The 57671-nt window shown below is 50.2% G+C and carries 44 protein-coding genes, 1 tRNA gene and 1 other RNA gene (2 of these 46 running past the window's edge); 20 read left to right on the forward strand and 26 right to left on the reverse strand.

The genetic code is table 11. The features are described 5' to 3' along the window. The 3 genes from DFR42_RS22135 to DFR42_RS22145 all read right to left on the reverse strand — a co-directional run. Window positions 1-344, reverse strand: the 5' portion of a protein-coding gene (locus tag DFR42_RS22135) for a copper chaperone PCu(A)C (protein ID WP_110257229.1). Its footprint begins 106 nt before the window's first position; 344 of the gene's 450 nt are visible here — the first part of the coding sequence; the start codon lies at window positions 342-344; its stop codon lies beyond the left edge, outside the window. Window positions 345-379: 35 nt separating this feature from the next. Beyond that, entirely contained in the window at window positions 380-955 is a 576-nt protein-coding gene (locus DFR42_RS22140) for an SCO family protein (protein ID WP_110257298.1), read from the reverse strand. 97 nt (window positions 956-1052) lie between these two features. Continuing rightward, window positions 1053-1478 (reverse strand): DUF2946 domain-containing protein, encoded by a 426-nt coding sequence (locus tag DFR42_RS22145; protein WP_170133634.1) that lies wholly within the window; start codon window positions 1476-1478, stop codon window positions 1053-1055. A gap of 206 nt (window positions 1479-1684) precedes the next feature. On the opposite strand from DFR42_RS22145, the gene DFR42_RS22150 reads away from it, so the two are divergent. The 6 genes from DFR42_RS22150 (at window position 1685) to lhpI (ending at window position 8336) form a co-directional block, all read left to right on the forward strand. After that, complete coding sequence (locus DFR42_RS22150; protein WP_110257231.1) at window positions 1685-2467, forward strand: hypothetical protein; 783 nt, start codon at window positions 1685-1687, stop codon at window positions 2465-2467. 6 nt (window positions 2468-2473) lie between these two features. Then, window positions 2474-3748, forward strand: coding sequence for an acyltransferase family protein (locus DFR42_RS22155; RefSeq protein ID WP_110257232.1), 1275 nt, complete (start codon window positions 2474-2476; stop codon window positions 3746-3748). Between the two features lie 14 nt (window positions 3749-3762). Beyond that, window positions 3763-4260 (forward strand): RNA polymerase sigma factor, encoded by a 498-nt coding sequence (locus DFR42_RS22160; protein ID WP_110257233.1) that lies wholly within the window; start codon window positions 3763-3765, stop codon window positions 4258-4260. Window position 4261: 1 nt separating this feature from the next. Next, a complete protein-coding gene (locus DFR42_RS22165; RefSeq protein WP_110257234.1) occupies window positions 4262-4966 on the forward strand; it encodes a hypothetical protein in 705 nt (234 codons plus the stop codon). A 99-nt stretch (window positions 4967-5065) separates the two neighbouring features. Then, the gene (locus DFR42_RS22170) at window positions 5066-7363 is read left to right on the forward strand and encodes a CocE/NonD family hydrolase (RefSeq protein WP_170133635.1); all 2298 of its coding nucleotides are present in this window, start codon (window positions 5066-5068) and stop codon (window positions 7361-7363) included. Window positions 7364-7394: 31 nt separating this feature from the next. Continuing rightward, on the forward strand, window positions 7395-8336 hold the full coding sequence (gene lhpI, locus DFR42_RS22175; RefSeq protein WP_110257236.1) for a bifunctional Delta(1)-pyrroline-2-carboxylate/Delta(1)-piperideine-2-carboxylate reductase: 942 nt from the start codon (window positions 7395-7397) through the stop codon (window positions 8334-8336). Between the two features lie 197 nt (window positions 8337-8533). Here lhpI and DFR42_RS22180 read toward each other — a convergent pair whose 3' ends face one another. Continuing rightward, window positions 8534-10018, reverse strand: coding sequence for a DEAD/DEAH box helicase (locus tag DFR42_RS22180; RefSeq protein WP_110257237.1), 1485 nt, complete (start codon window positions 10016-10018; stop codon window positions 8534-8536). Window positions 10019-10727: 709 nt separating this feature from the next. Here DFR42_RS22180 and DFR42_RS22185 point away from each other — a divergent pair. Then, window positions 10728-11891 (forward strand): HindVP family restriction endonuclease, encoded by a 1164-nt coding sequence (locus DFR42_RS22185; protein ID WP_110257238.1) that lies wholly within the window; start codon window positions 10728-10730, stop codon window positions 11889-11891. Window positions 11892-11985: 94 nt separating this feature from the next. Further along, on the forward strand, window positions 11986-12891 hold the full coding sequence (locus DFR42_RS22190; RefSeq protein ID WP_110257299.1) for a DNA cytosine methyltransferase: 906 nt from the start codon (window positions 11986-11988) through the stop codon (window positions 12889-12891). A 327-nt stretch (window positions 12892-13218) separates the two neighbouring features. Here DFR42_RS22190 and DFR42_RS22195 read toward each other — a convergent pair whose 3' ends face one another. From DFR42_RS22195 to DFR42_RS22225, 7 genes are all read right to left on the reverse strand, one after another. Continuing rightward, entirely contained in the window at window positions 13219-13842 is a 624-nt protein-coding gene (locus DFR42_RS22195; RefSeq protein ID WP_110257239.1) for a hypothetical protein, read from the reverse strand. Window positions 13843-14703: 861 nt separating this feature from the next. Continuing rightward, window positions 14704-17475: an RNA polymerase sigma factor RpoD gene (gene rpoD, locus DFR42_RS22200; protein WP_110257240.1), complete on the reverse strand. Its 2772-nt coding sequence runs from the start codon at window positions 17473-17475 to the stop codon at window positions 14704-14706. Between the two features lie 550 nt (window positions 17476-18025). Next, window positions 18026-19819: a DNA primase gene (dnaG, locus tag DFR42_RS22205; RefSeq protein ID WP_110257241.1), complete on the reverse strand. Its 1794-nt coding sequence runs from the start codon at window positions 19817-19819 to the stop codon at window positions 18026-18028. 42 nt (window positions 19820-19861) lie between these two features. Further along, window positions 19862-20308, reverse strand: a complete 447-nt coding sequence (locus DFR42_RS22210; protein WP_110257242.1) for a GatB/YqeY domain-containing protein — start codon at window positions 20306-20308, stop codon at window positions 19862-19864. A gap of 216 nt (window positions 20309-20524) precedes the next feature. Beyond that, window positions 20525-20737, reverse strand: coding sequence for a 30S ribosomal protein S21 (gene rpsU / locus DFR42_RS22215; protein WP_005877634.1), 213 nt, complete (start codon window positions 20735-20737; stop codon window positions 20525-20527). A gap of 262 nt (window positions 20738-20999) precedes the next feature. Further along, window positions 21000-22199, reverse strand: a complete 1200-nt coding sequence (locus DFR42_RS22220) for a BaiN/RdsA family NAD(P)/FAD-dependent oxidoreductase (RefSeq protein WP_110257243.1) — start codon at window positions 22197-22199, stop codon at window positions 21000-21002. Window positions 22200-22278: 79 nt separating this feature from the next. Then, window positions 22279-22911 (reverse strand): TetR/AcrR family transcriptional regulator, encoded by a 633-nt coding sequence (locus DFR42_RS22225; protein ID WP_110257300.1) that lies wholly within the window; start codon window positions 22909-22911, stop codon window positions 22279-22281. Window positions 22912-23336: 425 nt separating this feature from the next. On the opposite strand from DFR42_RS22225, the gene DFR42_RS22230 reads away from it, so the two are divergent. The 3 genes from DFR42_RS22230 to DFR42_RS22240 all read left to right on the forward strand — a co-directional run bounded on the left by DFR42_RS22230 (window position 23337) and on the right by DFR42_RS22240 (window position 27954). Continuing rightward, window positions 23337-24014, forward strand: coding sequence for an O-methyltransferase (locus DFR42_RS22230; protein ID WP_110257244.1), 678 nt, complete (start codon window positions 23337-23339; stop codon window positions 24012-24014). A gap of 29 nt (window positions 24015-24043) precedes the next feature. Then, window positions 24044-24910, forward strand: coding sequence for an SDR family oxidoreductase (locus DFR42_RS22235; RefSeq protein ID WP_110257245.1), 867 nt, complete (start codon window positions 24044-24046; stop codon window positions 24908-24910). A gap of 773 nt (window positions 24911-25683) precedes the next feature. Next, entirely contained in the window at window positions 25684-27954 is a 2271-nt protein-coding gene (locus DFR42_RS22240) for a TonB-dependent receptor (RefSeq protein WP_245937046.1), read from the forward strand. A gap of 631 nt (window positions 27955-28585) precedes the next feature. Here the strand turns inward: DFR42_RS22240 and DFR42_RS22250 are convergent. From DFR42_RS22250 to DFR42_RS22285, 8 genes are all read right to left on the reverse strand, one after another. Further along, on the reverse strand, window positions 28586-29122 hold the full coding sequence (locus DFR42_RS22250; RefSeq protein ID WP_211324392.1) for a hypothetical protein: 537 nt from the start codon (window positions 29120-29122) through the stop codon (window positions 28586-28588). A 2-nt stretch (window positions 29123-29124) separates the two neighbouring features. Further along, window positions 29125-30126, reverse strand: coding sequence for a DNA-binding protein YbiB (gene ybiB, locus DFR42_RS22255; protein WP_245937047.1), 1002 nt, complete (start codon window positions 30124-30126; stop codon window positions 29125-29127). Next, window positions 30123-30584: an EVE domain-containing protein gene (locus DFR42_RS22260; RefSeq protein WP_110257248.1), complete on the reverse strand. Its 462-nt coding sequence runs from the start codon at window positions 30582-30584 to the stop codon at window positions 30123-30125. Before DFR42_RS22260 ends, ybiB begins: the two co-directional genes overlap by 4 nt. Window positions 30585-30719: 135 nt before the next feature. Further along, window positions 30720-30900: non-coding RNA, 6S RNA (ssrS, locus tag DFR42_RS22265), on the reverse strand. Between the two features lie 67 nt (window positions 30901-30967). After that, entirely contained in the window at window positions 30968-31294 is a 327-nt protein-coding gene (locus DFR42_RS22270) for a cell division protein ZapA (protein WP_110257249.1), read from the reverse strand. Beyond that, window positions 31291-31509, reverse strand: a complete 219-nt coding sequence (locus DFR42_RS22275; RefSeq protein WP_110257250.1) for a DUF904 domain-containing protein — start codon at window positions 31507-31509, stop codon at window positions 31291-31293. Before DFR42_RS22275 ends, DFR42_RS22270 begins: the two co-directional genes overlap by 4 nt. A 62-nt stretch (window positions 31510-31571) precedes the next feature. Then, a complete protein-coding gene (locus tag DFR42_RS22280) occupies window positions 31572-34889 on the reverse strand; it encodes a UvrD-helicase domain-containing protein (RefSeq protein WP_342766859.1) in 3318 nt (1105 codons plus the stop codon). Continuing rightward, window positions 34889-37639, reverse strand: a complete 2751-nt coding sequence (locus tag DFR42_RS22285; protein ID WP_110257252.1) for a PD-(D/E)XK nuclease family protein — start codon at window positions 37637-37639, stop codon at window positions 34889-34891. Before DFR42_RS22285 ends, DFR42_RS22280 begins: the two co-directional genes overlap by 1 nt. Window positions 37640-37917: 278 nt before the next feature. Here DFR42_RS22285 and trxA point away from each other — a divergent pair, with 278 nt between their 5' ends. After that, complete coding sequence (trxA, locus tag DFR42_RS22290; protein WP_110257253.1) at window positions 37918-38244, forward strand: thioredoxin TrxA; 327 nt, start codon at window positions 37918-37920, stop codon at window positions 38242-38244. A gap of 238 nt (window positions 38245-38482) precedes the next feature. Beyond that, a complete protein-coding gene (gene rho / locus DFR42_RS22295; protein WP_110257254.1) occupies window positions 38483-39745 on the forward strand; it encodes a transcription termination factor Rho in 1263 nt (420 codons plus the stop codon). 93 nt (window positions 39746-39838) lie between these two features. Here the strand turns inward: rho and DFR42_RS22300 are convergent, their stop codons facing one another. The 3 genes from DFR42_RS22300 to DFR42_RS22310 all read right to left on the reverse strand — a co-directional run bounded on the left by DFR42_RS22300 (window position 39839) and on the right by DFR42_RS22310 (window position 42882). Continuing rightward, complete coding sequence (locus DFR42_RS22300) at window positions 39839-40177, reverse strand: cupin domain-containing protein (protein ID WP_110257255.1); 339 nt, start codon at window positions 40175-40177, stop codon at window positions 39839-39841. 51 nt (window positions 40178-40228) lie between these two features. Next, the gene (locus DFR42_RS22305; protein ID WP_110257256.1) at window positions 40229-40492 is read right to left on the reverse strand and encodes a DUF2249 domain-containing protein; all 264 of its coding nucleotides are present in this window, start codon (window positions 40490-40492) and stop codon (window positions 40229-40231) included. 101 nt (window positions 40493-40593) lie between these two features. Next, window positions 40594-42882: a nitric-oxide reductase large subunit gene (locus tag DFR42_RS22310; RefSeq protein WP_110257257.1), complete on the reverse strand. Its 2289-nt coding sequence runs from the start codon at window positions 42880-42882 to the stop codon at window positions 40594-40596. Window positions 42883-43192: 310 nt separating this feature from the next. Here DFR42_RS22310 and DFR42_RS22315 point away from each other — a divergent pair, with 310 nt between their 5' ends. Then, window positions 43193-43645, forward strand: coding sequence for an RrF2 family transcriptional regulator (locus DFR42_RS22315; RefSeq protein WP_110257258.1), 453 nt, complete (start codon window positions 43193-43195; stop codon window positions 43643-43645). An 82-nt stretch (window positions 43646-43727) separates the two neighbouring features. Here the strand turns inward: DFR42_RS22315 and DFR42_RS22320 are convergent, their stop codons facing one another. The 3 genes from DFR42_RS22320 to DFR42_RS22330 are packed head-to-tail and all read right to left on the reverse strand — an operon-like array spanning window position 43728 to window position 49682. Next, window positions 43728-45170, reverse strand: a complete 1443-nt coding sequence (locus tag DFR42_RS22320; protein ID WP_110257259.1) for an efflux transporter outer membrane subunit — start codon at window positions 45168-45170, stop codon at window positions 43728-43730. Continuing rightward, a complete protein-coding gene (locus DFR42_RS22325; protein WP_110257260.1) occupies window positions 45170-48328 on the reverse strand; it encodes an efflux RND transporter permease subunit in 3159 nt (1052 codons plus the stop codon). Before DFR42_RS22325 ends, DFR42_RS22320 begins: the two co-directional genes overlap by 1 nt. 58 nt (window positions 48329-48386) lie before the next feature. Then, window positions 48387-49682 (reverse strand): efflux RND transporter periplasmic adaptor subunit, encoded by a 1296-nt coding sequence (locus DFR42_RS22330; RefSeq protein ID WP_110257261.1) that lies wholly within the window; start codon window positions 49680-49682, stop codon window positions 48387-48389. Window positions 49683-50414: 732 nt separating this feature from the next. On the opposite strand from DFR42_RS22330, the gene DFR42_RS22335 reads away from it, so the two are divergent. Beyond that, window positions 50415-51095, forward strand: a complete 681-nt coding sequence (locus DFR42_RS22335) for a TetR family transcriptional regulator (RefSeq protein WP_110257262.1) — start codon at window positions 50415-50417, stop codon at window positions 51093-51095. A 10-nt stretch (window positions 51096-51105) separates the two neighbouring features. Here DFR42_RS22335 and DFR42_RS22340 read toward each other — a convergent pair whose 3' ends face one another. Further along, window positions 51106-51735, reverse strand: coding sequence for a trimeric intracellular cation channel family protein (locus DFR42_RS22340; RefSeq protein ID WP_245937048.1), 630 nt, complete (start codon window positions 51733-51735; stop codon window positions 51106-51108). Between the two features lie 538 nt (window positions 51736-52273). Between DFR42_RS22340 and DFR42_RS22350 the strand changes: the two genes are divergently transcribed. The 5 genes from DFR42_RS22350 to DFR42_RS22370 all read left to right on the forward strand — a co-directional run. Further along, window positions 52274-52540, forward strand: coding sequence for a type B 50S ribosomal protein L31 (locus DFR42_RS22350; protein ID WP_110257264.1), 267 nt, complete (start codon window positions 52274-52276; stop codon window positions 52538-52540). Window positions 52541-52723: 183 nt separating this feature from the next. After that, window positions 52724-54448, forward strand: coding sequence for an ArnT family glycosyltransferase (locus DFR42_RS22355; protein WP_110257265.1), 1725 nt, complete (start codon window positions 52724-52726; stop codon window positions 54446-54448). Beyond that, window positions 54445-55869, forward strand: coding sequence for an MATE family efflux transporter (locus DFR42_RS22360; protein WP_110257266.1), 1425 nt, complete (start codon window positions 54445-54447; stop codon window positions 55867-55869). Before DFR42_RS22355 ends, DFR42_RS22360 begins: the two co-directional genes overlap by 4 nt. Before the next feature lie 72 nt (window positions 55870-55941). Beyond that, window positions 55942-56026: transfer RNA gene (locus DFR42_RS22365), tRNA-Leu, on the forward strand. 217 nt (window positions 56027-56243) lie between these two features. Next, window positions 56244-57671: the 5' portion of a type I restriction-modification system subunit M gene (locus DFR42_RS22370; RefSeq protein WP_110257304.1), read on the forward strand. The gene runs 906 nt beyond the window's last position; the window shows 1428 of its 2334 coding nt (coding positions 1-1428); the start codon lies at window positions 56244-56246; its stop codon lies beyond the right edge, outside the window.

Consider the following 57671-nt stretch of genomic DNA (forward strand, 5'->3'; position numbering starts at 1 on the left):
CCATCCTTGACCTGGGCTTTCAAGTCCATCAGCATGATGTGATAAGCACCAGGCTTAAGCTCCACAGCCTTGCCTGCTGGCAGGTCTATGCTGTCAACGGCACGCATCTTCATCATGTTGTCGGCCATTTCCATTTTATGGATTTCGGCTACACCCGCTACTGGCGAGCGCACTTCCAGCAAGCGCACATCCTTGGCCGATTTGAGTTGCATGAAAGCACCCGTTGCTTTTTGCTGTGCCACAGTAGCGCGCACCCAGGCATCGCTGACTGTCACTTGCGCCTGAGCAGAAATAGCCAACACTGAAGCGGCAACTGCCACCATGATTTTATTGATATTGTTCATATTGTTTTCCTTGAGATAATTGATAGATTAACAGTTCAGGCAGCCATCAGTGCACGCAAATCTGCTGCACATTGCTCTGCTGTCTGTTCATGTTTCAAAGCCAGACGGATTTTTCCCTGGGCATCAAACACATAAGTGATGGCCGTATGATCCATCGTATAAGAACTGCCACTGGGCACTTTTTGGTAAAATACCTTGAAGTCAGCGGCCACTTCTTGCGTTTTCTTCATATCACCATACAAGCCCAAAAAGCCGGGGTCAAATGCTTTCATATATTGCGCCAGCAATTCCGGGGTATCTCTTTCCGGGTCTATGGTAATGAAAATCACCTGCAATTGCTCAGCCTTGTCAGCCAATAATTTGCGTATGTGTACAGCACGGCTCAGGGCCGTAGGACAAACATCAGGGCATTGGGTAAAGCCAAAAAATATCAGCAGATACTTGCCCTTGAAACTGGCCAGGCTGTACTCCTTGCCATCATGCCCGCGCAGTTGAAAATCACTGGCATATTTAGCACCGGTAATATCAATGCCATTAAAAGCCACAGGCGTGCGGCTGCAAGCCAGCAATGACATGCTGCCAAGCAGCGTCAATACGGAACGACGTTTCATTTCGGTTTCGTTTTCTTCACTCACCATAAGGGATGGTGATGGATTAATGTCGCTTTACCCGCGCTCAACAATGGACGCAGGTAAAACCGGAAGATATTTAAGCAAAAGAGATGGGCGGGCCACGCGGCTGCGCAGCGATCCAGATAAAAAGAATATGCGATGAAAGATAAAACAGTGGCGGCATAGCCTCTGCCCCATTGCCCGGCGCGACATCAGCAAGCAGCCCCGGCAATACAAAATCATGTCCCGCATGCGGCAAGCAATAAGCACAATGCGCTGCCATATGCCGCTGGTCCTGCCCAGGCTTGCCAGCCACCAGCTTGATAAGCTTGCCTGTCACGGCATCAATCAGCTTGACACCCTCGACACTGCAAACCTCAACAACCCCGGGCTTGCTACCTGCAAGCGTTCCTGACGCCATTCCCCCGGCCATGGCTGGCAATAAACCACTAAGCACATTAACCAACAAGGCAAGACAGGCAAGCCATATAGTTAATTGTCTGAGTCGGGAAGAAATACGCATGGGCAGATTATAACCAATGCAAGCCTGATTAACCATCAGCCAAGGATATTGCTTTTATGCCAGTAAAAAATAATTTCAATCTGGCTGTAAATTTCCCCCCTCCCTTGCGAATAACAGAATAAGAGTTTGGCGATGCGAGATGGATGCACGGTAGATCCAGGATTTAAGGCACGCCAAACATGAATTCAATATTTCAGGGAGATATCATGTCTGTTTTGCTACGCGGTTTCATCTATAGTTTTTTTCTTGTCTGCTGGTGTGGTGCTGCAATTGCGCAGCCTGCCAAGAGCAGTCCTTCCGCTTCTATACCTACCCCCGCCAGCCTGGCGCTGGAGGCTATCATGCAGCGCCATTTGGCTGCGCTGGGGGATTTCAGCAAGGTGCAGTCGCGCCGGGCCAGGCTGCGCATCATAGGGCTGGCACCATTTGAGATACCGACAACGGTGGAAGCGAAACGGCCAAATTTACTGCGCCGGGATGTGTCGGTACAGGGGCAGTTGCAGGTATCAAGTTATGACGGCAAGGACGCGTGGAAGATAGACCCTTTCCTGCCTAGTGGCAAACGGGCTGTTGATATGCCTACGGAAGAATTACCTGCCATGCTGGAAGAAAGTTATTTTGACGGCATTTTGGTGGCGGCGCAAAAGCAGGGCTTCCCCTTGCAGTATGCCGGGCTGGATACTCAGGATGGGCGACGTGTACATGTATTGAAAGTCAGCGTACCGGCCACGGGTGAATCAACTATTTATCTGGATGCCGATAGTTTTCTGGAAATCAAGCGCCTGCAAAAACGCCCGGTCATGGGTCGCATGACTGAGCTGGAAGTGTATACCAGCGACTATCGCATGCAGGATGGCCTGATGATGGCTTATCGCTTTGAGATAGGCACCAAGGGAGCAAGCGCAACGCAACGCATGAGCATGGTGGTGGACGCGGTGGAAAATAATCCGGCGATTGCTCTTAGCCGTTTTCAACGCACCGGGAATTGAGCCGTCATGCAAAGCAATGTGATGATGGATACGGCTACTCCAGCTACATCAACTGCGTCGCCCGCAATAGCCAGGCCGGCGACAGTTGCAACCCCGACGGAACGCCTGCATGGCCTGGATGCCTTGCGTGCCGGGGCTTTGATGCTGGGTGTGCTGCTGCATGCCAGCATGTCTTTTTTACCTGGCGCAAAATTCTTTTGGGTGGTTAGCGACAATCAAAAAACTGAATTGCTGGGGCCAGTATTTTTTGTTATCCACCAGTTCAGGATGCCACTGTTTTTTATGCTGGCTGGTTATTTTGCGCATATGGCTTTGCAAAAGAAGGGCTTGCCGGTTTTTGTCAAAGACAGATTGAAACGTATAGCCCTGCCCTTGCTGCTTGGCTGGCCTGTGATATTTACCGCCATCGTTGCTGCCATTGTGCTGGCGGCCTGGGTACGCAATGGTGGCAGCCTGCCAAGCAAGTCACCACCCTCGCCTGCTTTTACGGCTGATAGTTTTCCACTGGCGCACTTGTGGTTCTTGTATATGCTGGCGCTGCTGTATGCGGTGTACCTCAGTGTCTGGGCATGCTGCAGGCAGTTGGGGGCGCTGCCACGTCTGCAGCGTTTTGCAGATGTGCTGACGCCTGCGCTGGCAGGCTGGTTTGGCCCTGTCTTGCTGGCGCTGCCAGTGGCACTGGCCCTGTTTTATACACCTTACTGGGTCAGTTGGTTTGGCGTACCTACGCCTGATCAGTCACTCTACCCTGGCCGTGCTGCCTGGGTCAGTTTTGGGATGGCGTTTGGTTTTGGCTGGATGTTGCAGCAGTCACCAGCCAGCCTGATGCAGTGGCAAAAGCGCTGGGCCTGGCATTTGTGCCTGGCTGTCTTGATGGCAGGAGTCTGTTTATATTTGACAGAACTGGCACCGCAATTGATGCCAGCGGTTCATGATGAAAACAAATTGATCTATGCCTGCCTGTATGCGACAGCCGCCTGGAATTTTTGTTTTGGCCTGACAGGCATGGCATTAAAATTCATGCATCATGCAAGCCTGGGAATACGGTATCTGGCAGATGCTTCTTACTGGGTTTATCTGGTGCATCTGCCGCTGGTAATGGCTTTGCAGGCACTGGTGTCGCGCAGTGAATGGCACTGGGTGTTCAAACTAGCGGCGGTCTTGCTGGGAACGCTGACGGTGGCTTTACTGAGTTATCACTATCTGGTGAGGTTTACTTTTATCGGCAAGGTTTTGAATGGCCAGCGCCAGTCAAAGCCTGCACGAGCTGAAGATACATAAACAAGCTGAAGCATATGGACGAAGAACTCTTCTTGCAGCAACTCGCTTCACATAAACGCCTGTTATACAAGGTGGCGTATAGCTATTGCCGTCATGCTGAAGACAGGCGTGATCTGGTGCAGGACATGGTCATGCAGTTGTGGCGCTCGTTTCGCAGCTTTGACCAGCGCGTGCAGTTTTCTACCTGGATGTACCGCATTGCCATGAACGTGGCGATCTCACACTACCGCAGTGAGACACGACAAGTGCGCGATACTTTACCGCTGGAAGAGTTTGGCCTGGATATTGCCGAGGCTGACCAGCTCTATAGCGCCCAGAGCGACAATATGCGCACGCTGGACAAGCTCATCAGCGAGCTGGACGAACTTAACCGCGCATTGATCCTGTTGTTCATGGATGGTTATAGCAACGATGAAATCGCCAGCATCATGGGCTTGAACGCCAGTAATGTTGCAACGCGTATGACACGCATCAAACAAAAATTGCAAACCCGCTTTGCAGAAGGAAACTAAGATGAATCTCGATCTTTTGAAAGCCGAATGGGACGCCAGGGACCAGCGCCTGGAGCAGGCAGTGAGAATGAACACCCAGATGCTGCGTCTGTCTTTACTGGAACAACACAGGCGCGACATCGCAAAATGGGGTTGGACCGATAAATATGAAATCATTACCGGCATACCTGTCGTTGTTTACCTTATCTGGTTCCTGGGCAAGCATATCAGCGAATGGCAATTTGCCCTGCCCGCCCTGGCCCTGCTGGCCTGGACTATTCCTATGCCCATACTTAATCACAGGCTGCGCCATGCCTTGCAAGGCATGGATTTTGGGCAGCCCATCACGGTAGTACAAAAACGCTTGGCTGAGCATAAGGCCAGACGGCTGAACTTGTTCAAGTGGGCATTTCTATTGGGGCAGGTAGTGTGGTTCATACCCTTCATCATTGTGCTTTTTAAAGGAGTATTCGGGGTGGATTTGTATTTGAAAACCGAGAACTTCATCCTGCCCAGCCTGATAGGGGGCATATTGTTTATACCATTGGCGATCGGTATTTCCAGGCTGTTGTCCGGCAAGCTGACTCACTCTGCCCGCTTCCAGGCTTTTACTGATGCCCTGGCAGGCAAGAACATTATCCAGAGCCGCCAGTTCATCGCCAGGATTGCCCAGTTTGAAGAAACGCCGGTTGAAAGCGGCATTGGCGACAAGCAGCCAAATAGCTGATTTTTTGAGCTGATTTTTTGATTTGGAGCGCATAAATCATGTTATCTTTAAGGCCATTTTTTAATGCTGTTTTTTCTCATATCCGCCTTGAGGTCAACCATGCGTTTCTACATTCATCTTGCCGCTGCTGTTGTTTTATTGAACCTGCAAAATGCTGTTGTAGCACAGACGAATGATGAGCCAGTCGCAATTGCTGGACCAGGCCTGACCCAGACGGCCACGATGGATAAGAGCATGGCTGCACTGGCAAAGTCTCTGCTTGAACGTGGTGGCATGGAAGGAAAAAAATGGGATGCCAATCAATTGTTTCGCCTGCAGTTACTCACATCACAGCCGGAGTCTGCCCGCCAGGCCATACAGGAATGGCGGGCGCAGGCAAAGCAGCGTGGGCAAAACAATACCGGCACTTTGTTTGTTGCCTATGACTTGTATGCCAGAACGCTGGAATTGCAAACCCAGCAGAAGCTGAGTTTCGAAGAGGCATACAAGCTGGCTTTCAGGGACGTGTTTGCTGGCCTGGATGATTTGCAGGCAGACGATGCGACTTTCTCGCTGGGCACTTCGGCTGAACGCCTGGAAGTGGATTTGCAGCGACAGTTGAAAGAGCATGCCGGCAAAACAGCCTTGCCTGTGAAAGATGCCCTGAACCTGAGTCGCCAGTATCTGGCATGGCTGGTGTATTCAAAGATTAATCCATTAAGCCCGGCCATGTTGAAAGAAGATGAACAGCGGCGCTTTATCACGGAAGAATTACTGATACCCACTGCAGATGGTGCGCGCATCTCCACCCTGCTGATACGCCCCAAAGGTAAAGATAAAAATACGGATACAAAAAAGTATCCGACATTAATGACCTTTACCATTTATGCCGACGATAACTGGAGTCGCGCCGATGCAAAGAAAATGGCCTCGCATGGTTATGCTGGCATCGTCAGTTTTACTCGCGGCAAGGGCCGCAGCCCTGATGCCATCGTCCCTTATGAACATGATGGTGACGATGCCCGCGCTGTCATAGCCTGGATAGAAAAACAGGGCTGGAGTGATGGCAGGGTCGGCATGTATGGTGGAAGTTACAGCGCTTTCACGCAATGGTCAGTCGCAAAGAAAATACCGAAGTCGCTGAAAGCGATGGCGGTGTCTGCCAGTGCCGCGCCAGGTGTTGACATACCAGCCGAGGGTAATGTCTTCATGAATTTTCTGTATCCATGGGTACCCTATGTGACGAACAACAAGACCCTGGACAATGAGGCCTATGGTGATGAAAAGCGCTGGCAGAATCTCGACAAGGCCTGGTACCAGAAAGGCATAGCTTACCGCGAACTTGACAGCATAGACGGGGTTGCCAATCCTGTGCACAGGCGCTGGCTGCAGCATCCTGCTTATGACCAATACTGGCAAGCCATGATCCCGTACCAGCAAGAATTCTCAGCGGTGAATATCCCCATCCTGAGTACCACCGGTTATTTCGATGGTGCGCAAGTCGGCGCCCTGTATTATTTCCAGGAGCACAGTCGTTATCTGCCCAATGCTGACCACACTTTACTGATAGGCCCTTACAGCCATTTTGCCATGCAAGCTGGCATACCAGCCAATGAATCTGGCTACACCGTAGAAGAAGTCGCCAAACAGGATTTGCAGGCATTGCGCTTGCAATGGCTGGACCATCAATTCAAAGGCACACCTAAACCGGCTATCCTGAAAGACAAGGTCAACTATCAGGTCATGGGCGCGAATATCTGGAAGCATGCCCCCAGCCTGGCTGCCATGCAAAGTACGCATGTTGACTATTATCTCGGCAAGCCAGCACAACAAAATACCAGCTACAGCTTGCTGCAAAAGCCTGATGCGAAACAACCACCACTTAAGCTGACTGTGGATATGAGCAAGCGTGACGATGTCAATCAACAGGAAAGCCTGCCGCGCGTCAGCAAGACTTTGAACAGCCGCAACGCCCTGGCCTTTGTCTCAGATGTATTGCCTCAAGCGACTGAGATCAGCGGTCTGTTTGCGGGTCACCTGGATTTCATCGTCAACAAGAAAGATGTGGACTTGAATGTCACGCTGTTTGAGCAAATGCCGAATGGCGATTATTTTGAACTGGCTTCTTATCTGGGCCGGGCCAGCTATGCCAAAGACAGTAGCAAGCGCCAGTTACTGCAAGCTGGCAAACGCCAGACTGTCAACTTCACAGCCAAACGCATCACCAGCAGGCAAATGCAGGCTGGCAGCAAAATCGTGATTGTCGTCGGCATACCGAAACAGGCTGATCTGCAGATCAACTATGGTTCAGGCAAAGATGTCAGTGATGAAACCATCGCTGATGCAGGTGCGCCAATTCAACTGCAATTATTGAATACCAGTTATATTCGGATACCGCTGGGACAATCCGGCAAGTAAATCAGCTAAACCAATTCAATGTTATCTGCCCATGATTCCTTATTTCAGCAAAGAACAAGTCAGCACCGCCCTGCCCTATGCCACACTGATACCTGCCTTGCGGCAGGCTTTTACGCAAGACATGACGGCGCCCAAGCGGCATGCACATACTTTGTCAGAAGCAGATAGCTCCAGCCTGTTATTGATGCCGGTATGGCAGCCGCAAGGGCATCTGGGCGTGAAGCTGGTGACGGTGGCACCACACAATACTGACATGCCCACTGTGCATGCGGTCTTTATCTTGTTTGATACAAAAACAGGTGCACCACTGGCGCTGATGGATGGTGAGGAACTGACTTTGCGACGTACTGCTGCCGCATCAGCTCTCGCATCATCCTATGCTTCACGCAACGATGCGCAGCATTTGCTGCTGGTGGGGAATGGCAGCCTGGCACCGCATGTCGCCGTTGCGCATTGTCAGAGCAGGGCAATTAGCGATATCAGTATCTGGGGCAGATCCGTCGAGAAGTCAGCAAAGACTGCGCAAGTAATACGCGAGCATGCAGAATTGCCCGCACATATCCGATTGCATATTGTCGAAGACCTGGCCAGTGCCTGCCACGCAGCCGACATCATTTGCTGCGCGACGACCAGCAAGACACCTATCGTATTGAGTGACTATGTCAGAGCAGGTACGCACCTGGATCTCGTTGGCGGTTTCAAGCCAGACATGCGGGAAGTGGATGATTCATTGATGAGCCGCGCAACCGTGTTTGTCGATACGTATGCTGGCGCCCTTGCGGAAGCTGGAGATATTACGCAGACGCTGGCAAATGGCAGTTTATTGAAGTCAGCAATTGTTGCTGAACTGGCGGAGCTGTGTTCTGGCCAACATGCCGGGCGCAAGAGTGCTGCAGAGATTACCGTGTTTAAATCAGTGGGGACGGCGCTGGAGGATTTGTGTGCGGCGAATTTGGTGTGGGCGGGAGGATGATTAAACGTAGGTTGGGCCGGGCCGCGCTAGGCCGGGCCTCGCCAGGCCGGGCCGCGCTGGGCTACGCTTCATCAGCCCAATACTGTACATCAATAAACGTATACGTCATTTAAACGCCGAGTGTTGGGCTGATAAACCGTAGCCCAACCTACAGGATAAACGTACCCGGCAATTTATATTCCTTGCCTTGCCGACCTTTAAGCCTTGGGAAACCCACCCAACAAAGCCGCACGTTTTTGTGGCTTGGCTGGTGTGCTGGCATTCGATGGCGAAGCCATTGAGGCTGTCGTATTATTACTGGTCGAACTGGCACCTGAACTTGGTTCATAAGGCTTGAGGAACCATGGATCGACTTTTTCTTTTGGTGGCTGATAGCTGCGTGCCGGACGTTCGCTTCTTTCACCACGGTCAGAACGGTCACGGCCGCCACGATCACTTTGTTCACCACGCTCACGCGGTGCACGGTGTTCTGGCTGATGCACTGATGCCGCAACAAAACCGGCCAGATTCAGGCGCACGATTTTTTGCTTGATCATTTTTTCGATGTCGATCAGCAGACGTTCATCCTGGTCTGTATGCAGGGAGATAGCATCACCCTTGGCACCGGCACGACCAGTACGACCTATGCGGTGGACATAGTCTTCGGCGTTATATGGCAAATCAAAATTGATGACGCAAGGCAGTTCAGCAATGTCGAGACCACGCGCAGCAACGTCCGTTGCCACCAGCACTTCAACCTCACCTTGTTTGAAGGCTTCGAGGGCAGCCATGCGTTCTTGCTGTGACTTGTCACCATGGATGGCAGATGCTTTGACACCCTGCTTGACCAGGTGCACTGCCAGGCGTGATGCACCTATCTTGGTGTTGGAGAACACGATGACTTGCTTCAGACCACGCTCACGGATGATGAAGGACACTGCGTCGCGTTTTTCTTCCGTCGATACCTTGTACAAAATCTGCGTGACATTGTCAGCAGTCGCATTGCTGCGCGCTACTTCTATAGTCTGTGGGTTGGTCAGGAAACTGGCAGCGAGCTTTTTGATCTCTTGCGAGAAAGTCGCAGAGAACATCAGGTTCTGGCGTTTTTTAGGCAGCAGGTTGATGATGCGCTGCAAGTCAGGCAGGAAACCCATGTCCAGCATGCGGTCTGCCTCATCCATGACCAGGATCTGGACCTGCGACAGGTTGACAGTTTTTTGCTGTACGTGATCAAGTAAACGGCCAGGCGTGGCAATCACGATCTCTACGCCGTTGCGCAAGATTGCCGTCTGCGGTGCCATGTCCATGCCGCCAAATACGACCGTAGAACGCAAGGGCGTGTGACGGGAATAAGCTTTGACGTTTTCTGCAACCTGGTCAGCCAGTTCACGTGTTGGCGTCAAAATCAAGGCGCGTACAGGATGGCGGGCTGGTGAAGCACTATTGCTTGCATGAGCCAGCAATAACTGGATGATGGGCAGAGAAAAACCTGCAGTCTTGCCTGTGCCGGTCTGGGCTGCGCCCATGACATCACGGCCTTGCAAGACTACCGGGATAGCCTGTTCTTGAATGGGGGTTGGATGCACATAACCCTGATCTGTCAGGGCGCGCAAGATTTCCGGCGCCAGGCCGAAATCAGCAAACTTCACTTGTGGCGCAGTTTGTTCAGTAGTAGGTATAGCTGGGGACTTGATATCAGTCATGGTAATTGGTGGGCCTCCCGTGAGTCGAACACGGTACCAACGGATTATGAGTCATTTTTTCAAACACGCTGAAACCCTTATGATTGCTTGCTCTTCTTGATAAGCCATTGATTTTAAAAGAATTAATATTTGCGCTTTCTACTCACTCACACTCATTGGAACCCACTAAATCGCACTCTCTTGTAGCCTAGAGGTAGCCTAGGCTACATTTTGGGACTCAATTTGCAGCTTTTTGGGGCATTTTTCTCGCCAAGGCTACGCTAGGCTACAAATTGCAATTTCTAGAAGTGGCTAAATTTATTTCAGGGAACACACAAGAACTAAACTTACCATGAAGAATATTGATGAATTTCCGCTGAGTTAAAGATAGTCGGCAATTAATCGCACATGATACCACCATATAACTTCAAGCTGAGCAATAGATAAGATTCCCCTGCAATGAAGAGCTTACACTTTAGAGGAATTGAATTTATTTATCCTAATTCATTGAATTTAATGCGCAATTAGCAATAGCAAAACAAAAATAGATATTTTTCAACAAAGGTAATTTGCGGCTTTTCTATCCTCCTCAACCTGTCTAAATATTATTCCCCCTTTTCATCGATTGCAGCCTAAGACCATTGTCGATACAATAAGTTAACGTTATCAAGAGCTCTTCAACATTTTTGCACTTGTTAAAAAATTTAATGCAACTTTACGATAAAGAATAATGAGCGATACAAATAACGACAATCCTAGCTCCGTAAAGCCTAATCTATATGGAATATCAAAATCAAACCGGCATGGATTAGCTCTTTGGGGGAAAAACCAGTTCAACAGCACATTTCCCGCCTCACTTGCTTGCTGGATGATGGATCAAAATATTAATCCCGTTTATATCAATCTCAATGAAGACCTTTCAACTTGTGCGAGTGACGCGAGCCTAAGTTTTCATGACATATTTAAAACTGAAGGAACAAAAGAAGATTTAGAGTTTCTTTTTGAATCTCCTTATGCCCCCTATTCTGAATATGCTTTAGACAAATTGGATCATATTGATTTGGTCATTAAGAAGTCTGGAAATTACGTAAGGCCACTTGAGGTCAAATTAACCGTTCTTCCAGACAATGCAACGGAAACAAAAAAGGACCAGTCAATGTGGGGCACCGAGCTAGTCATTCGCCCCGACTCCACTTCTTATGCATCACTAGGCATATATCACTCCTTAAAACACAAAGCTAAAGAAATCAAAGAGCTTCTAGAGCCAGTTGCTGAGGCAATAAACAATTGGGAAAACGAAGTTGAGATTGGTCAACATCGGGACCAAATCATTGGAATTTTGGACATATTCCAACAGCAATATTTTTCTTTTCAAGAGCCGTTCTTACTACAACCTATCTGGAAGACACAGGGTAAAAGTCCTGAGCTATCTGAAAATGCGTTTGACATATTTGTCTGGAGCGACATGGCTCTATGTCGCCTGATTATCAATCAGGAACGAAAAGAATCAAAGAGAAGATCTACGCAAAAAATACAGAAAAATGCAAAAATAATTCCCGTCTCCAGATACTTGAGAGCGAGCGCCAGATTGCTGAGATGCTTGTATGAGCTATTCTCAAAAGAAAAAACAAACATAGGTCGCATATTTCGTGGAATGCAACTTGGAAACCAGACTGACAAAGAATGTTCGCTAAATGGATCGGTGACAAATAGCTACATGAAACATCCTCGTCTTTTGAATCCATGTTTAAAAAAAGAGGTTCTCAGGCACATAATTTTGGGTGGCGGTGAAAAAATTCTGAGTCCAGAAAGACGGTTTGACGCATCAATATTTTTTACTGCGAGACATCTATTTGAAATAGAACCAGCAGACGATGTCAATGAGGACAACTAGCTACAATTTATCTACTTAAAAACCTCAAAAAACGTCTTGACATTACTCGTCGACGTCAATATATTGACGCCAACGAGTAATATTGAAAGTTATGATGAATACGGTAGATCTGTTTTGTGGCGTTGGTGGCCTATCCCTAGGATTTCAAAAAGCTGGCTTTAAGATAAAAGCTTCCTATGACTCCTGGGACAAAGCCATTAATATTTACAGTTTAAATTTCAAGCACCCCGCCCACGTCCTAGATCTATCAAACGAGACTGCTGCATCAGACTTAATCAAAGAGTTTACACCTGACATAATTATTGGTGGACCACCTTGCCAAGATTTTTCGCATGCAGGGAAAAGAAGCGAGGGAGGCAGAGCTGATTTAACTTCATCCTATGCGAAGATAATCTCAAAGATTTTGCCCGAATGGTTTGTAATGGAGAATGTAGATAGGGCACAAAATAGTGATGCCTATAAGAATGCTAGAAAGATTTTCAAAAAGGCAGGTTATGGCCTGTCTGAAAATGTGCTGAATGCAAGTCTGTGTGGCGTGCCGCAAAAAAGAAAACGCTTTTTTTGCGTCGGAAAACTCAATGCTCAAGATGGTTTTCTAGACGAGATACTCTTATCAGGATTAAGCAAAGCACCGATGACGTTGCGAGATTACTTTGGTGATGAGTTAGGACTTGAACATTATTATAGACACCCAAGGAATTACAGCCGTAGGGGTATATTTTCAATTGATGAACCTGCTCCAACTGTTAGGGGAGTCAACAGGCCCGTTCCACCAAATTATTTAAAACATGATGGAGATCCAGTTGAACCTATTGGAATTAGGCCATTAACAACCGTTGAAAGATCTAGAATACAAACCTTTCCAAAAAATTTCCAATGGACGGGGTCAAAAACAGATTTAGAACAAATGATTGGAAATGCAGTTCCTGTAGAGCTAGGCAAATATGTCGCAACTTCGATCAAAAAATATTTGAAAAAAACAGAGAAAAAAGATGAATGAGAATTTCAAAAATTGGCTCATCAAGACAAAAAATTTTAGTGTACGGTCTGCGGGAGATGTTCTGTGCCGCTTGAACCGTGCGTCTTCGTTAACTGAACTAAACCCAAAATTGAAAACCGATCAGATTCTATTTAATTTATCCCAAGAGTCAGAATTTCAAGCCCTATCAATGTCGGTTAGAAGTCAATTGAGACGATCTATCAAACTTTACCGTAACTTTCTAGAATTAAAGTAGTCGATATTTAACTGGACCACGTTATTTCAAAGCTAGTTTTTAGCCTCTTCCTGATACTTACGCAAGGATGCATTTTTGCGGAAAAGAGCACCCTAGCTTTCAACTTGACGATATCCCTCAATCAATTGGTCAAGTGTTATAACTCCCCTATCCACGGATAGAAGAAATGCAGACATCGTATCCCGTTTAAGATTAATTGTAGGATTAGTAGGCCTACCATTTGTCTTTTTAGGAATAGCCTCCAGATGTATGAGCAAAATATCCGTATCGTGATTTACATCTCTAAATGCGCGATGTATTTCCTCGACTCTGTCTTGAATATGATTTTGCTCAATCGAGTTGGCTAGTGATGTAAAAATCAAAATCTTATATTCAGATTTAACTAAAAGAAGTTTCGCAAAATCTTCCAGCACATTTGCATGCAATTGTTTTGGAGAGCCCGCGCCCACCCCTCCTAGCTCAGACTCCACCGCCAGAAGTAGCCGAAATTTGCTACCTGCAAATTTGATTAGATCACGTGGATTTCTCGTAGAGACTGTAACATCAACTAAAAACTCCTTTACATTATGACTTTTCCTTGGTGCTACGAAAAAGTCCTTCGAGAACTTCTCGATGAAAAAATCTTTTATGTTATTTGTTATATCTACTGTTTTTACGTGATTTTCCGAAGTCAATTTCTCTTTGAATTCGTTGAATATTTCTACATAATCGATCACCCATATCCCCTTTTAAAATTTAGGGCAACCTGGTGCCTGCCCGAAAAAAATTACTGCAAATACGTTTCAGCATGACATTCAAAACCTGCCCCTAATCGGAAATATAAGAGCTTTTCCAAAAGAAGAAAGCCGCAATATCTATAAGATATTGCGGCTTATTTTGGTGGGCCTCCCGTGAGTCGAACACGGTACCAACGGATTATGCTTACCAACTACGGTTTTCACCGCCCCTTTCAGGTTTGTGGTCTGGACTGTCTCTTGTCTTTACGACCTGTCCGTACAGTCTCTACACGTTCTCTCTTAAAGAGAGCTTCGCTCGGGATTGCCACGATGATCGCTCACCAGAGGTTTCCCCGAATTTGAACAGTTCTACCTAAAGGCAGAGCTAACTTACCTAAAGGCAACCCAATCAATGACTTCCATACTCATACGAGCTACAGGATATCACTTGCTAAGTCCGCTGCTCTAACCAACATGAGCTAGAGGCCCTAAAACTTACTCTTCGACATTATGCCACAAATACCTTGAATCCGCTGGTGCTGAGGATCAAAACAGGTTTTTTTTCGTAGCCTATGTGTAGCCTAGAGATTTTTCCTTTCAGCTAACTACTTGATTCTATTGGCTTTTTTTACTTGACCAGCGGGTTATGAGTCCGCTGCTCTAACCAACATGAGCTAGAGGCCCAATTCTTTCTGCAAGCTCTGCCTGCTTTAATCTGAGGATAATCCAGGATTGGACAAATACTTCAGGTTTGCAGGAAAAGCCCGATGCTGCCACCTGCAAAATACTGTGCCAACAAAAAAAGCTCAGCACAATATCAATTGAATGGGCACCGAAAAAACCGACGCCCATTATATAACATTAATTACCTTCTAGGAAGCTCTTCAGCTTATCAGAACGTGAAGGATGACGTAATTTTCTCAAAGCCTTGGCTTCTATTTGACGAATACGCTCCCTGGTCACGTCGAATTGCTTGCCCACTTCTTCCAAAGTGTGGTCGGTCGACATCTCTACACCAAAACGCATGCGCAATACTTTTGCTTCGCGTGGAGTCAGGGAATCGAGTACATCCTTGACCACATTGCGCATGGAGGCGTGCAGAGCAGCGTCAGCCGGTGCCAGTGTGTGATTGTCTTCGATGAAGTCGCCCAGATGGGAATCATCATCGTCGCCTATCGGTGTTTCCATGGAAATCGGCTCTTTCGCAATCTTCATGATCTTGCGAATTTTATCTTCCGGCATTTCCATCTTGATCGCCAGCGTTGCCGGATCAGGCTCTACACCTGTCTCTTGCAAAATCTGACGGGAGATACGATTCATCTTATTAATCGTTTCTATCATATGCACAGGGATACGAATCGTGCGTGCCTGGTCGGCGATAGAACGGGTAATAGCCTGGCGTATCCACCATGTTGCATAGGTAGAGAATTTATAACCGCGGCGATATTCAAACTTGTCGACGGCTTTCATCAAACCGATATTACCTTCCTGAATCAAGTCCAGGAATTGCAAACCGCGGTTGGTGTATTTCTTGGCGATGGAAATAACCAGACGCAAGTTGGCCTCGGTCATTTCACGCTTGGCTTTGCGCGCTTTCATTTCACCGGCAGACATCTTTTTATTGATGTTGCGCAGATCAGGCAATGGCAATACAACACGTGCTTGCAGGTCTATCAGTTTTTGCTGCAGTTGTTGCACTGAAGGGATGTTACGGCCCAGCACAGCACTGTAGGAATGACCGGAATTCACTTCACCTTCAACCCAGCTCAGATTGGTTTCATTGCCAGGGAAAACTTTAATGAAGTGAGAACGTGGCATGCCGCAACGATTGACAACAACTTCCAGTATCTGCTTTTCTACATGGCGCACTTCATCCACCTGGCCGCGCAGGGTGTCGCACAGTTTTTCAACGACTTTTGCAGTAAAGCGTATACCAAGCAGTTCGCCAGAAATGGCTTCCTGTGCCTTGACGTAAGTCTTGGAGTTGTAGCCCTCTTTTTCGTAGGACTTGCGCATCTTGTCAAAATTCGTGGAAATGATTTCGAATTTTGCCAAAGCATCGCGCTTCAATTGTTCGAGTTGTTCAGCAGAGATTGCGGCTGCGCCTGCGGCGCCGCCATCATCGTCTTCTTCTTCCTCTTCTTCTTCCTCTTCTTCTTCGTCTTCTTCAGACGATTCTTCGGCAGCCACCACGACTACCGGCGCAGCCTGCTCGTCGGCGTTCGGGTCAACCAGGCCATCAACGATTTCATCAATCTTGATTTCATCTGCAGCGATGCGCTCAGCAGCAGCCAGGATTTCTGCAATCGTGGTCGGGCAGGCGGAGATCGCCTGTATCATGTCTTTCAGGCCTTCTTCGATTTTCTTCGCGATGACGATTTCGCCTTCGCGCGTCAGCAACTCAACCGAACCCATTTCACGCATATACATGCGCACAGGGTCAGTGGTGCGACCAAAATCGGAGTCAACTGTAGACAGTGCGGCTTCTGCAGCAGCTTCAACTTCATCATCATCGGTCGTGACAGTGACGACGTTATCCGACAATAACAGGGTTTCAGCATCAGGGGCTTGCTCGTAGACGGCCACGCCCATGTCGTTGAAAGTACCGATGATGCCTTCGATGGCTTCAGGGTCGACAACGTTTTCTGGCAAGTGATCGTTGACCTCTGCGAACGTCAGGTAGCCACGGTCTTTACCCAGCTTGATCAGGGTTTTCAGTTTCTGGCGACGGCGCTCGAGTTCTTCTTCAGTAGCCTCAGGATCAGAAGAGAAGGCATCTTTCAGCAAAGCCTTTTCTTTGGCCTTGCGGTCTTTTGCCTTGGCCTTGTCGATGGCTTTCATCTCGGCGCGCTCTACTGCATTGAGCGCGGCGATTTCTTCATTCTCTGGCTGATATTCTTTTGGTTTGCGGCCACGGCGACCAGGCACCTTCACCCCAGGCAGTACATAGCTGGAGGTGTCGATTGCGGCAAGCACCGCAGCATCGGTCGTCTGGCTTACGGTAGGCGCAGAACCGGTTTTGATTTCCTGCACCTCTGGTGCAGCTTTCGCTGAATTCTTGGTTGGCTTAGTCACTGTCTTTGAATCGGTTTTGTTAATTGTCACAGAAGCTTTCGATGATACGGATACTGGTTCTGGCCGGGCTGCAGATGCACTCCTGGTTTTTCCACTGAGCTGGGATTCGGCCGCTTCTGCTGGCTGAGCCCCTTTTCTTGCCGGTGGTGTCGCATTCTTGCCGCTCACTTCCTTACCAGCCGTTTTTGTCGCAAACGCGGATTGTGCATCCGTGTCTTTGGCTTTTGTTGCCGTTTTCAATACTGCTTTACTTGTTGCCTGTTTTGTTGCCTGCGTCACCTTGACGGTATCGGCTTCCAGTGAGGTCTTTATCACTTTAGGCGCTTTAACGTCTTTCGCAACCCCTTTTTGCTCCGCTGTTTTGTCTGCTTTACTGACAGTCACAGCCTTACTACTCGTACTCCGTGCAATAGACGCTGCAGCCGTCTTTGCCTTGGTGCCAGCACTTGCCGCGGTTTTTACCGCTTTGCTCGTTGCAGCGACAGTCGCTTTTTCAGGCGCGCTTGCCACGGCTTTTGTTACCGTAGTGGACTTCAGGGTTTTCGCGGGTTTCTTCATTGCGCTAGCCATTGAATCAAACCATCCGGAACTGAGGAAGTCGCCTGTGGGCACATCACAAAAAAGAAAATGCGCTGCCAGCAGATCTGTTGATCGGCATCGCAGAGCAAAATCTGGTTTGTTGCAGACTTCCCGAGTCTCAGCGCCAGTGTTTTGGGTTACTCGGAGGAGCATTACGCTCACCTAAACAACACATTCTGTGCAAATGCAAAAGCTTCGCCCAGAATGAAACAACCTAAGACCTTGAATCGAAAGCCTTTAATTATACCATGCGAACGTACTTTACTCCAGCCTAAGACTGTGCATATATCAACTTAGCGACAATTTAGTGAATAATTTTTAGGCAAATACTGGAGAAAAAATAGGCAAAAACTTCACTCCACTCTGTGTGGATCAGCTAAATTAATTAACAAATAATTAAATAACTTAATCCGCGCCCTGACTTCAATAGCAGAAATGACGTCAAAACTGGAAATAACAAGACCCCGATGCAAACTGTCATGACAGTCACGCACAAGAAAAAGTTCCAACCTTGGAAATTGCTTTTATTTCAACGCAAAGCAGCTTCAGCCGCTGCCTGCTTCTTAAGCTGATCTTGCAATTGTGCAATTTCACGGTAGCGCGCCATATCCTCAGGAGTGCGCAGACCTCCCAGCGCAAGACTCTCCGCCTCTGCACGCAAAACCTGATGGCGCATCTGGCGCAAGGCACCTGCCAACTCCAGCCTGACGATATCAATATCGGTTTCAGCCTGCTCTGCCAGCTCGGCGATCAGGGCATCGAAGTCTGAGCTACTTGCACGCAATTGCTCGGCCAGCGCAGCAAACTGGGCATTCTCACCCATGCTTTGCGCCGTAAATACCAAGTGGCGCAACATGTCTGCACCATCTGGCGCCAGTGCTGCAGCATCTGCCAGCACACTTTCATCGAGCATCATCGCCAGCGAGGGGTGCGCCACCAATATACGCATGATCTGACGCTCCAGCCCTACTGGCGCATTGCGCTTGCTCTTGGGCGGTGCCTGCTGGATACGCGCCACCGGCTGGCTAAGCTCAAACATGGCTTCAATTTCAGCCGGACTGGTTTGCGTGACCTGCGCCAGATTGCGCACCAGCTGCAAACGCATACCGGATGATTGCATGGCCTGCAACAGCGGCTTGGCATCAAACTGGGTGCGGGCGCGCCCTTCTGCTGTCGTCAAATCATTGTCACCTATCATTTCTCGCATGAAGAATTGCGACAGCGGCATGGCGTCGCGCACCTCCTGCTCGAAGGCATCCGTGCCAAATTCACGGATATAACTATCGGGGTCATGCTCTTTGGGCAAGAACAAAAACTTGATGACCTTGTCATCATTGGCATGCGGAAGGCAGGCATCGAGTGCACGTCTGGCAGCACGGCGACCAGCACTGTCGCCATCAAAACTGAAAATCACGTGATCAGTCTGGCGCAAGAGTTTTTGCGCATGGGTAGGCGTACAAGCCGTCCCCAGAGTTGCCACCGCTTGCGGAAAACCCATTTGCGCCAGCGCCACCACATCCATATAACCCTCAGTGACGAGCACATAACCGGCTTCACGTATGGACTGGCGCGCCTCAAACAGACCATATAATTCCAGGCCTTTCTGGAACAACGGTGTTTCTGGCGAGTTCAGGTATTTAGGCTCCCCCTGCTCCATGATGCGCCCACCAAAACCGATGATCTGGCCCTTGGTATTACGGATAGGGAACATGACGCGATCACGGAAGCGGTCATAACGCTTGCGGCCACCACCCTCTTCTTCACTCTTATCTATGACCAGACCAGCCTCGACCAGGGCCGGCGTATTGTAGTCACTGAAGACACTGCGCAAACCATCCCAGGCATCAGGAGAAAAACCGAGGCCAAAGCGCGCGGCTATTTCACCTGTCAAACCACGCTTTTTCAGATAGGCGATGGCTTGCGGCGCAGTGCGCAATTGTTGCTTGTAATATTCACCCGCCTTGGTCATGACTTCTGACAAGGCCAGGCTTTTTGCCGTGACTTCCGCCCGCTGCGCGGGCAAGAGGCGGTCCTCTTCCGGCACGATCATGCCATTGTTTTGCGCCAGGTCACGGATGGCATCAACGTAGCTGAGGCCAGAATATTCCATCAGAAAGCCAATGGAACTGCCATGCGCGCCGCAGCCAAAGCAGTGATAAAACTGCTTGGTCGGACTGACGGTAAAACTTGGGGATTTTTCGTTATGAAAGGGGCACAAACCCATGTAGTTTGCGCCACCTTTTTTGAGCTGCACGTACTTACCCACCACGTCGACAATATCAACGCGGGCCAGTAAATCCTGTATAAAACTTTGTGGTATCAAAGCAGGACGCCAGCTAAAGGATAAAACAAAAGGCCAGTCGAATTACTTGGACAATGCCGCTTTGACCAGACCAGAAACCTTGCCCATGTCGGCACGGCCAGCCAGTTTTGCCTTCAATACATCAATTACTTTACGCATGTCTTGCGGTCCTGCTGCACCGGTTTCTGCCACGGCAGCAGCCACGGCTGCCTGCACTTCTTCATCCGACATCGCGGCTGGCATATAGACAGACAAGACTGCCAGTTCAGCTTTTTCTATATCAGCCAGATCCTGGCGACCACCCGCTTCAAACTGGGTGATGGAATCTTTACGCTGTTTGAGCATTTTTTCTATGATGGCCAATACCATGCCATCGTCCAGCTCTACGCGCTCATCGACTTCTTTTTGCTTCATGGCTGCCGTCAGCAAGCGGATAGTACCCAGCTTGACTGTTTCTTTGGCGCGCATCGCAGCCTTCATGTCATCGGTGATCTGTTCTTTCAAACTCATAAGCTGCTCCTGAAATTATTCAAATGGATACCGCGCAAATTTGCACAGGAATCCGATACCAATCCCGTACTTTAATCCTGGCAAATGCAAACTGACATGCAATGCCGGCGACAAAGACAACAAAGCCCGCTGCGGCTGACCGGAGCGGGCATGCAAACCTAAGTTTAATGCGCTAACCGCGATGCACCCGACAAATTGCCGGACACAACAGCAGGATTAGTACATCTTCTTAGGCAATTGCTGACTACGAATACGTTTGTAGTGACGCTTAACAGCGGCAGCCAACTTACGTTTGCGTTCTGCTGTTGGCTTCTCGTAGAACTCGCGAGCGCGCAATTCGGTCAACAGACCGGTCTTTTCGATAGTGCGCTTGAAGCGGCGCATGGCAACTTCGAACGGCTCGTTTTCTTTAAGGCGAATTGTGGTCATGTAAGTTCAAACCATGGAAAGATTTATAGGAAGACCGAGATATTAACAGGAAAATTAAATTAATGGAAGGAAGATGATTAAATCTTGCGCAAAAACTTGTGGCAGACAACAAACATTCATCAAATTCACTTCACTCTTTACCTGAAACTCACGGCATTTACTGGGGTATCCCTGAAAAGGGTCAATATCACGCAGGAAAATACGTCATAAGCCTCGTATACTACCACCCAGTACATATTCATGCAAAAATACAACGCAATTTTTAAATTGCCAGGCCCGCTGCAGTGCCCGATGCCCAGGCCCACTGGAAATTATAGCCACCCAGCCAGCCCGTCACATCCACCGCTTCACCGATGAAATACAGGCCAGGCACTTTATTGGCCATCATGCTTTGCTGGGACAACTCACGGGTATCCACACCACCACGGGTAACCTCGGCCTTGCGGTAACCTTCAGAACCATTGGGTATCAGCTCCCAGCGGTTCAGCTTCTCACCCAGCAGGCGCAGGCGCTTGTCCTGCATGTCCGCCACCCTCGCATCACCAGCAAAGCCGTGGGCAGTCAGCAACCCATCGACCAAACGCGCTGGCAGGTATTGCGATAAATGATTTGCCAGATTCTTTTTGATGGTGGATTTATTACCAACCAGGTCTTCTGCCACATCCACCTCTGGCAAGAGATTGATGCGTATGGCTTTGCCTGGCTCCCAGAAGCTGGATATCTGCAATACCGCCGGGCCAGACAGACCACGGTGAGTGAACAGCAAATCTTCACGAAATACCGTACGCGACTTTTTCTCGCCCGTTTCTATATCTACTTCCAGTGAAATACCAGACAAGGGCACGAAAGGCTCCCAGGCTTTGGCATCAAAAGTCAGGGGCACGAGAGCCGGACGTGGTTCTATGATCTTCAGACCAAACTGCCTGGCCACCTTATGAGCAAAATCAGTCGCGCCTATTTTGGGGATGGACAAACCACCACAAGCAATCACCACTTGCGCCGCACGGATGATACCTGCGCTGGTTTGCAACAGAAACCCGCCCTGCTCCTGCTTTTGCACCTCATCCACTTTACTTCCCATACGCCAGTCAACGTTACCGGCATCACATTCCGCCTTGAGCATACGGATGATGTCTTCAGCACTGTCATCGCAAAACAATTGACCTTTATGCTTTTCATGCCAGGCAATCTGATAACGCTTCATCAGGGACAGGAAATCTTGCGGCGTATAACGCGACAAGGCACTTTTACAAAAATGCGGGTTTTCAGAAAGAAAATTATTCGGGCCTGCATGCAGGTTGGTGAAATTACATCGCCCACCGCCGGAGATACGGATTTTTTCTGCCAGGCGGGTGGCATGATCGATCAATACCACGCGCTTGCCACGCTGGCTTGCAACAGCAGCACACATCATCCCGGCTGCGCCTGCGCCTATCACGGCAAGGTCAAATTGATTACTCATGGTATTTACTTTCAGTGCTTTCAAAAATTCAGGCGAGATTGTAGCTTACAGCAGGCCTATTTGAATCTGCCTGCCCTGTTCAATCTTGCTGAATGCTCTTGAGATAAGCGCAAAACATATCAGCCATGGCATCAGCATAGGCATTGATCTCTGCCTCTGTGTGGCGCGTACCGGAAAAACTGCTGCCCACAGAACTCAGGGTAGTGGTGATCAAATCACCAGCAAGTGTGCGCGTGGCGGCAGTTGCCCTGGGCAATACTTCTGCCATGAATAGATCGATAGTCTGGTCTGCCGAGGCCCGCACCTCTTGCGCTTCTGGTGCATCGCGATAGAGCGGAGCCGCATCACTGAGGGCCTGGCGCGTTTCCGCCTCCTCACATTCCGAGCGTATGAAATTGTGGACCAGCACCCGCAGGCGTTCAAGTGGCGGCTTGCTGGCATCCTCAAGTATGTGCCGTAGCATGTCAGTAGTCTGCTGCCACTCGTCAGTTTGCAAACGAAAAAGGATGGCTGCCTTATTCGGAAAATATTGGTAAACCGAACCTATGCTGACCCCTGCCCTCTCTGCCACTCTCGCCGTCGTAAAACGAGTCGCGCCCTCCTGCGCCAATACCTGCACAGCAGCCTGCAGGATTGCCGTGACCAGGCCAGTCGAGCGAACCTGCTGTGGTTGCTTGCGCGTAGAAACCTGAGGACGGCGACGGGTGGTCATAGTGAAATAAGTAATAGGGAGCGAAGAAGGAAACAGCAAGCCCATGCTGTCGAAATGCGATGAATCCCTCGCATCTTAACCCAAGCTACCTTATGCCTCAATCAGGCCTCAATCATTTTGCATGCGCAAAAAAAATTATCATTAAAATAATTTTATGCAAAATCAAAACCTGAGCTTTTTGCTGATGACATCTTCATCGCTACCTCTGCTGTACTTGTCCATGGCAGGAATTTTCATAGGCAATCAAAGACTTATTCCCGAGCACAAAGTCTGGCAAAAACCTGAGGCCCAATGCGAATAGTCAAGGTAAATAATTGCCCGTATCATTTTTCACCAATGCGACGAATTAGTCGCGTTTTATCCAGAGTCACCTGTAAGGCAGGTGCCCCCCCCATATTTGCACTCGATTTTGAAATTGACACATCATGACCAATACACTGACATCTATCCCGCTGACTAGCCTGCTTGAAAGACTGTTCAAACAGGCAGAAGCGGCAACCAGCCCGGCCATCGCCAGCATCTCCCGTGAAGAGCGCGAACGCCTGATGCACAGCAAGACAGAATACCTGGATTTTTATAAGTTGCTGAAAGACCTCTGGCTGCCCGTCTCACGCGAAACTGGCGTGCTGCTCTACATGCTGGCGCGCAGCAGCAATGCACGCAACATCGTTGAATTTGGCACATCATTCGGCATTTCCACCCTGCACATGGCTGCCGCACTACGCGATAACGGCGGCGGCCTGCTGATTAGCAGCGAGTTTGAACCATCCAAGGTGGTACAGGCACGCAAACATCTGGACGAGGGCGGCCTGGCTGACCTGGTCGAAATACGCGAAGGCGATGCATTGAAAACACTGGCAGCAGACCTTCCAGCATCTGTCGACCTGCTGCTGCTCGACGGTGCCAAGGCGCTTTATACCGAGGTACTGAAACTGGTCGAAAGCCACTTGCGCCCTGGTGCGCTGATCGTCGCTGACAATGCCGACTATAGCCCGGATTACCTGGCGCATATACGTGCCCCAGGTAGTGGTTACTTGTCTCTGCAATTTGGCGGAGATGTAGAAGTATCGATGTGGCTGGGCTGCGTCGATATTAAGCAATAATTTAAATAATTTATTTCAAGGAAAATAACATGCACGTATTTGTCACAGGAGCCACCGGCTGGGTAGGCTCTGCAGTGGTTCAGGAATTGATCAACGCAGGCCATTTGGTGACTGGCCTCGCCCGCTCTGCCGAAAAGGCCACGGCACTAGCCGCCACGGGGGCGAAAGTCTTGCTCGCCCAACTGGAAGACCTGGATGCACTGCGCACGGCAGCAGATCAAGCCGATGCCGTCATCCACACTGCCTTCAATCATGACTTTTCAAAATTCATAGCAAATTGTGAACAAGACCGCCAGGTAATCGAGGTGCTGGGAAGTGCACTGCAAGGATCAGACCGCCCACTGATCGTGACCTCGGGCCTGCTGGGAATGGCGCGCGGAGCAAACGAACTGGACCTGCCTAACCCAGGCTCACCACGCAAGTCAGAACCTAGCGCAAGGGCCCTGGCTGAGCGCGGCATACGCGCAGCAACGGTGCGACTGGCACCATCTGTCCATGGCCTGGGTGACTACGGTTTTGTGCCGCTGCTGATACGCCTGGCGAAACAGACTGGCGTCTCGGCCTATCTTGGAGAAGGCCAGAATTGCTGGGCTGGCGTGTACAGACAAGATGCTGCACGCGTCTACAGCCTTGCACTGGAACAGAGTGTTACCGAGCCGGTTTACCATGCAATCGCCGATGAAAGCATCCCCTTCAAAACGATAGCCGAAATCATAGGCCGCCAGCTTGGCTTACCGGTTGAATCACGGGAAGCTGAACATTTTGGCTGGTTCGCCAAAATGGCAGGGGCCGACATGTCTGCATCCAGCGCCAGAACCAGGGAAATCCTGGGCTGGAAACCTCAAGGCCCATCCCTGCTCAGCGACTTGGATCAGGCTGCTTATTACGCTGTCTGATTACTGAAAGATAGCTCTGTGTTAATTCAATTAACACTGCCTTGACGCGCTTTGCGGCCGTCAAGGTTTTCGATTTTTTTTTTGCTGCATTGACGGCAATCGATGACGAGTATTACCTCTTAAAAATTCAATGAAAATAAGTACTGCGAATACCCTGGAAAACTGTCACAACAACCTGCCAATATGTATTGGGGCAGGCCACCTTAGTCAGCTCTGCTTGCATCGATCACAGCAGGGGTGCAAATGTTGACTATTTCCTCAACATAAAACCCTGGATCAGAAAGAAAAATTGATCGCATGAGCTACCGTAAAATGGAAAATAAAAAGTAATACTGACACTGCACTAATTGACACAAAGTGCATACCAGTTTTTTTCATTTTCCGCCCACTCCATGAAAATTTTCATCGCAAATACAGCCAGCCTCAAGACCACTTAATTGCCGCAATTTGAGGTCAGGCTGGCACTCAAACTTTTCTCTGCCCCATTTTCATGCATACCTGCCACGTAAAAACAAATTCCTTGCCGCAAGAATGTTGTTTGAAATCTGCAACATTTTCGCAGCAAAAACCGTATTTCCTTATTTGGAATTAAGTAGTTCTTGACTTGTATGCTGGCAAGAGAGATAACGGTTTCGCCGTCCCGCAATCGATTACGCAAACGTTTGCGGTGATGCGCGTAGCGAAATCACAGATTTCACCACGCCCCAATTCAGGGATGGTGCAAGTGCACCATTTCAGAACACCACCGATTATCTTCAACTTGGGAATTTAACATGCGCAAAACTATTTCTCAGCAATTGCAAAAGGGAGCCAGCCTGAGCGTGATCGCCCTTGCGGTCGCAGCTGCTTTCCCCATGCAAGCAGCCTGGGCTCAGGATGCAAAACCTGCTGCCAAAAATGACGGTACACAACTGGAAACTGTTATCGTTACTGCTAACCGCCGCGCAGAAAACATCAAGGAAGTACCGATGTCCATTTCTGCCATCAAGGGCGAAGCACTTGATACCTACAATGCCAGCGGCCAGGATATTCGCTTCCTGGCAGCACGCGTACCTAGCTTGAACGTGGAATCCGACTTTGGTCGCTCCTTCCCACGCTTCTACATCCGCGGTCTGGGCAATACCGATTTCGATCTGAACGCATCGCAGCCTGTAGGCCTGGTGTATGACGACGTCGTACAAGAAAGCCCGATGCTGAAAGGCTTCCCAGTCTTTGACGTAGACCAGGTAGAAATCCTGCGTGGTCCACAAGGCACGCTGTTCGGCCGTAACTCCCCTGCTGGCGTACTGAAGTTTGACTCTGCCAAACCTACCCGCCGCCTGGAAGGTTATGCCAATCTCGGTTTTGGTAATGACAAGGCCATCAATCTGGAAGGCGCCATCAACGTGCCTCTGAGCCAGGAATGGGCAATGCGCTTCTCTGGTCAATCCCAGACCCGTGATGACCGTGTCACCAATCCACGTTCTACCGGCGAGAAAAATCTCGAAGGTTACCGCGATAATGCAGCACGCCTGCAATTCTCGTATAAGAGCGGTGATTTCAGCGCACTGGTGAATTTGCATGGCCGCGACATGTCTGGCAATGCCACACTGTTCCGCGCCAATATCATCCAGAAAGGCACGAATGAGATCGTCCCTGGCTTTAACTACTCCAACTATCCTACTGATGGCCTGAACAGCCAAAAATTGGAATCCTCTGGTGGCAGCCTGCGCTTGCGCTGGGATATGCCAGGCATGAGCCTGCATTCCATCACTGCGTATGACAAGGCAAAATTCTATAGCCGCGCTGACGTTGACGGTGGCTATGGCGCATCCTTCATGCCTACCATGGGCCCGGGCTTCATCCCCTTCCCTGCCGAAACAGCCGATGGCTTGCCTAATCTGAAGCAAATCACGCAAGAATTCCGCGTTGAATCCAATACCAAAGACCCACTGCAATGGATAGGTGGCTTGTATTATTTCAGCGAAGAATTGCAAGTTGACAGCTTTGACTACAACTCATTTGCTCCTGGCAATCCGCAAGATGGCTACGCTGTTCAACATCAAAGCGCCAAATCCTGGGCAGCCTTTGGTACAGTCAATTATGCTGTCACCGAGCAGTTCAAACTGCGCGGCGGCCTGCGTTACACCAGTGACAAAAAAGACTTTGACGCGCAACGCACCTGGACACCAGGTACAGCACTGGGCACACCTGGCACGCCAGTACTCAGAGCCAATCCATCAGCGACCAACATTAGCTGGGATTTAGGCGCGAACTACACACTGGATAAAGCAACGTCCGTGTTTGCCCGTATTGCTACTGGTTATCGTGCACCGAGTATCCAGGGCCGTATCCTGTTTGGTGACAGCATCTCCGTCGCCAATTCAGAAAAAACCCTGTCTTTCGAAGCTGGTATCAAGAAAGACATCCTGGATAACACAGCACGTATCAGCGCGACAGTATTCCAGTACACAGCCAAAGACTTGCAGTTGACCGCAGGTAGCGGTGGCGTGAATCAGAATAAACTGGTGAATGCAGACAAAGCAGTTGGTCAGGGCTTTGAAATGGATTTGCAAGCCAACCTGAGCCGCAACTGGAAAACCACGGTAGGTATCAGCTATAACGATACTGAAATCAGGGATGGCAAACTGTTCGTCGCCCCTTGCGGTAACGGCTGTAGCGTCACCAATCCAGCAGGCCCGGTTGCCGGTACTGTGCTGATCGGCGGCAATCCACTGCCACGCGCACCTAAATGGGTAGGTAACTTCTCGCTGCGTTATTCCACACAAATCGGCGAAGGCACGCTGTATGCCAATACCGACTGGTCTTACAAAGACACTTACAATATGTTCTTGTATGAAGCCAAGGAATACAAGGCCAAGTCCATGCTCGAAGGTGGTTTGCGTGTAGGTTACATGTGGGCTGACGGCAAATATGAACTGGCTGCTTATGGTCGCAACATCACCAACAAGCAACAAGTCATCGCCGCCATCGACTTCAACAATCTGACAGGTATCCTGAACGAACCACGCAGCTATGGCGTGCAATTCAAGGCTAACTTCTGATAGCTTGTTAAGCTGATAAAAACGCCGGAGTGATCCGGCGTTTTTTTATGAGTGACGTGTTTGAGGGATGATCAAAAATACCTCGGAATATGACTGGACGTCGTACTGGTTTGGGTTTGGGTTTGGGTTTGGGTTTGGGTTTGGGTTTGGGTTTGGGTTTGGGTTTGGGTTTGGGTTTGACGTTGTTTTTGACTTTAGCAGTTCCCATGTGTCGACGCCGTTTGTGCGTTACAGAAAATGGAAAAAGAAAGACCGATGTTTGAGCCGCAGGTGAGTTTTCGGACTTTCCCATTTTCTGTAACGCACAAACGGGAACCCCGTAGGGGCGGCGACGCCTGGGTCGCCTTTTTGGCCCACTTTTCTTGGCGAGACAAAAAGGTGGGTAGCTGCCGGTCTACCACCGGCCGGCGATCTAAAATTATGTGTGCAAGTATTTGAAAATCCAACCGCAAACTCGAAGAAGTCGGACATTAAAAGTTTCACGGCACTCTACGAAAGCCACTAGATTCCTGCCTACGCAGGAATGACGTCAATAATATTGCCCCGGATTTATGGGCTACTTAATTCTGTGAAGTATGCAAGATGCATGGATTACATTTTCCAAGCTCAACTTCGCCTGGCAAAAAAATGGCTACTCCCGCATCCACCTCAACATCTTCGGAAACGCTGGCTTACCCTCTTTCTCAGCCCGCACCGCCCCCAGGCTTAAACCTGCCCACTCCAGAAACGGCAGGCCGATAAAATTACCTGATTCAAAAGTCTCTATCAACCAACTGGAATCATCCTTATACCCATTTGGATGAAACACAAAATCCAGCGGCAAATCGAGTTCTCTCGCCACTGCCAGCGACCACAAAATGGCCGCAATTTCTTCGCCTTGTGGTGGCCAGTCCTTATCCTGCTGATCACTGCCTATGAGTGCGCGATTCGCAGAGGGCGTCACCGCCAGATGCCCTGCTTCATGCACCATGTCGCCAGGATATTTGAGTTTGCCGTAATCGACATAAATACACCCTGGCCCCAGATCCAGGCCAGGCAAAAACGTCGCATGCTGCAGCTCGCGCTCTATCACGGTGATGCCTATCCTGTTCAGGAAATCAAGCACTTTTCCCAGACGTGGATCGTCACGCACATCAGAGTTTATTTCTGCCAGATCGGTTTCCATCATGATTAGCCTTGTTGGCGTAAACTTCGCGCAACGCTGGCACAGTGTTCAACTTGTGCAGCAATATTTTCAGGCACGGCAATATTGCCAGCCAGTACGGACCTTATCCATGCAGCCGTCGTGGCTGCATCTATACTGTCAGGCACAACAGGCACTTCTGCCAAAGGCTCTTGTTGAGCAGGCACCAGGGTAGTGCCCTGCCCGGCATGGAACCAGTCTATCTGCTGGGCACGGCCTGTACTGGCAACTGTCTCTCCTTCAGTACCGCGCATGAGGAAGACATCGCCAGCCTCAGCAGGAGCACAGCGGGAAAAATAGTCCTGCAGCATCAGTAGATATTCAGGATGGGTATAAGAACTCAGACGCAAGGCAGGCATAGTAAAGGGCTGCAGGAGCTTGACCAAAGTATGAGTAGAATTGCGCACACCAAGGATACGTCGCAGGCTCAGCAAATGCGCCATTGCGGGCGATAAGGACTCTATAGGCATAAAGGCAGGCTGCTTTTGCTGCATCTGTTCCAGCACCTGGTCTGCCGTACTTAGCAGCGGCAAATCCAGGGCCTGGAAAATCTCAGCGGTAGCGACACGTCCGGCATCAGTGCGCACACCGTGCACCAGTACGGGTACGCCACGCCTGGCCAGCAACAAGGCCAGCAGGGGTGTCAGATTGGCCTTCTTGCGCGCACCGTTATAAGTGGGTATGACTACCGGTGCGTATTCACTATCTGCCGGGGTTTGCAAGGGTAAAATATAAGGCTGTGCAGCCTGCAGGAAACCTGCAATTTCTTCTATGGACTCACCTTTGATGCGCATGGACAGCAAGATGCCGCCCAGCTCCAGGTCAGATACCCGTCCAGCCAGCATGGCGGTATACAGCATGGCGGCATCAGCTTGCGACATGCTGCGCGCACCATCTTTGCCGCGCCCTATTTCCTTGATGAATTTGGCTGCGGCAAGAGGCTCAGTAGGCTCTGTCGCAGAATTGGCAGTGAATGGAGAAAATTTCAAACCTGTTCCTTCAACAATTTCTGGATAAAGCGCCATTCATCTGGCTTGACTGGCGTAATGGAGAGGCGGCTGCCTTTTTGCAGCACCATCATGTCAGCCAGTTCAGGATAAGTCCTGAGTTCTGCCAGGCTCAGCAAGCGGGTTTTACGTTTGGCCTTGACATCGACCATCATCCAGCGCGGTGTTTCCTGGGTCGCCTTGGGATCAAAGTATTTGCTGTCTTTTTCAAACTGCGTGTGATCCGGATAGGCTGTGCTGGCTACTTCTGCCAAACCGGCAATGCCAGGCTCAGCGCAACTGGAATGGTAGAACAGAACACCATCGCCCACTTTCATGCCATCGCGCATGAAATTACGCGCCTGGTAATTGCGCACGCCAAACCAGGGAATGCTGGGCAAGGCCAGGACGTCATCGATACTGATCTCATCCGGCTCAGACTTCATCAACCAATATGCCATGTTAAGCACCTGCAAGGACAAAAGGAAATTGTCGCACATTTATGTAGTGATGGCATGGACACACGAAAACGATAAGCAGCAGGGATTGATCAGACATAAAAAAACGGCTGTCATAAAAATGACAGCCGTCCAGAATAAGTCCCCACCGATGCCGCTATGCCGGCATCCTGAACCTGAGCGGTTCAAGTTGGCCACGGTCAATTCAATTTCGGGTTCATCGGACTAGCGACGCTCACACCTATCGAATAATGTTCCACGGCCTATGCACTAAAATGGTTCAAGGAATATATGGCATTGGCGAACACGGCAGGGAACTAAAGTGTACATTGAAATGGCTCCCCATCGCTAGTTATTTTGATTAAATTAAATAATAAGATGCCAGATCAAAATAGTTTTTCTTGCGGGGTCAGGGCTTCATCCATTAGTCCATGCATATCCTGGATCTTTTGTTTTACCTCTGCCAGAGAGAGGCCAGACAAGGGACCTTCTGGTGATTTGGTGGCCAGCAACTCGGTTGTCATGCTCAGCGCAGCCATGACAGCTATCCTGTCTGTGCCCTTGACTTTAGCCGCATCACGTATGGCTGTCATCTTACCGTCGAGGTAGGCAGCCGCTTCGCGCAGAGGGCGATCTTCACCGTCCTTGCAACTGAGCTTATAGCTCTGGCCCATGATATTGACATCAACCTGTATGACTTTTGCTTCGCTCATGCTGCTTCCTTGTCATTCAAGACCTCTGCCGGCAATTGCGCAAGCAAAGTAGAAACGCGATCATGGGCCTGCTGCATGCGGTGTTGCAAGTCTGCATTTTTCGTCATCATGGACGTCACGTCATTGCGCAATCTGGCATTTTCACTGCGCAGGGTATGTGCCAGTACGGAAAGCTGCGTCACTTTTTCAGCTAGCGATTCAAATTCGGAAATCATCATGTCTCAATGTTTAAGGGGGTATGCAACTCAGTTGATTAATTATACGAGCAAATTTTCTATCAGAGCAGGTCTATCAGGGTACCATCGCTTAAAATAAGTGCAGCATGGACAGTTTTATCAGAAAATACCTGATTTAAGGCATATACATAAGCCAGCAACTGTTGCCTGTAGCCTGCCTCCTGGCCGGGTAAAAGCTGGCGCTTGTAATCCAATACCCAGACTTCATGCGAAAAAACCACAACCCTGTCCAGGCGCAATAGTTTTTTCTCGACCAGCACATCCATTTCATTGCGCGCATATATATATGCGGCAGCATCATAAAATTTCTGCAATGCAGAATTACTGAATATACACTCAGCCTGTTTGCGTATTACCGCTGCCACGGTACTGGAACAGGGCAACCAGGCTGCAATGGTTTCGGCATCTGGCACCGCAATGGGCCAGCTCTTTGCGTTATTGCTCAAACGCTCCATCAGGGTATGCAGGGCTATGCCTTCCAGTTGTTCATCACTGCTTACTTCAAGTACCAGTTCTTCCGCAGGCATGGCAGGAGGTTCAAATACTGCCATGCTGAAGGACTGGTTCTCCTGTATTTCATTTTCAATATTAGCCGCGTCAGGCAATTTTTCTTCTACATGATCAAGATAGCCATACCAGCTGGGCGTTAGTTGTTTTTTTCCGCTCTGTACGCCGCTGAGTATCAATATCTGCTTGGCACGCGTGATGGCGACATATAAGAGATTCCAGTTTTCTTGCGTGGCCTGGGCTTCTTCCAGTGCAAAAAAACGGTCACGTGCAGCGCCACGCTGGTCTTTTTTACCAAAGACAGAAAAATGCCTTTCTTCACCCGCCTGCAAAGGCCACTGGCACAGAACACCTATCTTGTCTTTCATGGATTCACTGTGATTGGCATCAAGCATGACGACTATCTTTGCCTCCAGCCCCTTGGCACTGTGGATGGTCAATATACGCACAGCATCAGCCGCGCTATCAACTGCAGATTCATCAGGCGCATCACTATCACCGCCACGGCGCAAGGCGCTTAGGGCAGCGATGAACTTTGGCAAGCTGGGGTAGCGCCCTGCATCCAGGTTCAAAGCCAGTTCAGTAAAGCTGTGAATATTACCCATGACCTGGCTGCGCTGTGCGACAGAAGATGCCTGTGCATAGCGTTGCAAGACCTCGCCCTGATGCAGAATGCGGTCCAGCAAATCATGCACGGGTAAATAATAAGACGCTTCCATCCATTGCTGCAACAAACTGGCAGCGCGTTGCAGAACTGGACAAGACCCATCCTGCGTCGAAACTAATGCCAAGGCTTGCAGGCGCTTCCACCAGGTCATTTCATCGCGTATCGCCAGCGCAATCAAGTCTTCATCGCTGGCTGCCATGATGGGCGACTTTAAGACATGCGCCAGCGCACGGTTGTCGCCGGGAGTCATCAGGAAATTTAATAATGCGATCAAGTCCAGCACTTCCAGCGCATCCAGCAAGCCACCACGACGGCTGGAAACAAAGGGAATGCCTGCCTCGCGCAAAGCCTTTTCATAGGCAGACAAATGCGTGCGACGCTTGACCAGCAGCATCACATCACTCCAGTGAAAGTTATCTGCGCCCTGCGCGGCACGTAAGCCCAGCAAGGCTTGCGCGACTTGCTTGCCTTCTTCATAGCGTTGCTGGTTTTCTGCTTCTTCCAGCGGGGTTGTCAGCGGATTGCGCAGAGGGAAACGTGAGGGTGCAGCTTCTTCTTCGCTTATCTCCTCAGTATCACCGGACACGACCATACCTATCAAAGGCAAACGCCAGACCGCACCGTCCGCATCTGAAGCCGTAGTCTGCGCATGAAACAGTGGGTTGCCATGCATGCTGACATTGAGCACATCAACAATGGCTGGTGCATTCCGGCGCGTCTGGTTGGTACGCAAAACCCGAGCTCCCTGCGCTGCCAGCATATTTTGCGCGGCGGTAAACACTCTGGGTTCAGCACGACGGAATCGATAGATGGATTGTTTTGGGTCACCTACTACAAACACACTGGGCTTGGCACCATCGTCACCATAGGCTTCCAGCCAGGCTTGCACTATGCCCCATTGCAGGGGATTGGTATCCTGGAATTCATCCAGCAAGATATGCTTGTAACGCGCATCAAGGCGGCTATGCAGGTAGGCTGCATATTCTTCATTACTGAGCAGTCTATATGCCTGCCATTCCAGGTCAGCAAAATCAAATACCCGCTGGTCTGACTTCAGGCTTTGATAGCATTCAAGATAAGCGGCGCCAACAGCAAACAGGGCTTCATTGACTTGCATGACCATTTTTTCGGCGCTACGTTTTTGCAGTTGCTGCAGTGCCTGTACTATCGCTTCACACTCATCTTCAAAGGCATTGATCTGGTCCGGGCCCAGGTGTTTTTCTATGGAGGCAATCAGCGCCTTGACCTTGACATTATGCGAGCGGATATTGCCTTGACCATTGATGAAGCCATCGCAAATCATGGCAAAGGCGTCCAGGCTGGGGCCATCTGTCAGGCCCTGCTCTATCTTGCTGGCATTGGTCTGGTTATTTTTTGAACCCTGCCCCAATACCAGGGCCATGTGGGCAATGCGCTGATATAGCTGGGCATCTTCCCAGATGCTGAGCCGTGCATCCTGGTACAAGTCTGCGCCACATAAATCACGCAACCAGTCCAGCGGGCCACCCAGTTCAATTTGCTGGTTGCTGGCCCACCACTCTGCCCGCTTGTCGAGGAAAGCCTCCAGCATTTCGCGTGCATTGAAGTCACCAATTTCCTGATACAGGAATAACAGCGCTTCCTTGATCTCAGCATGTTCTTCCTGCGCCGGCATCTGCATGAGCTGGCCATAGGCTTCTCGTTGTATGTCGCCACTGGCTTCCACCAAAGTAAAGCCGTGCGGCACACCTGATGCCAGTGGTGCCAGTTGTATCAGGCGGCCAAACCAGCTATGGAAAGTATCCAGTGATAATGACTGCGGGCTGGACAAGACCTTTTCATACAGGCCACGCGCCAGAGGTATGACATTCTGCAAGTCAGACTCTGCTATGCCACGTTCAGTCAGCAATTGCCGCACATGGGCGATATCTGCCAGCGCCAGTTCATGCAGCAAATCCATGAGGCGTTCGCGCATTTCCTGAGCAGCCTTGCGGGTAAAGGTAATCGCCAATAACTCTGCGGGTTCTGCTCCAGCCAGCAAGAGACGCAACATACGCGACACCAGCAACCAGGTCTTGCCACTACCGGCACAAGCCTCTACGACGACGCTATGACGCGGGTCACATGCAGTTGCTGTGAAGTAGGCGTGGCTGACAGCCTGTCCATTGACTTCATAAGCTTGAGAGTATTGAAGGAGTTCGCTCATCACCATGCCCCCTTGCGACAGAGGCCACGCATTTCACAATACTGGCAATTTGCTTCTACACCGTGGGCTGGCAAGCTTGCACCTTTCTGTATGGATGACATGCTGGTTTTAATCGCCAGTGCCAGCTCTGAAACCCAGCGCTCAAAATCGTCAGCAGCGACATCTCCAGCCTTGCCCTGGCTCAGTTCCAGCGCCACATAATTGCCTGAGCTGACAGGCAAATCCGTCAAGAGTCCGTAGAACGGCAATTGATGATCTTCACCTTCCTTGAGTCTCCTGCGCAAATCCATCAAGTTTTTAGTCTTGTAATCGAGTACTGCCACTTCACCATTCATATTTCTGTCTATGCGGTCTATGCGACCTTTCAGCATGATCTGGCCGCCCTGCCATTCCAGCGTCTTTTCATTCTTGATTTCACCCATGTCAAACTGCCAGCCAGCTTCTTCATGCGCCTGCATCCAGGCGACATAAGCGGGGATAACTTTATCCCAGCGCACGCTATAAGCAAGTGCCGCTGGGCTTTTTTGCAAGACATCAGCAAAAAAATCGGCGGAGATATTGCGCAGTAAAGCTTCTTTATCCACACCAGGCTGATTGACTTGAACAGCTTTCAACTCTTCATGATAACGCTTGAGGATGGCATGCAGCCAGTCGCCATAGTCACGCTTTTCCGGCATATCTGACAGTTCATCCAGAGCACTCAACCCCAGCATGCGCCCGGCAAAAAACTGATAAGGACACACCACCAGGCTGGTGTAGGCACTGGCGGATAAAGTTGCAGGCAACAACGCAGCCGCAGAGGGCGTGGGCATATGCTGAGAGCTGGCGTGCATTATCCTGGCTGGCAAATCCAGGGGATGGCTGTCCAGCACGCCTTGTTGGGTACGTTCCAGTGTCAGACCCAATTGCTCCAGCCAGGGACTGACGGGATTATGTTCGCCATTCAGGCTACCCTGCCAGGATAAAACGATATCAGTATTACTCAGCAATAACTCGGCAAAATCACGCAATTGCTGTTGCTGGCGCGACTCGCGGGTTTCCAGTCCGCATTCGCGTCTGACTGCATTTGCAAAAAACAAAATCTCACTGGCTTGCGATGGCAGGTGTGATGCATCTGCTCCCACCAGTAACACCGCATCAAAGGGACGCAGGCGTGCACCATTCAGCGGCAACATGACAACACGTTTATCGGTATGTGCATATACAAATGCCGTGCTCTCCAGTTGCAGGTTCATCAGGGCGCGCCACTCAGCAAAGGTGAATGGGGTTTTCAAGTCCTGGCAGGCAAGCTGCAATTTCTGTAGCAATTGTATGATTTGCGCGCCAGCCGGGTCTGCCTGAAAGGCATTGAACATAGAGAGGTCAAAGAACACCTGCAAGCTCAGCGCACTCCATTCAGACAGGCTGCGCCTGCCGGTGAAATTGCCCGCCTGCCGGGACATGGACCTGATCCAGCGGCTGGCTGGCCCGGTATCCTTGCCAGCATCCAGCGCGGCCAATACCGATTCCCAACCACCCAGCACATTGGCGCGACGCAAGACCAGCTCTATGCGCATGACCATGTCGGCCTTGGCAGCAATGGCATCCTGTTCAGGCCCAGTATTGTCAGTATCTTTCCAAAGCAGATAAGGTGACTTCAAGAAGTCCAGCAAGGCCATGGTATCGGCCCGCGTGGTCACCACTTCCAGCCAGGCTGCGATGGCTGCCGCAGCGCGGGTGGTAGACAACTTCCAGCCGGTTTCATCGGCCACCATGATCTGTGCGCGTTCCAGCAAGGCGCGTATGCGCCGGGAGACGACTCGGTCTTGCGCCACCACGGCCACGCTTTGCTTACCAGCCTGCAGCCAGTTGATGATGGTTTGCGCACCCTGCACCGCCTCATCTTCCAGCGACGTGGCGCGACACAGGCGTATATAGGAAGTGTCTACATATTCAGTCAGCGCCTGCTGATGCTGGCTGCCGGTATCCTGCAAACCCGGCCAGGCATGGTAATACGGTTGCGGCAAGGTATGCGCGCGCCAGTCCAGGCTGATTTGCAATACACTTTGTTTCTTTGCCCAGGCTTGCAAGAAAGCCTGCTCCATGGGATTGGGAAGGGTGGGCGCTATCCACAGCAAAGGCTCGCTGGCCTGCGTGGCAATTTGCAATAACTGGGCATAACGTTTTACTTGCGGGTCATTGCCATCGAGCTGGCTCTGCCAGACTGACCACACCAGTTGCGTTTCTTCTGACAATAAGGCCTGTGCAGGCGCGGGCAATTGCGCCAGTGCAGCCTGCCAGTCTTTTTCCAGCTTGCTTTTATCCTTGCCCACGGTGGGTAATAAGACAGCAGTCAATTCATCTGACAGCGTCAGCAGGGTCTGTGCCAGCGGCAATAAATCAGTATTGCGGCGCGCACCAAATAATTTCTTTAACCAGGGATGTTGCCGCAATTCAGCATACAAACCCATCAGTCTTTCACTGGCATCACCACCGGCGTTATTTTGCAGTGCAGCATCCGGTGCCTGCATTTCCAGCAGGGCAAACAGGGTCTGTATGCGTGGAGGGATGAAATTACCCTGCAATACCGTCCCCAGCGCCTTTAACAGCAGGTGAGCATGTTGATACGTAGGTACGATAACGCGGACGGCGGAAAAATCCCGCTCTTGCTGACGTCCCCAGCCCTGCTCTCTGGCAGAGCGCAAAAAAGCCTGGGCAGCCTGTTGCCAGAATAGCGGGCCGGCGGGTATCAGTTGGGGGGTATGTAGCATTAAGAAAGTGATGGTTTTACCTGAAGAGCAAGTATACTATGCGACTGCCCATGCATTTTGGCGGCAAGCATGACACTTTTCTAAAAAATAGGTTATTATCTACTGCATAGCCAACCACGCCTGACTCATTTTGTTTTAGTCACGGTGCAGCACTATTCAACACCATTGAATTCGTGACTATCACCCCCAGATTCAAATCAGAATGCGGCGCTGTCCCAAATTACCGACATTCAGTGGCGCTGTTACCCCTTAAATTTTTCCCTCTCGTTGAGGATTCCATGAGCGAAAACATCAAATATGTAAGCGATGCTTCATTCGAAGCAGACGTATTAAACTCTAACGTACCTGTATTGGTCGATTTCTGGGCTGAGTGGTGTGGTCCTTGCAAGATGATCGCCCCTATTCTGGAAGAAGTTGCCAAAGAATATGATGGCAAGATCATTGTTGCAAAGATGGACGTAGATGCAAATCAGGCAATTCCTGCCAAGTTTGGTATCCGTGGTATCCCTACCCTGATCCTGTTCAAGGGTGGTAATGTAGCAGCTCAAAAAGTAGGCGCATTGGCAAAAGGCCAATTAACCTCTTTCATTGACAGTAATATTTAAGGTATTATTGCGGTCTGAAACTTTAAAGCTGTGAACAACATGATTGTTTGCAGCTTTAAAATTCAAAATACGAGACAGCTGCCCCGGTTGATGACCCTCAACTGCTGCATGCAAATTCAGACCTGAATTACAAATATTAAATAAAACGAAACCAAGACAGAAATTCTTTCTATCCTGTTTAATCCGTAGTTCCTCTGCTCACTCCCCCACCCCATAATCCCATCCCGGGACACTCACCATGCATCTATCTGAACTAAAGGCCTTACACGTATCCGCTTTATTGGAAATGGCCATAGGACTCGATATCGATAACGCTGCGCGTATGCGTAAGCAGGAATTGATGTTTGCAATCCTCAAAAAACGTGCAAAATCAGGCGAACAAATTTTTGGCGATGGCGCCCTCGAAGTATTGCCTGACGGCTTTGGCTTCCTGCGCTCGCCAGATGCCAGTTACATGGCCTCGACTGATGACATCTATATCTCTCCTTCGCAAATCCGCCGTTTCAATCTGCATACTGGCGATTCCATCGAAGGTGAAGTGCGTACACCAAAAGATGGTGAACGTTATTTTGCATTGGTGAAGGTGGACAAGGTCAATGGCGAATCGCCTGAAGCCTCCAAGCACCGCATCCTGTTTGAAAATCTGACGCCGCTGCACCCGAACAAGGTATTGACACTCGAACGCGAAATGCGCGGCGAAGAAAATACCACCGGCCGCATCATCGACATGATCGCCCCTATTGGCCGTGGCCAACGCGGTTTGCTGGTAGCGTCACCAAAATCCGGTAAGTCCGTCATGCTGCAACACGTGGCACACGCGATTACCACCAATCACCCTGACGTTACTCTCATCGTTTTGCTGATCGATGAACGTCCGGAAGAAGTGACCGAGATGCAGCGTTCGGTACGCGGTGAAGTGGTCGCATCGACTTTCGATGAACCAGCTACCCGTCACGTACAAGTTGCTGAAATGGTGCTGGAAAAAGCCAAGCGCCTGGTAGAAATGAAAAAAGACGTGGTCATCCTGCTGGATTCCATCACCCGTCTGGCACGCGCTTACAATACCGTCATCCCTGCTTCTGGCAAGGTATTGACTGGTGGTGTGGACGCAAACGCACTGCAACGTCCAAAACGCTTCTTCGGTGCAGCACGTAATGTAGAAGAAGGCGGCTCACTGACCATCATCGCGACAGCCCTGATCGAAACCGGCAGCCGTATGGATGACGTGATCTATGAAGAATTCAAAGGCACGGGCAATATGGAAGTTCATCTGGAACGCCGCCTTGCTGAAAAACGCGTCTACCCAGCCATCAACCTCAACAAATCCGGCACCCGTCGTGAAGAATTGCTGATCAAGCCGGATCAGTTGCAGAAGATCTGGATCTTGCGCAAATTGCTGTATAGCATGGACGAGATCGAAGCGATGGAGTTCATCCTCGACAAGATGAAAGCCACGAAAAACAACGCAGAGTTTTTTGAAATGATGCGTAGAGGCGGTTAAGTTTCCGCCCCTGTTTTCAGGCTAAAAAAGCCGTCACTTTTGTGGCGGCTTTTTTATTTTTACTCTGGCAGAATGGCTTATTAGAATGCTTTGCTAAGCTACAGCTTTCAACAAGACTATCGTCACCAGAAAAGAAGTATTGCTGATCGCCACGACTGCATGCCGCAAACCGGCCGCAAGATACAGCAAGTCACCGGCATGCATGGTCTTTGGTCCCGCCTGTAATTCAACTTGTACTTCACCAGAAAGGCACTGTATGGTGATGGGGCCATGGACGTGATGCGAAGGCAGGCTCTTTCCCTGCATCAGGTTCATGAGGATGACTTCAAGATGCTCGTCTTTAAACAAGGCGTGCGCCGGTACAGCCAGCAATTGCCCTTCAGGTGCCAGCAAGTTGCTTACTTCTCCTGAGTGTAAATGTGGCGTGGCCATTTTATTTCTCCTCCTATTGCAATCAGACTCAGTGACATGTTCAGCAATGAACTAAGTTGCCACATGAAAATCAATAATGATTTCACCTGGCGCCTGGGACACATAAGCCATTTTCACACCTGTGCCAAAGTGTTGCTCAATCTGAGCCAGCAATGGCAAGGGATTATGATCATTGCAAAAACGCATGGTTTCCCCAGACTTTAATGCCGACAAGGCACCAAAAATCGCTGCATGACGAAAACGCTTGGCAACGCCACGCGCATCAAATTCATACACGCCTTCAGCCAATACGGGAATGGAACAATCGTGAACCATGATGAAACTCCTTTTAATATAGATGAAAATAAGCAGAAATCACAGGGAGAGTCATTGCTGCCCTCCCTTAAATGAATAACCAAGAAATAACCAAAAAATGACTAAGCCTTGCTGGAAACTTTGGCGTAGCTCATATCAGCTGCGTTCGTTTGTACAGGCTTTCTTCCTGTCAACAGGCGCAAGGCAAATACAGCCAGGCAAACGACACCAATCGAGAACACGATGTCACCGGGAACCCGCATCCACACCAGGGTTTCCATGAAGTGCGAATGGATGACTTCTGGTGAACGTGCAAACCACATGCCTTTGGTAATACTTGCTACAGCCTGATAAATGCCCGCTGGTACCAGCGACATGAACACCATCATTGCCAGCCCTATATTGAGCAACCAGAACATCGCTTGCAATAATTTATCGGACCAGAGAGCACGATCAGACAAGCCTCTCAGGCAGAACAGCAGCAAGCCTATGCCCAGCATGCCGTAGACACCAAACAACGCGGCATGACCATGTGCAGCAGTCATATTCAAACCTTGCATGTAGTACAGCGCAAGCGGCGTATTGATGGAAAATCCGAGCAAGCCTGCGCCAACGGTGTTCCAGAACCCAACGGCAATAAAGCACAGTATCGACCACTTGTAGGCCTGCACCCAGGGTGCAGCTTTTGAACGCTGATAGTTACGGAAAGCTTCGACACCTATCATTGCCAGTGGCACAACCTCCAGCGCAGAGAACATGGCACCAATCGCGATGACAAAAGTCGGTGTCCCTGTGAAATACAGGTGATGCAAGGTTCCCAGGATACCGCCGAACAGGAAGACTATGGTTTCCAGAATAATCGCACTATTAGCCGTTGCTGCACGTATCAAGCCCAGGCGGGTGAACAACAAGGCGATCACTGCGGTGGCGAACACTTCAAAGAAGCCTTCTACCCACAGATGTACCAACCACCAGCGCCAGTACTCAATCATCGAATAGTGGGTATGTGGCCCCCAGGTCAGGGATGTGGCGTAGAAACCACCTATACACATTGCTGCCAGGAATACCATCGCAATCAGGCCACGGCTCTCGGACGGTTTTTTCAGTGCTGGTAATAAGCCACGCCCCAGCAAGGTCACCCAGAACAACAAACCGATGAATAAAAGTATTTGCCAGACCCGGCCCATGCTGGTGAACTCCAGCCCCTGATTACCTATCCAGAAACTGAATTCATTACCTTTGTGTTGCAGACTACCCAGCCAGCCAAATGCTGTAGAGCCGACAACGATAAAGAGCAAGGCATAGAACAGGACATTGACACCAAGTTTTTGAAATTTAGGCTCATGACCTGAAATGGCAGGCGCTATATACAGGCCAGTCGCCAGCCAGGCAGTGGCAATCCACAGCACGGCAAATTGTGTATGTATCGTGCGGCTGACAGTGAACGGCAGTATGTCTGCCAGCGGAAAGCCAAAGAAACTATGCCCTTCGACAGCATAGTGGGCAGTAATCACCCCCATGCCGACTTGCGCCAGTATCAGACCTATGACGACATAGAAATATTTCCTGGTTGCCTGCATTGAAGGTGTGGGCTTCAGGTCAAACAAGGGGTCGGCTTTGGGAGGTACCGGGTCACCCTCTTCCTTGTTGATGGAATGATAGAAAATCATACCGGCAATGGCAGCGATCATCAGTATGATACTGGCGATGGACCAGATACCAGCTCCGGCAGTCGGCGTATTGTCCACCAGCGGTTCATGCGGCCAATTGCTGGTATAGCTAAGATCCTTTGCGCCTGGCCTGTCTGTAGCCGCAGACCATGCTGACCAAAAGAAGAATGCAGGCAGTGCTTGCAAATCCTTAATTTCTGGCAAAGTACCCCGGTTCATTGCATATTGTTCGCGCAACTTTTCCAGCGAAGGATCATTACCAAACAGGGCAATATAATGTTGCGCAACTTGCCGGACAGCCTTGGCGCGGTCGGCGCTGAGCGTGATCACATTAGTAGATGCTTCGTAAGTATTGCTCCGCATTTCCAGCTTCAGGCGCGCTTTCAACTCTGCCTGATGCCCTGGTTTCAGTTGGTCAAACGATGTCCGTGCTTCCTTTTGTGCCCAGATTTCCAGCAGGGCCAAAGATTCACGATGTAACCAGTCGGCAGACCAGTCTGGTGCGACATAACTGCCATGCCCCCATACCGAACCTAATTGCTGCCCACCTGCAGATAACCAGGCTTCCTGACCGAGCGGTACCTGTCCGTCTGCAAATATGACTGTGCCATCGTTACTGATGACTTGTTTGGGAATAGGCGGTGCCGTCAGATAAATTTCCGTGCCTACCCAGCCCAGGACGGCAAAGGACATGACACAGATGATGGCGAGCCAAGTCCAGAGTTTACGCGTGGCATGCATGGCGTGTTTCCTTATTGGTGAAGTGAAAAATTAGCTGATCCAAGGCTATGTTTCATCCGACTGAATTTGCCGGTGAAACAAGTTTGATTCATTAAAGATTCATTTTATATGCATGTATTTAAAGATACAAATTAAATGAATGTTTAATGCAAAACCCTTGATGAAGATCAAATTTCCAGAATAAATCAGGCAAGGCCTATTAACATCTATACTATATGTATCTTAATAGGCTATTGAATTGGCTATTGAAATAAAGAGACATGCTTTGAGCAAGCACTCTTATTCGCAAAGACAGGCTTTTGGAATAAATATGAGATTAACCGCATTCACCGACTACACTTTGCGCACCCTGATTTATCTGGCACAACATGAGGACAGGCTGGTTACCATCCAGGAAATTGCTGAGCTGCACAGCATTTCAAAGAGCCATCTGACCAAGGTTGTCCATCAGTTGGGGATGTCAAACAAAGTGGAGACCATACGTGGTCGTCACGGAGGTTTGAAACTGAATCTGCCGCCCGAAAAGATTAATATTGGAGAAATTGTCCGCAATACAGAAACTGACTTTGATATGGCAGAGTGCTTTGATAGCAGCAACAATACCTGTTCTTACTCCGGTTCCTGTAATTTGAAAGGCGTATTAAGCAATGCTACAGCATCATATCTGTCTGTTCTGGATGCAGTGACGCTGGCAGATCTGGTGGCAAAGAAAAATACCAGCAAGGTACAAGTTTATCCGCGCAAGAAAAAACAGCAGGATTAACAAGTTCAAATATCTCCTTATAAAAAAAGGGCTCCAATCTGCATTGGAGCCCAATTTTCATACTTCATTCTGCTACCGTTTTTTATTTACCGGCCAAAATTTCAGGCTTGCTCCAGCCACCGCCGACGGCCTTGTAAATACTGACTACAGACGACAATTGTGCGCGCTTACTGTCAATCAGGCTGGCTTGCGCCTGGAACAGATCGCGTTGTGCATTCAAGACTTCCAGATAGCTGCTATAGCCATTCTTATAGCGCAGGTCTGCCAGTCGCAATGAATCTTTCAATGCAGTCACCCTGCGCTCGGAAGCCACATTCACCTGCTCATTGGCCGCCGTATTGTTGAGTGCATCGTGCACATCACGGAAAGCGCCCTGCACTGCCTGCACATATTGCGCCAATGCCTGGTTCTTGCGGGCTTCAGCACCTTGCACTACCGCGCCAATTGCACCGGCGCGGAAGATAGGTTGCGCCAGGCTGCTGCCCAGACTCCACAGCAGCGATGCCGGATTGATCAAGTCCTGGAATACGCGGGACTCATAACCAGCCGTCGTCGTCAATTTAACGCTAGGAAAATATTGCGCCTTGGCCTGGCCGATATCTGCATTGGCAGCTACCAGTGCCTGCTCTGCCGACAGAATATCCGGACGGCGGTTCAGCAAATCAGATGGCAAATCTGCCGGCATGATCAATTGCTGATGCAGACTGCCAATCTCGTTACCACGGGCAATCACAGGTTGTGCAATCGCGCTGGCAGAGCGGCCCAGCAAGACAGCCAGTGTCGACTCTATATTCGACAAAGCCTGTTTGGCCTGGGTATAACTGATTTCAGTGGCAGCAGCTTCAGATTCAGCGACATGCAAATCGAGTTCGCTGGTCGCACCCGCTGTAAAACGGCGCTGTTGCAAACGCAGGTTTTCCTGGCGGGTTTTCAAGGTTGATTCTGCCAGGGCCAGTTGTGCATCCGCCGCACGCATGGCGAAATAGCTTTGTGCAACATTCGCATACAGGCTGCTTTGTATCAGGCCGCGACTGGCTTCCTGCGCCAGCAAACGTGCGCGGGCTGCTTCATCTGCACGTGCCAGCTTGCCCCAGAAATCAACTTCATACGAAGCGGTAAGGCTCAGCTGAAAGTCTTTGCTGTAAGGGCTGGCACCCGCACCCAGCTTGCCAGCATTTTCACTGGTACGGGTACGTGTTGCACCAAGGTTGCCGTCTACACTGGGGTAACGGTTTGAATTGGCACCTACCGCAACAGCGCGTGCTTCTTCTATGCGTGCAGCAGCCAGGGCCAGGTCCTGGTTATTTTTGCTGGCTTCATCCAGCAAACTATCCAGCACCGGGTCTTGAAAGCTCTTCCACCAGGCAGCGTAGTCAACTGCCGCCTGCTGGTTTTTTGTCGCTACTACACCCAGGCTGGCCGGGGTTTCCAGCGCCGGGCGCTGGTAATTTGGCCCGACCGAGGTGCAGCCCGCCAGCACCATACTGGCGACCAGCGTTGTTAATATGAATTTTGTTCCAGACATTATTTTTCCTTCACATCTGCTTGAGGCGCATTGTGCAAAATATGCACAGGGTGTTCAAAATCCTGCTCAGTGGTTTTCAAACGTCTGTCATTGATCAGCTTGAAGAACAAAGGTACGAAGAAGATCGCCAGGAAAGTCGCTGCCAGCATACCGCCCAATACACCAGTACCCAGGGATTGACGCGCGGCAGCACCTGCACCGTGCGAGAAAGCCAGTGGCACCACACCCAAAATAAAGGCCAGCGAAGTCATCAGAATAGGACGGAAGCGCAAGCGTGCTGCCTCCAGTGCCGCAGCCACCGGCGCATAACCTTCATGCACTTTCATGACCGCAAATTCCACAATCAGAATCGCATTCTTCGCCGACAAGCCCAATAGCGTCACCAGACCAATCTGGAAATACACATCATTGTTGAAGTGACGCAAATACACTGCCAGCAAGGCACCGAAGATACCGAAAGGCATGGCCAGCAAGACTGAGAATGGCAGAGACCATTTTTCATACTGTGCAGCCAGGATCAGGAAAATCATCAGTACACCAGCACCCAGTGCCAGGCCTGCGGCATTGCTGCTGCGTTTTTCCTGGAAGGATGCGCCACCCCAGTCGTAGACTACGTCAGCAGGCAAGACATTTTTCGCTGCTCTTTCCATCGCTGCAATCGCCTGACCAGAGCTGAAGCCTGGCTTGGCATCACCCAGCAATTTAATGGATGGCAAGGCATTGAAACGCTGTACAGAATCAGGACCAGTAATGAACTTGATGGTCGTGAATGCACGCACAGGTATCATCTGCCCGGTATTCGAGCGTACATACATGCTGCCTATATCATCCGGCTTGGCACGGTACTGGCCTTCTGCCTGCAACTGCACGGTGTAGATACGACCGTTCTTGTTGAAGTCATTGACGTAGTAACTACCCATGGTCGCTGCCAGGGTGTTATATACATCTGACAAGGCCACACCCATGGAGCGCGCTTTTTCATTGTCCACATCAACAAACAATTGTGGAGAATTAGCTTGCCACAAGGTTTTCACGCCAGCCAGCTCAGGCTGCTTATTGGCTTCAGCGATCAGCAATGGCAACAGTTGCGCCAGACGTTTCACGCCACCTTCACCCGCATTTTGCAGATAGAACTCAAAACCACCAGTCTGACCCAGACCCTGAATTGCAGGCGGTGCAAAGAACAGCGGCAAGCCTTCCTTGATACGGCCGGTTTTCATATAGCTTTCACCCACCATCTGCTGCGCAGACTGGGTACGCTCTTCCCAGGGCTTCAATGGGAAGAACATGGTTGCAGCAGAAGATTTCAAACCGCCACCACCCAGGAAATCGAGGCCAACCAGAGCAAACGTCGTATCGATGTTTTTGTTGGTTTTCATGATGGATTCGACCTGACGCACCATCGCATCAGTACGGTCCAGTGAAGCACCATCCGGCATGATGGCCGCACCAATGAAGTAACCCTGATCTTCATCCGGCACCAGACCACCAGGTACGTTTTTCCACAACAGACCCGTCAGGGCAACCATGCCCAGCACCAGTGCGATACCCAGCACAGCGCGCTTCATGAAGAAGGTAACGCCATTGGTGTAACGCTTGGTCAAACGCAAGAAAGCCGCATTGAACCAGGTGAAGAAACGGTTATGATTTTCTGAACCCGGCTTGAGCAAAATCGCGCACAAAGCTGGCGTCAAAGTCAAAGCAACGATACCGGACAACACCACAGCGATAGAGATCGTGACTGAGAACTGACGATACAACTCACCCGCCAGACCACCGAGGAAAGCGATAGGGCCAAATGCCGCTACCAGGACCAGCACAATCGCAATAACCGGGCCAGTCACTTCGTGCATGGCTTCAATCGCCGCATCTTTTGGTGTCATGCCTTCTTCATTGATCAGACGCTCAACGTTTTCCAGCACCACAATCGCATCATCCACCACAATACCAATCGCCAGCACCATACCGAACAGTGTCAGCGTGTTGATGCTATAGCCCAGCAAATGCAGACCAGCCATGGTACCAATCAGTGACACCGGTACAGCCAGTGTAGGAATGATGGTCGCGCGCCAGCTTTGCAGGAACAGATAGACAACGATGAACACCAGCACCATGGCTTCTGCCAGGGTTTTCAACACTTCAGCAATCGACTCAGTCACAAAAGGCGTAGTGTCATACGGCGTTGCGTATTCCATACCTTCAGGGAACTTGGCTTTCAGGTCTTTCAGTGTTTGCTCTACAGCCTTGCGGGTTTCCAGCGCATTTGCACCGGTTTGCAAGAACACACCGATGTTGGCAGACGGGTGACCATTGACGCGACCATACAGGTTGTAATCCTTGGAACCCAGTTCAACACGGGCCACATCGCTGATGCGGATGGCAGAACCACCCTTGGCAGATTTAACGATGATATTGGCAAACTCAGATGGTTCCAGCAAGCGGCCCTTGGCCGTTACTGTCATCGTCAGCTCTTCGGTATTATTTGGTGGTGCACCTACTTTACCAGCTGCGTACTGGGCATTTTGCTCGGTAATCGCATTGGAAATATCGGCAACCGTCACACCCAGTTGTGCCATGCGGTCAGGACGCATCCAGATACGCATCGCATAATCCTTGGCACCGAAAATCTGGATATTGGTAGTACCCGGTACGCGCTTCAATGCATCCAGCACATTCTGGGTTGCATAGTTGGACAAATACAGCGCGTCATAGCGGTTATCTGGCGAGAACAAGGCTGCAACCACCAGGAAGTTGGATGAGCTCTTGGAAACAGTCACACCCTGACGACGTACTTCCTGCGGCAACTTGGCATCTGCCTGGCGCACACGGTTATTAACGTTAACTGCCGCGATATCCAGATTGGTACCGACTTCAAAAGTCACGTTAATGGAAACGCGACCATCAGCAGAAGAAACAGAGTCCATATACAGCATGTGTTCCACGCCGTTGATCTGTTCTTCTATCGGGCCAGCAACGGTACGTTCAACCACCTCGGCAGACGCACCAGGATAGACCGCAGTCACATTGACTACCGGCGGAGAAATCTCCGGGTAGCGCGAAATCGGCAGAACGCGCAAGGCGGCCAGACCGGCCAGCACGATGATCAGCGACAAGACAGTCGCGAAGATCGGCCGGTTAATAAAAAATTTTGAGAACATGAATTATTCCTTGTAGCCTTAGCTAAGTTATGCAGCGGATTTTCAGCTGGTCAGAAGCTTAGTGTTTTGCCTCTGCACTGGCCGCAGCACTTGCTGCTGGTGCCGACGCAGGTGCAGATGCTGGTGCAGATTTATCATCAGGCTTGCCCGCTGGCGCACCTGCCGGTGCCGCCGGGGCGGATGCTGCCTTGGCCGTAATCGCGATTGGCGTCACTGTCATGCCTGGGTCATGTGCCTTGATGAAACCATCCACCAGTACGCGGTCACCACCTTGCAAACCCTTGGTCACTATCCATTCGCCATGTGACCAGCCATCCAGCTCAACCGGTTTCGGTACCAGCTTGTTATCAGGCGACACCGTGAAGACGATCTTGCCCATAGGGCTGTCTATCACCGCACGCTGAGGTATGGCAATGGCTGCGCTACGGGTAGCACCGCTGAGTATCACGCGCACAAACTGACCTGGACGCAAAGTACCATCAGGATTAGGTACCTGTGCACGTGCATCAAAACCGCCAGTGGCAGGATTCACTTTTTCACTGACAAAGTTCATCTTGCCTGTGACTGGAGCCGTGCTGCCGTCAGCCAGTTTCAACTGCACATCAAAAGCCAGGCTGCCGTTATTGGTTTTCTTGCCAGGCAAAGCAATCTTGCCTGCGCCTACATCCTTGCTCAGTTTCAGGTAATCAGCTTCAGGTACGCTGAAATTGACATACACAGGGTCTGTCTGCACGATGGTGGTCAGCAAACTGTCTGCCGCTGTCACCAGGCTACCGTTGGATTTGGCAGCAACGCCAGTCACACCATCAATAGGCGCTACCACACGGGTATAACCCAGGTTCAGTTTGGCTTCATTGACTTGTGCCTGCACTTGCTTGTAACTGGCTTCTGCTGTTTCCAGTGCAGACTTGGCATCGTCAAATTCTTTTTGGCTGATAGCTTTTTCTGCCGCCAGCGGTGTCAGGCGTGCAAATTCGCGTTTGGCCTGGTTCAGCTTGGCTTCTGCCACGCCAGCAGCTGCTTCTGCAGATGCCAGTTGCGTGCGGTAAGCACCCTGGTCAATCTGGAACAGCACTGTGCCAGCCTTGACGCGAGAACCTTCTTCATACAGACGGTTTTCCAAAATACCGGCAACACGGGCGCGCACTTCTGTTTCGCGTGAACCTGCGGTTTGCGCCGCATACTCAAAGTCCATACCCAGGTTGCGTGGCTGCACAGTCACGACATTCACCTCTGGAGGAGGCATCTTGCCTGGGCCACCGGCGTTTGCTGCACCTTTATCACCGCAGGCTGCCAGCACCAGCAATGGCAGGCTGACAGCAGCAATACGCAAGGCAGGCAAAGCCTTTGTCATATGGCTGGTGATCGAAGATAGCTGAAATAGTTTTGTTATTGGTTTTGCAGGGGAGCGCATAGGAGATTCTTTCTTCTAAAAGGAAAGGCGGTGTGCTATTATATACATTCACGAATGTTTGTAAATAAAGTTTTTAAACAGCCCTACTGTATTACAGGGATTTTGGGTGCTACCAGGACTCGTTCCCGCCTATGAAAAACCATCTTTTATAGGTATGAAACAGGAAGGAGTTTTTGCAAGCCGTATTTATAAGACTCTTCGTGAGCCGTTTTTAAATTAACAAGAATTATTGCGCTCACTCGCATGACGAATGGCGAATGACAGGCGCGGCATTTAAATACTTTATAAAGCAGCTCAATGAAAGCTTCATGACAGGCAAAAATCGCGGCGGTATGAAGGCTAGTCAGTTAAGCAAGTAAACAAGTATAAAGCAGGCAAGAAATTCCTGCTGCGGAGCAACAAATTTGATCTGGAACAGCTCATTTTTTTATTTTTGCAGCAGTATCAATGCGTAACAATGCAGGCTAAAAAATTTTAAAAACGCTATAAAACGATTCCTTGAAACGATTCCTTGAAACGGTTCAATATCTTGCTCGTGCAGAGTGAACAGCAGAAAGCAATAAGCTTTCATTGATATTCATCCGGCAAGCCTCACCTACAATAACGAAGAGACAGCAAAAAAATTGTATGCAAGGATAAATAAAACCCTGTTGCGTACACAAAGGAAACAAAATGGTCAGAAAGACGAAAGAAGAAGCGCAGGAAACTTATAATACGCTGCTCGACGCGGCAGAAAAAGTATTCGCTGAAAAAGGTGTCACCAGTACCACACTCAATGATGTTGCCACGGCAGCAGGCATGACCCGCGGTGCTATTTACTGGCACTTCAAGGATAAAAACGCCCTCTTCCAAGCCATGTGTGACCGCGCCTTCCTGCCCATGGAAGCCCTGCTCAATGAAATTGTTTCCACACCGCACAAAGACCCGCTGGCTGGCATCAAACAATTGAATGTCCACTTCCTTAATCTGGTCACGGGTAATGCACGCCAGCAAAATGTGTTTGACATCATTTTTCATCGCTGTGAAAAAAACAGCGATCTGATCTTCTTCAGTGCCGAAAGCGAAAAGCGGGTCGAATGCCTGGCCAAAGTACAGGCCATGGTCCAGCAAGCGGTTGACCAGGGGCAATTACATCCAGATACCGACACCTGGATAGCCATGCAAGCCATCCACGCCTATGTCATAGGCATAGTCCATGAATGGCTGGAAGACTCCTCAGCCTATTGCCTGATGCTGCACGCTGAAGATATGGTGGACATATTCATGGCAGGCCTGGTAGCCCGCCCGCCATTGAAAAAAACAAAACCAGCAGGACAGGAATGCAATATGCGCCTGGCCGCTGGGCAAAACTAAATCGTCATATCTACACTGGCAATTTCCAGTCAAAACGTACTGCCATCATGCGCAGTACGAAGCATATGCCCACCCCAAAAACCAGGGCAACACCTTCATTGACCTGCAGCCAGTTCAATATCAGATAAGCCCAGCAACCGGCAAAAGCACAGGTGGCATACAAATGGCTGCGCCTGAACACCAGCGGTATCTCATTGCAGATAATATCGCGCAAGACTCCACCAAAAATGCCGGTGATAACCCCCATCATCACGCATACAAACATGGGCATTTGCGCCTCTTGCGCCAGTGAGGCACCGGTCACACTAAATAAACCCAGGCCCAGCGCATCCGCCAGCACGATGGCATTTTCAGTCACGGCATTGCGCAAATGCTTGAGAAAGGGGATGGCCACGATAGACATCACAAAGATCAGGATAGGGTATTCCTGGTTCTCTACCCAGAACAAGGGGCGACGGTCCAGTAAAAGATCACGCAGCGTGCCGCCGCCAAAGGCCGTGATAAAGGCGACGGTAAACACCCCCACCACATCCATACGCTTGCGCCGCGCCTCAATAAATCCCGAACTGGCAAAAGCCAGTATCCCGGCGACTTCAATGGTATGCAACATCGAACTCATACCCAGATAGCTCGTCGTCATGTTTCTCCTTCAGGATTTGGTGCAAAAATGGGGATTTTATCAAGTTAGGGATGGTTTTGGGTCTGATAGTCTATGGTTCTTTAAATTCAAGACCTCTCAACACAGAGGCACAGAGACACAGAGCTATCACAGAGAAAGACTGAGAAAAATCGAAGGTATTCAGAAGCTCATGCAAAGTAACCACCCTCAAATTCGTCGTTCCTGCGGAGACAGGAACCCACTGGGCTGGCACACCAGTGACGTCCGTAGCAAACTATTATCGGCCGCAATAAAAAACCAGAAAACATATTAAATAAATAACGCAATTTCACTCAAACCCATCATATTTATCTCAAATTTATCTGCAATAAGCCCCCATCCCTGACAACATCCCATCGCAAAACTTACAATTTTCATTGTATAATCATCGGCTTGGCATTTTGGGCGTCCAAAATCCAGACAATTATTTAACCTTTGGCAAGTGATAATGCAATCGGGTCAAGAAGCAAGACGACCGACGAAGTGCTTATTGGCTACCTACACTATTTTCGAGGCAAGCATGAGAGATGGCATTCACCCAAATTATCGCGAAGTTCTGTTCCACGACGTTTCTTGCGATTTCAAATTCATCACACGTTCAACTATCACCACTAAAGACAAAGGTGAATTTGAAGGTAAAGAATACCCACTGGTAAAGATCGAGGTTTCTGCAGAATCTCATCCTTTCTACACTGGCAAACACAAAATCGTGGATACAGCCGGTCGCGTTGAAAAATTCCGTCAAAAGTTCGGCAAAGTCGGTTCCAAGACTTCTGTCGCCAACTAATTGGCCAGGGAAGCATAGACGAATCTCATGTAGCAGCAGGGCCAGCCTTGCTAATACAAAATTGCGGAGTACGCAAGACCGTCTGTGGTTCCCAAGAATTTTTAGTAAAAAAGGCAGCTCAGGCTGCCTTTTTTACTAAAGCTTTACCCTACAATAAGCATCCTTTCCCTCCACCACCCAGATATGAAGCCAGTACGACTTCCTGCTGCCGCCACTGTTGCGCTACCGCGCTGGGGAATCATCGCCCTTTGTCTCCTGTATATCCTGCCCGGCCTGATAGGCCGCGATCCCTGGAAAGGTGACGATGCCGCCGGTTTTGGCATTATGTGGACCATGGCACATGGCAATCTGTCTGACTGGCTGTGGCCACACATCGTTGGCCTGCCCATGCCAGAAGAAGGCCCGCTGGCTTTCTGGTTGGGCGCCATTTGCATTAAATTATTTGGCTGGTTGGTGGGTGAACCCATGGCCGCCCGCCTGAGCACCGGGGTCTCTTTCCTGCTCGGTTCGCTCTCGGTCTGGTATGCCACTTATCTGCTGGGCCGCAGGCCAGAAGCACAACCCCTGAAACTGGCCTTTGGCGGCCAGCCAGAAGCACGCGATTTTGGCCGCACCCTGGCCGACGGTGCATTACTGATTTATCTTGGCTGTCTGGGTCTGCTATTGCGCAGCCACGAAACCAGCGCCGAAGCCCTGCAAATTTCCCTGATCGCCTGCACCCTGTACTTATGTGTGCGCCTGCTGGATGAACCGGCCAAGCTTACTGCTGCCAAAATTGGCGGCATACTCGGCTTGCTGGTATTGACCCGTGGCTGGGTATTACCCTTGGCATTGTGGATCAGCCTGCTGGCCGTCTGCGCCTATCGTCAGCAACGCCAACCGCTCAAATATCTGATCAACACCACCCTGCCACTGGCGATTGTCGTTGCTGGTATCTGGCTGTTCACCATCAGCTTGGTCCATCCTTACGACAGCTCGCCCTATCAGTCATGGATGTTGTGGAATTATCGCCAGTTCAACTTTCCCAAATTTGACAGCATCAGCTACCTGTTCCGTTATGGCATCTGGTTTAGCTGGCCTGCATGGCCGTTTGCTGCCTGGGCCATCTTTGCATGGCGCAAGCAAGAGAAAGCCATGCACATCTCCCTGCCTGTCAGCTTTTTGATTTGCTTTGGTGTACTAGCCGTACTCAATCACCAGTCTGAAGAAGCGATACTTTTGCCAATACTGCCACCGCTGGCAATACTCGCCGCCTTTGGCTTGCCGACCATGAAACGCAGCGCCATCAATGCGGTTGACTGGTTCTCTGTCATCGTCTTCACCGCCGTAGCCGCCTTCATCTGGCTCTACTGGCTGGCAGACCAGACAGGTTGGCCACCTGGCCTGGCAAAAAAACCTGGCAACCTGGTGCCAGGCTATCAGTCCAGTTTCAATATTTTTGTCTTCATCATCGCCCTGGCTGCGACAGTAGCCTGGTTCCGCCTGGTGTACTGGCGCATCTCCAGGCAGCCTGCCGTCTTGTGGCGCGCAGTGGTATTGTCCAGTGGCGGCGTCATTTTGTGCTGGCTGCTGGTGCAAAGCCTGGGCTTGCCGTGGCTGGACCAAAAAGTCAGCTACGCGCCACTCTCCAAAGAACTCGCACAAAAAGTACCACCCAATATGGGTTGCATACAAGCCCACATAGGCCCGTCACAACGCGCTTCATTTGCGTATTTTGGCAAGCTACAGTTTGCTGGATTCTCTGATCATGATTGCCAGCTGCTACTGGTACAAAACAGCAAAAAATCCCTACATGAAAGCGTGCTGCCGCCAGAATACAAGCAAGAGCACTGGTCAGTCATCTGGTCTGGCCATCGCGCTGCCGACAATGACGAATTGTTTACCCTGTACCAGCGCAAGCAGCAATGAAGACCGAACACCCCAGCACATTGCGCGGCAACATCAAACGCATCGCCTCACTGTCATGGCCCATGATGGTGGGCCAGATGGCCGTGGTAGGCAATGGGGTGATAGATACCGCCATGACTTCGCGCTTCTCGGCGACTGACCTGGCAGCACTCTCTATCGGTATCTCGATTTACGTCAGTATCTTCGTCGGCCTCAACGGCATTTTGCAAGCCATCTCCCCTGTCGTCGGCCAATTGTTTGGCGCACGCAAATTCAAAAAGATAGGTGCAGAAATCAAGCAAGGTGTATGGCTGGGCGGCTTTCTTGCCTGTATAGGATGTCTGATCCTGCTGTTCCCAAATAGCCTGCTCTCCATCGCACAAGCCTCGCCCACCTTGAATGACAAGGCTGCGCAATACCTGCAAATCCTCGCCATCGCCCTGCCCGCCACGCTGGGCTTCAGGATTTATGGCGCACTCAATAATGCAGTTGGCCGCCCCAAGATGGTCATGGCCATACAGCTCGCTGCACTGGCGATAAAAATCCCGCTCAATACCCTGTTCATATTTGGTGGCCTCGGCATACCTGCCATGGGCGGCCCAGGCTGCGCGGCTGCCACTGCTGTCAATGCCTGGCTCATGCTCATCACTGGCTGGCTCATGCTCAAGCACGTCAAATATTATGAATTGTTTGCACTATTTGGCACAGGCTTCGTCAAACCCAACTGGAAAGCCCTGCGCAGCCTGCTGCACCTTGGCATACCCATGGGCCTGAGCTACCTCATCGAAGTCACCGCATTCGCCTTCATGGCCCTGTTCATCGCCCGCCTGGGTGAAGTCGCCGTATCCGGCCATCAGCTCACTGCCAACTTTGGCACCATCCTGTACATGCTGCCGCTGTCGATTGCCAGTGCCACCGGCACCCTGGTCGCGCAAGCCATAGGCGCCAAACAAATGCAGGCCGCCCGCGTCACTGGCAATGCCGGCATCATCCTGGCTGCCATGCTGGCTGTGCCTATCGGCATCACCATCTGGTTCAGCCGCGACCTGATTTTGCATGCCTACACATCCAACCCCATCATCATCGCCGCCGCCTTCCCGCTGTTCACTTTTATTTCGGTGTACCAGATTTTTGATGCGATACAAGTCACCACCGCCTTCATCCTGCGTGCCTATAAAATCGCCATCGTCCCCACCATCCTTTACGCCTTCGCGCTATGGGGCTGCGGCCTCGGCGGCGGCGTCATGCTGGGTCTGGACCCCTACAACATCAGCCCCGCCTTCTTGCACGGCGCAGCAGGCTTCTGGATGGCCAACAGCACCAGCCTCGCCATCGTCGCCTTCAGCCTGTGGTACTACCTGCGCATAGTCCAAAAACGCTTCCCCACCCCCGCCATGTGGCGCAGGAACGTAAATTTCGACCAGCCAGGCAGAAACCCATAAGCAAAGCAAACGGCAAAAGCAGCAAGCCACTTGCAAAATCCTGACGGCTCTGTCATAATTTTGTTCTGCGTTGCCGAGATGGCGGAATAGGTAGACGCACGGGACTCAAAATCCCGCGCCGCAAGGCGTGCCGGTTCGATTCCGGCTCTCGGCACCAAACACTGATTAAGCTCTTGATTATTCAAGGGCTTTTTTGGTTTTTAGGCAGCAATTCTTCTTTGCCCATTCCCCCTTCTTCTATAGCTCTTTTTGAGTTACACCAAGCGCATTCCCATAGGCAGTCCTTTGCCAGTCGGGTAAGATACAAATCAAACAAATGCAAGCAATGCTACAACTGCTTCAGCTCACCGACTTTGAATGACAAAGAATCATCCATGACACAAACATCAAATAACCTCGCCACTGAATCCTGGGCGATTGCCGACCTGCTCCGTGGTGATTTCAAGCAGAGCCAGTACGGCCGTATCATCTTGCCGTTTTGCTTGCTGCGCCGCCTGGAGTGTGTATTGGAGGCCAGCAAAGAGGCTGTGTTGGCTGAGCAGCAAAAAATAGAAAGTATGAATTTGCCTGAAGAAGCACAAGAAAAATTGCTGTTGCGTGCGACTGGTGGTCTGAGTTTCTTCAACACCTCCAAAATGGATTTGTCCAAATTGGGTGAAAATGGCATCAAGGCCAATCTGGAAAGTTATATACAAAGTTTCTCCAAAGATGCGCGTGAGATTTTTGAATACTTCAATTTTGCTGAGTTTATAGGCCAGTTAAACGACGCCAACCTGCTCTATAAAGTCGTACAAAAAGTTCGTACGATAGACCTCAGCCTTAAGGCTGTCTCAAACCATGACATGGGCCTGGTGTTTGAAGAGCTGATACGCCGTTTTGCCGAAGGTTCGAATGAAACAGCGGGTGAGCATTTCACCCCGCGTGACATTGTGCGGCTGACGACTTCGCTGGCATTTATGGAAGACGACGAAGCACTCACCATGCCCGGAATTATCCGTACCATTTATGACCCCACCGCTGGCACTGGCGGCTTCTTGTCAGCAGGTATGGAGTACGTGCATGAATTAAACCCCAAGGCAGTGATGCGCGCCTTTGGCCAAGAGCTGAACCCTGAAAGCTATGCCATCTGCAAAGCAGACATGCTAATAAAAGGGCAAGAGGTAAGTAACATCAAGCTTGGCAATACGCTGTCGAATGATCAGCTCTACTCCACCAAGTTTGACTACATGCTATCCAATCCTCCCTTTGGCGTGGACTGGAAAAAGATAGAAGAAGACATCATCAAAGAGCACAATGAAAAAGGCTACGATGGTCGCTTCGGCGCGGGCTTGCCCAGAGTCTCTGATGGTTCTTTGCTGTTCCTGCTGCACCTCATCAGCAAGCTGCGCGATGCTAAGGATGGCGGCGGCCGCATAGGCATTATCCTCAATGGCTCCCCCCTGTTCACAGGCGGTGCGGGCTCTGGCGAATCTGAAATCCGCCGTTATATTCTGGAAGCCGATTTGCTGGAAGCCATTGTCGCCCTGCCGACCGATATGTTCTATAACACTGGCATCGCCACCTATGTCTGGGTACTGTCCAACAAAAAACCAGAAGAGAAAAAGGGGCTGGTACAACTGATCAACGGCAGCAACCTCTACAGCAAAATGCGCAAGTCATTAGGTAGCAAGCGCAATGAAATGAGTGCAGACGACATCGCCACCATCATCCGCTGCTTTGGTGATTTTGAAGCCGTTGATGCGCGTGAACTGGATAAACCCGCCGAACTAAAAAGTAATCGCGGCAGGCAATCGGCGAACACT

The sequence above is a fragment of the Undibacterium pigrum genome (assembly GCF_003201815.1).
GTDB classification, from domain to species: domain Bacteria; phylum Pseudomonadota; class Gammaproteobacteria; order Burkholderiales; family Burkholderiaceae_D; genus Undibacterium; species Undibacterium pigrum.

Bases quoted from the DNA above. Each gene is read 5' to 3' on its own strand.
- DFR42_RS22140 (WP_110257298.1), bottom strand. From the start codon at position 955: ATGAAACGTCGTTCCGTATTGACGCTGCTTGGCAGCATGTCATTGCTG.
- DFR42_RS22145 (WP_170133634.1), bottom strand. From the start codon at position 1,478: ATGCGTATTTCTTCCCGACTCAGACAATTAACTATATGGCTTGCCTGT.
- DFR42_RS22150 (WP_110257231.1), top strand. From the start codon at position 1,685: ATGTCTGTTTTGCTACGCGGTTTCATCTATAGTTTTTTTCTTGTCTGC.
- DFR42_RS22155 (WP_110257232.1), top strand. From the start codon at position 2,474: ATGCAAAGCAATGTGATGATGGATACGGCTACTCCAGCTACATCAACT.
- DFR42_RS22160 (WP_110257233.1), top strand. From the start codon at position 3,763: ATGGACGAAGAACTCTTCTTGCAGCAACTCGCTTCACATAAACGCCTG.
- DFR42_RS22165 (WP_110257234.1), top strand. From the start codon at position 4,262: ATGAATCTCGATCTTTTGAAAGCCGAATGGGACGCCAGGGACCAGCGC.
- DFR42_RS22170 (WP_170133635.1), top strand. From the start codon at position 5,066: ATGCGTTTCTACATTCATCTTGCCGCTGCTGTTGTTTTATTGAACCTG.
- lhpI (WP_110257236.1), top strand. From the start codon at position 7,395: ATGATTCCTTATTTCAGCAAAGAACAAGTCAGCACCGCCCTGCCCTAT.
- DFR42_RS22180 (WP_110257237.1), bottom strand. From the start codon at position 10,018: ATGACTGATATCAAGTCCCCAGCTATACCTACTACTGAACAAACTGCG.
- DFR42_RS22185 (WP_110257238.1), top strand. From the start codon at position 10,728: ATGAGCGATACAAATAACGACAATCCTAGCTCCGTAAAGCCTAATCTA.
- DFR42_RS22190 (WP_110257299.1), top strand. From the start codon at position 11,986: ATGAATACGGTAGATCTGTTTTGTGGCGTTGGTGGCCTATCCCTAGGA.
- rpoD (WP_110257240.1), bottom strand. From the start codon at position 17,475: ATGAAGAAACCCGCGAAAACCCTGAAGTCCACTACGGTAACAAAAGCC.
- DFR42_RS22210 (WP_110257242.1), bottom strand. From the start codon at position 20,308: ATGAGTTTGAAAGAACAGATCACCGATGACATGAAGGCTGCGATGCGC.
- rpsU (WP_005877634.1), bottom strand. From the start codon at position 20,737: ATGACCACAATTCGCCTTAAAGAAAACGAGCCGTTCGAAGTTGCCATG.
- DFR42_RS22220 (WP_110257243.1), bottom strand. From the start codon at position 22,199: ATGAGTAATCAATTTGACCTTGCCGTGATAGGCGCAGGCGCAGCCGGG.
- DFR42_RS22225 (WP_110257300.1), bottom strand. From the start codon at position 22,911: ATGACCACCCGTCGCCGTCCTCAGGTTTCTACGCGCAAGCAACCACAG.
- DFR42_RS22230 (WP_110257244.1), top strand. From the start codon at position 23,337: ATGACCAATACACTGACATCTATCCCGCTGACTAGCCTGCTTGAAAGA.
- DFR42_RS22235 (WP_110257245.1), top strand. From the start codon at position 24,044: ATGCACGTATTTGTCACAGGAGCCACCGGCTGGGTAGGCTCTGCAGTG.
- DFR42_RS22240 (WP_245937046.1), top strand. From the start codon at position 25,684: ATGCGCAAAACTATTTCTCAGCAATTGCAAAAGGGAGCCAGCCTGAGC.
- DFR42_RS22250 (WP_211324392.1), bottom strand. From the start codon at position 29,122: ATGATGGAAACCGATCTGGCAGAAATAAACTCTGATGTGCGTGACGAT.
- DFR42_RS22260 (WP_110257248.1), bottom strand. From the start codon at position 30,584: ATGGCATATTGGTTGATGAAGTCTGAGCCGGATGAGATCAGTATCGAT.
- DFR42_RS22270 (WP_110257249.1), bottom strand. From the start codon at position 31,294: ATGAGCGAAGCAAAAGTCATACAGGTTGATGTCAATATCATGGGCCAG.
- DFR42_RS22275 (WP_110257250.1), bottom strand. From the start codon at position 31,509: ATGATTTCCGAATTTGAATCGCTAGCTGAAAAAGTGACGCAGCTTTCC.
- DFR42_RS22280 (WP_342766859.1), bottom strand. From the start codon at position 34,889: ATGAGCGAACTCCTTCAATACTCTCAAGCTTATGAAGTCAATGGACAG.
- DFR42_RS22285 (WP_110257252.1), bottom strand. From the start codon at position 37,639: ATGCTACATACCCCCCAACTGATACCCGCCGGCCCGCTATTCTGGCAA.
- trxA (WP_110257253.1), top strand. From the start codon at position 37,918: ATGAGCGAAAACATCAAATATGTAAGCGATGCTTCATTCGAAGCAGAC.
- rho (WP_110257254.1), top strand. From the start codon at position 38,483: ATGCATCTATCTGAACTAAAGGCCTTACACGTATCCGCTTTATTGGAA.
- DFR42_RS22300 (WP_110257255.1), bottom strand. From the start codon at position 40,177: ATGGCCACGCCACATTTACACTCAGGAGAAGTAAGCAACTTGCTGGCA.
- DFR42_RS22305 (WP_110257256.1), bottom strand. From the start codon at position 40,492: ATGGTTCACGATTGTTCCATTCCCGTATTGGCTGAAGGCGTGTATGAA.
- DFR42_RS22310 (WP_110257257.1), bottom strand. From the start codon at position 42,882: ATGCATGCCACGCGTAAACTCTGGACTTGGCTCGCCATCATCTGTGTC.
- DFR42_RS22315 (WP_110257258.1), top strand. From the start codon at position 43,193: ATGAGATTAACCGCATTCACCGACTACACTTTGCGCACCCTGATTTAT.
- DFR42_RS22320 (WP_110257259.1), bottom strand. From the start codon at position 45,170: ATGTCTGGAACAAAATTCATATTAACAACGCTGGTCGCCAGTATGGTG.
- DFR42_RS22325 (WP_110257260.1), bottom strand. From the start codon at position 48,328: ATGTTCTCAAAATTTTTTATTAACCGGCCGATCTTCGCGACTGTCTTG.
- DFR42_RS22330 (WP_110257261.1), bottom strand. From the start codon at position 49,682: ATGACAAAGGCTTTGCCTGCCTTGCGTATTGCTGCTGTCAGCCTGCCA.
- DFR42_RS22335 (WP_110257262.1), top strand. From the start codon at position 50,415: ATGGTCAGAAAGACGAAAGAAGAAGCGCAGGAAACTTATAATACGCTG.
- DFR42_RS22340 (WP_245937048.1), bottom strand. From the start codon at position 51,735: ATGACGACGAGCTATCTGGGTATGAGTTCGATGTTGCATACCATTGAA.
- DFR42_RS22350 (WP_110257264.1), top strand. From the start codon at position 52,274: ATGAGAGATGGCATTCACCCAAATTATCGCGAAGTTCTGTTCCACGAC.
- DFR42_RS22355 (WP_110257265.1), top strand. From the start codon at position 52,724: ATGAAGCCAGTACGACTTCCTGCTGCCGCCACTGTTGCGCTACCGCGC.
- DFR42_RS22360 (WP_110257266.1), top strand. From the start codon at position 54,445: ATGAAGACCGAACACCCCAGCACATTGCGCGGCAACATCAAACGCATC.